Here is a 46,841-nt window from a genome sequence, read left to right as displayed (position 1 = left end):
AAACGGGCGATTTCAATCTGACGCAGGCAAAAGCCGATCAGTGCGAAGGCGCCGTGGAGGGCGACAAATGTCCACAGCCCGCCGAGTTGGAACCAGCGGGTGAAGTCCCACTGTGCTTCGGGGCCCCACAGGAACAGCAGGGAGTGTCCGAGGCTGTTGGCTGGGGTGGAGACTGCTACGGTGAGGAAGTTGGCTCCTTCGAGGTAGGAGCTTGCCAAACCGTGGGTGTACCAGGATGTGACGAAGGTGGTGCCTGTTAGCCAGCCACCGATGGCTAGGTAGGCGCAGGGGAATAGCAGGATGCCAGACCAGCCTACGAAGACGAAGCGATCGCGTTTGAGCCAGTCGTCGAGGACATCAAATATGCCTCTTTCGTTCTGGGCGCGTCCGACTGCGATTGTCATTGGGGTAAAATCCTTTTGCTTGTTAAAAGACCAAGGTTTCTAATTAAAGTTAACATAACTATATATTAGAAGTTCATAATTTTTCAACTAGAACAGCAGAGTTCCCCCACTAGAGGCGTACTCGATGAAAGGGTGGTTGAGAGGAAGGCCATCTTGGTTGACGATGCTCAGCAACTATCGAACTGACCCTTCGTCGCCCAGGGGCGAGGTGGCGGTGGTTGAGGACAATCCCGATCGATCGCGATCTCGTAGCCGAAGGGTGACGCTCGGTGGGCTAATTGAATTAAGATTTGGCTTTAAGGCTGTTTAATTTTATGACTGCAAAAACAATGACCTCGATCGATCCTGTCCTGCGCTACCCGGTTTTGGGCTCCCGCCGCTTCAGCAATTACTGGTGGGCGACGGTGGTCAGCATTGGAGGGACTGGTTTCCTGCTGTCGGGCATTTCCAGCTACTTGCACGTTAACCTGCTGCCTTTTGCTGACCCGACTCAGCTCATTTTCATCCCCCAAGGCATTGCGATGGGTTTCTACGGTGTCTGTGGCGTGCTGTTGGCGCTCTACCTGTGGCTGACTATTCTCTGGGATGTCGGTGGCGGTTACAACGAGTTCGATCGCCAAACTGGTAACATTCGGATCTTTCGCTGGGGTTTTCCCGGCAAAAACCGCAAAGTTGATTTTAATTGCAAGACATCGGAGGTGCAATCTGTGCGGGTAGACATTAAAGAAGGTCTCAATCCCCGCCGCAGTATTTATCTTAAGCTCAAAGACCGCCGTCAGTTTCCCCTGACTAGAGTCGGACAGCCGATTGCTTTGTCTGAAGTGGAAAATCAAGCGGCCGAATTGGCTCGATTTTTGCAAGTTCCCCTAGAAGGACTTTAGGGATTTGCGATTGGCGATTTGATATCTGAGATTGGTAATGTCTCGTAGGGTGCGCCGGGCCGCGCACCTTACCTACCTGGTAAGTGAAAAAGATTTATCTGCGAGTAAGCCTGTTACCAGTTTTTGAATCTATCAATTAACAATACTTCCGACAGTTTTTGATAGCCAACCGTAGAATAAGGCTTTCAAGGCTCCAAGGCAAGTTCGCTACCAAAGGAAAATCGCGGGTTTCAGACTGCGAACTAAAAACACTCCGGACTATTGAATTAAAATCTTTAGTTGCAAAGTCCGTAATTGACTCAAAGTGAAATACAAATGCAAATGCAAATCAAAATTCAGCGGTGGTTGTTCTCACTTTTAATAATTGGCGCGTTGTTTGTCGGAGGATGCGGTAGTTCCCCTGTGGCAAACTCGACTCCGACATCGAATCCGGTGTCGGGTGAAAATATTTCTTTGTCTCCGTCTCCGTCTCCTTCTCCTGCTGCTGCTGTAGCGGCGAGTTCGCAATTTAGCAATTTGCCACGCTTGGACGGAAAAGCAACGGTGGTGATGACGGTTAAAGGTGCTCCTATTACGATCGAACTCGACGGCACAAATGCGCCAATTACTGCGGGCAATTTTGTCGATTTGGTTCAGAAAGGTGTCTACGACGGGCTGGTTTTTCACCGAGTCGTGCGGGAACCTCAGCCTTTTGTAGTTCAGGGTGGCGATCCCCAGGGTAAAGACCCTAAATTCCCTACGGCGCGGCTGGGAACTGGCGGTTTTATTGACCCGAAAACTACTGTAGAACGCAGGATTCCTCTGGAAATTAAAGCTCAAGGTGCTGCCAATCCGACTTACAGCGCGACGCTACAAGAAGCTGGGGTTAAGGAGAAACCCGTGTTGATGCACAGTCGCGGGGCTGTGGCTATGGCTCGATCGCAGAGTCCTGATTCGGCTTCTTCTCAGTTTTACTTTACTTTGACGGATGTACCGTTTTTGGACGGTAGCTATGCAGTTTTTGGGTACGTGAAGCAAGGGATGGATGTTGTTGATAAGATTGAAGCGGGCGATCGCATTGATAAGGCTACTGTTACTCAGGGTTTGGAAAATTTTAAGCCTGTTAGCTGAAGTTAGTCATTAGTGATTAGTCATTAGTGATTAGTCATTAGTCATATCAAATCCGGTAGCATCGGAATTAATCTTACCCACAGTCAGGACACGGCACTGCCGTGTCCCTACAATTAATCTGGCGCGCAAGAAACGGCTCTGCCGTGTCCTCTATAGCATTCCGGTGTTACCGGAATAGATATCATTAGTCATCAGTCATTAGTCATTAGTGAATGGATGTTGTTGTTACTGGAATTGGTCTAGTTTCGAGTTTAGGCAGTCTGGAAACTAGCTGGATAAGACTGCTGTCTGGAGAGTCGGGAATTCGGGAACATCAACCTTTTCTGAAAATTGAGCCGCAACCTTTGGCTTTAATTCGCACAAAACCTGCGGATTTAATAACTTTAATTCGGCAGGTTTTAGCAGATGCTTTGCAAGATGCTAATTTGACTTTGCCTTTGCCAGATTGCGGGATTGCGATCGGTTCTAGCCGAGGTTTCCAGGCAAATTTGGAACTGTTGGCTAGCGAAGGAAGTTCGGCAACGGATTGTGTAACGGATGTAACGGATGGAAGAAAGACGGAAGTTGAAAGAAGTCTGAGGGAATTCGGAAGAGGGAAGTCGCAAGAAGCAAAGGAATTCCCAATTATCGATTCCCAATTCCCAATCCCCAATTCCCAATTACCGATTACTAATTGTCAATTTGTGAATTTTTTGCCTCACATGGGGGCGATCGCAGGGGCGAGGGCAATTGGCTCAACGGGGCCGGTGCTGGCGCCGATGGCTGCTTGTGCGACGGGCATACAGTCGATCGCCCGTGCTGTTGATTTAATCCGCACTGGTGAGTGTCAGCGGGCGATCGCAGGTGCTGTGGAAGCGCCTATCACACCGCTGACTCTGGCTGGATTTAGCCGGATGGGTGCTTTGGCAAACAATGGGTGCTATCCCTTTGATGAAAATCGGGAAGGCTTTGTGCTCGGTGAAGGCGGGGCTTTATTTGTATTAGAATCGGCCGAGTTGGCAAGGCGTCGTGGTGCTAAAATTTACGGTCGAGTTTCTGGTTTTGGCTTGACAAATGATGCTTGCCATGCTAATGCGCCGGAGCTGGGGGGGAAAAGTGCGATCGCGGCGGTAAATCAATGTTTGAAACGCAGTAATTTAGCTGCGATTGATATAGATTTTATTCATGCTCACGGTACTGCAACTGAGTTAAATGACCGACACGAAGCACTGTTAATTGAGAAGTTATTTCACCCAGGAGTTGCTGTTAGTTCGACTAAGGGGGCGACGGGTCATACTTTGGGAGCTTCGGGAGCTTTGGGCGTGGCTTTTTGTTTGATGAGTATTAAATATCAGATGTTGCCGCCTTGCGTGGGAATGAAAAAACCGGGGTTTGAATTAGATTTTGTTCGCTGTGCGCGATCGGCTATTGTCAGAAATGCGGTTTGTTTAAGTTTTGGCTTTGGCGGGCAGAATGCTGCGATCGTTTTATCGGGCGATCGTTAATTTTTGTAAACTTGGTCGATCGGCATTTAAATTACACGATCTCTCTACAGTTAAAATCTTCTGAGGTGGCCGGAGAACCCCCCCACATCGAATTTAAATCTCAAAAATAGTACAATTTATGTATTTTAGTCAATTAACTGAGAATTTTGGTGAGATTGCTGGTGCTGCTATGCTAGTCTGGCTCTCCATCCCGACGCTAATCCTTGCGTCAAAGCCTCGGAGGCTAGAAAAGAGAGCCAGATTAAAGCAGTATTGTATTTTAGTGAACAAACCTGACGGTCAACTGAGTACAGTTAGACCGCAGGCTTCTTTTTCCTTTTTTTTCTCATGCTTTTTATAGTGAGGTAGTTCCACCCCCACTTGCTAATATAGTATCAGAGTATTTCCCGATCATCAATGGGTATAAAAGAAATAATTGTCGGTTTCCGTACCTACACCCGACGCTTCTTTCCATCACGCGGGCGTAATTTATTCGGGGTACTTCGCGCAGCGCTCAAATTAATCCCCTCTAAATATACCGAGGGACTTCCCGGCTGGTAGTTAAATTAAGTCTCAGGTATTTTCACATGGATCTGGCCTCTCATCGATTTATGTCTTATTTTGAACCAGAGCAAGCTGCTCACCTTTGCCAAATAGCTGTTTTGGAGAGTTTTGCTGAGGAAACGCTGGTTTTTGAAGAAGGAGAAACAGCGGATTTTTTATATCTAGTTTTAGAAGGTAAAGTCGAGTTTAGCAAGCGGATTGAAAATCATAAATATCAAACTGTTGCTGTCGCTAACCCAGACGATTATTTTGGCGAACTCGGAGTTTTAGACGGAGAGCCTCGCAGTGCTAGAGCTGTTGCAGTTGCAGGATCGACTTTGGCCAAAATAGCCCGTGAAGAACTAATAACAACTCTCCAGTTTGCTAAAGGCAGTTCGGTGATGCAAATGTTTAGTTTCATTACTAAAAATTTACGGGATACCACGGATCAATATGTTAGCCAATTGGTACACAAACAAAAAATGGTATTGGTTGGAGAAATGGTGAGTACAATTATTCACGATTTCAAAAGTCCTTTTACCGGAATAAAACTCTCTAGTGAAATGCTCAAAGAAATGCACCCGGATGAGGAAACTCAGGAGTGGTGTGAACTTATTCAATTGCAGGTTCATCGAATGTTGGGGATGGCTGAAGAAGTATTAGAATTTTCGCGTGGGAATTCTGTATTAAATAAAAAACCAGTTAATCTAATTCAGACGTTGCAGCAGTTTCAAAAGTTGAACAGAGTTTATTTTGAAGCAGCAAAAGTAGATTTGGTAGTACGGGTGACAGAAGTGATAGTGGAAGCGGACGAGAATAAGATTTTGCGCGTTTTACAAAATTTAGTTGGGAATGCTGTTGAGGCTTTTGGCGGAAGAGGGGGGCGGGTGGAGATTGCGGTGACACAAACTGAGGAGTGGGCAGAAATTAGCATTTACGATAACGGCCCCGGCATTCCGCCGACAATTAAGGACAAGTTATTTGAACCGTTTGTGACTTATGGTAAACGGACTGGTACTGGGTTGGGAACGGCAATTGTTAAGTCGATCGTTGAGGCTCACAAAGGGCAAATTACTTATGAGTCAGAGGACGAAAAAGGAACAACTTTTTACATTCGCTTGCCGAAAAATATGGTTTTAGCAGAGCAAAAATAAGTAGGTAGGAAGATATATACTTAGGAGTTTCTCACTAAGCGTCAGAGACTTGGTTGATGAGTAGATATCTTGGTATCCCACAAGATTTTTCTAATGAACCGGGTTGAAAAGCTTAAGTCCTAATACTGTATAGCGACTTGCAGGATCTAGTAGAATTGAATTAACGAAATGCTAAAAATCTGATGCCAGTTACTATTCAAACCTTACCCACAGAAGTTATCAATTTAATTGCCGCCGGCGAAGTGATTGACTCGATCGCCTCCGCGGTACGAGAATTAGTTGAAAATTCTCTGGATGCTGGCGCAACTCGCATCGTTGTTTCTGTCTGGCCCGAACAGTGGCGGGTGCAAGTTGCAGATAATGGTACGGGAATGGATCTGGAAAATTTGCAGCAGGCGGCTTCGCCTCACAGTACGAGCAAAATTACCACGGAAGCTGACCTTTACAAAATTGCTACTTTGGGATTTCGTGGGGAAGCTTTGCACAGTTTAGCTCAGTTGGGCTGTTTGGAGGTTTTGAGCCGATCGAATGATTTGGGATTGGGGGATTTTTCGGAAAATCAAGATTCGGCGCCAACCCCCGCCAAATCTTCCTTTAACAAGGGGGGAATGGAAAATGCTCGATCGGGCTGGCGGGTGGTTTACAATAACGCAGGCGTTGCTGTAGAGGTGGAAACAGCGGCGATCGCTCCTGGTACGGTGGTGACTGTTGATAATTTGTTTGGCAATTGGCCTGTGCGCCGCAGTTTTTTGTCGCCGGCACAGCAAATGCGATCGATCCAATTAACTCTTCAGCAAATTGCTATTTGTCACCCGCACGTTAATTGGCAGTTGCGTCAAGGAAATACGCCTTGTTTGCACGTAACTCCTGGTAGCACAGCGGAACAACTTTTACCTCAATTCGTGCGCGGTGTGCGATCGAGCGATTTGCAGTATTTAAAGTTAGATTTGCCGGCGAGTCCTCAAAATCAGAAAGCAGCAAATTTCTTGCTAGAAACTCAACTTGTGGGCGCTACAGTTAAACCTAATTACCAATTCCCAGTTGCTACTTCCCAATTCCAAATGCCTAATTCCCAGTTTTTAGAATTAGTAATTGGTTTGCCCGATCGCTGTCACCGCAGGCGGCCGGATTGGGTGAAAGTTGGGGTGAACCGGCGAGTTGTGCGATCGCCCGAATTAGAGCAAACTATTCTCAGCGCCTTTGCCCGCACTTGTCCGCGCGATCGCTATCCCGTGTGTTTTGTCCACCTGCAAATCTCCCCTTCGGAAATCGACTGGAACCGCCACCCGGCTAAGGTTGAAATTTATCTGCACGATCCGAGTTTTTGGCAAGCGCAAGTTAGCGCGGCAATTACTCGTGCTTTGCACCTGAATGATGATGTTTTGCCGCCTGTCCCTATTCCCGATCGAGTGGGACAATTGCTGAAGGCGTCGGAACAAAAAAGTGCTTACAGTGTCGGGATTTCGGCTAGGGAGAATGATGACGGCGGCGAACAGGAAAAAGCTAATAAAATAGGATTGATGGAATTGAGGGCGATCGCTCAAGTTCACAATACTTACATTGTTGCCGAACATTCCAGCGGAATGTGGTTGGTGGAACAACACATCGCTCACGAGCGCGTTTTGTACGAGCAATTGTGCGCGGCTTGGCAGCTAAAATGTCTCGAAAAACCAGTGATTCTCAGTCAATTATCTGCACTGCAAATTGAGAATTTATCTCGCTTGGGTTTGGAAGTAGAAAGTTTTGGGGAACAGCTATGGGCTGCCCGCGAAGTTCCTGAATTGTTAGCCGATCGAGATGACTGTGCGGATGCGCTTTTTGAACTCAGTAAAGTCGCAGATTTACAAGCGGCTCAAGTTGCGACTGCTTGCCGTAGTGCTATGCGAAACGGTACTCCTTTGAGTCTTTCCCAAATGCAAAATTTGTTGGATGAATGGCAGCAAACTCGCAATCCGCGCACTTGTCCTCACGGCCGCCCTATCTATTTTGCTTTGGAAGAATCGACTCTGGCTCGGATTTTTCGCCGCAGTTGGGTGATTGGTAAAAGTCACGGGATTTGAAGGTTAAAAGTTAAGCTGTAAGGTGCGCGTTACATACAAGACTGTTTTTTTTGAACCGCAGAGGGCGCAGAGAACGCAGAGAGGAAGAGAAGAGAGATGTTTTTAATATTTTTTTGGGCAACTGGATATTCGTATAAAATGTCAATTAAAATCAAATAAATCATAAATATGGATTTTCCGATCGCCCGACAACTATTTTATCGAGAAATAAATCAGCCTGATGGCTCGATCGACCTGGCGAAAGCTGCTCTTTATATGGCTTTGGAAGAATACCCAAATTTAGAGCCAGAGGAGTATCTCAACGCTCTTGACACGATCGCAGATGAAGTGCGCGATCGCCTGCCGACACAGAATTATCCGCTGCGGATTATTCAAACTATTAACGCCTATTTATACGGGGAGTTGCTGTTTGCGGGCAATGATGTTGATTATTACGACCCGCGCAATAGCTTTTTGAATGAAGTTCTCGATCGGCGTACTGGCATTCCAATCTCTTTATCTTTGGTTTATTTGGAGGTTGCTAAGCGGATTGATTTTCCGATGGTGGGAATTGGGATGCCAGGACATTTTTTAATTAGACCGGATTTTGAAGATGCTGGTATTTTTGTTGATGCGTTTAACGGCGGCGAAATCTTATTTCCTGAAGATTGTCAAGCCCGACTTTCTCAAATTTATGGGCAACCTATGGAGTTGCAGACGACTTTTCTCGCCCCGGTAAGTCGCCGACATTTGTTGGGACGAATGCTGGGAAATCTGAAGGCTATTTACTTGCAACAGGGAGATGCTGTGAGGGTACTCTTGGCGATTGAACGGATTTTGCTGCTGTTTCCCGATGCGCTGGGGGAACGGCGCGATCGCGGAATTCTCTATTATCAACTGGGACGCTTGGTAGAAGCGCGCCACGATCTGGAATTATACCTGAGAAATGCTCCGAATGCTCCTGATGCTGCTAGAATTCGCCAATTGGTCGATCGGCTCGATCGGGATCTTTGAACTTAAATTCGCTATATGTCGCACAGCACACTATAAGACATAAAAGTGACACTCAATAAACTGCTGCCTGACGACCAAATTTCGCTTTTATCATTTTTGCCATGGGATCTAAAATTTGGCAAAAAATTAACTATAACATATTAATTGTCAATTAAAACCTATCTTTTGATAGGTTGAATTTCCTTGACTTGACTGTAATATCATAGGTCATTTACGCAAATCCCGATTCGACTTTCCCGACTGATATCCGCACAGATATCCGCACAGAAGAGCGATCTAAAAAGTATTTTGACCTAAAGAGGCACAAACTCATGAACTTTCAGTTTCAACAAGGTTATCTCAACGGAATGCAATCGCTGTCAGTCCATTTAACCAAAAGAATGTCAAAGTCTTTATCATTAGGTTTGGCGCTTTTGCTGGGAACAAGTGCAGTATTCCTAAGCAGCGGCAAAGCCTTTGCATTAGATAATGTTACCGTAAAATACGGTGCTGTTGACGTAACACTACCGATGAGCGATTTGCAAAGCTTTGTACAAACTGGCAAGGCTTCCTCTCAACTGCAAAGCGTTCTGAGTCTGGCGAAACAAACTCCCGAGTCGGTGCGCGAAATATTAACGCGAGAAGTGCCTTTAGATTCCCAATTAGTAGCGCGGCTAGCAAGCACTTATTTTGGGGAAATAGTTTTCAAACAATTGGGGGAGGTTGCTTATGCGCCGACTGCTCGGCTTCAAAGCGTGCCCGCACTGCGCGATGCTTTAGTCGCAGCTTCCAAAGATGGCAAAATATCGCTGATTGAAGTAATGCAAAATTACAGCCCTGCGGCTTTAGAAGTTGACGGCAATCAAGCGATGGCTATCTACGAACGAGTGATTAAAGATGTGCAAGATTTGCAAGCTTTGTATCAAAATTCCCCGGCTTTGCAAAATACGGCTAACCAAGCCGTGAATTCGGCGAGAGAAATGATTTGTCAGCCCAATCCAGCGGGAAGTGCGAAGTAAATAACTGAAGTTGGAGGGAAGGGGGAGTCGGGAATTGGAAATTGGGAATGGGTGCTTTTTTTCGTATTAGCTGTAGCTTTCAGCTATTAGCAATTACTCATCATCCATTCCCAATTCTTCGGCTACGCGAGGGTAAAAGTTCCCAATTACCCATTATTCATTACCCCTTACCCATTCTTTGAGATAGTTGCTCGGCTACCCGCTTTAGTCGGCGGAGTTGGTCTTTCATATCTTTTTCTGTCCAAGGGGCTGCAAAACGATTGAAACCAAATCTAATTAAACGATTGGGAATTTGAAATTCAAAGCGGTTAATCAAGAGAGTACCTTGGATTTGCGGCTGGCATTCCCAACGATCGCATCCTTTGAAAAATCCGTCAAACCCCCAAACAATTAAACCTGGTTGTCGCTCCAACACAACACTTTCTAAAGAGGGTTGCAAAACAGGAATTTTTATGATAAATAAGCTGCGACTTCCTACGGCAGTATCCCATTCGCCCTGGGGATCGCAGCGTAGCAGGGGATTGAGCCACTTGTGCATTAAAGTGCGATCGACTATACATTGCTCCACCAAGGTAGCAGCAGCGCGAATTTCAATGGATTGCTCGAAAACTTGACGAATTGACATGAGAACCTGCAACAAGGAGGGTATTACAAAACTTTGCTTACTTGATAGTCCTTTATTTACTTGTAACGTCAATTTTTCCAGAAATTAAAAGATTGACACACTCATAAATACAGTGTATCATCTTGAATTAAAGTATATATACCGATTATGGAGTTAGTCGAAAGGCACATCATTAAACCAAATCATAGGTTTTATCGAGAAGCCGATAGACTGTCTTGGCTGTGCAAAAATTTTTACAATAACGCTAATTACATCTACCGTCAAAAGTTTTTCGCTAGCCAAGAAAGAAACGCTCTGGCTGTCGATCGCGCGCTCAAAACAAGTCCTGATTACAAAGCACTGCCCGCAAAAGTAGCACAAAGCACGATCGGCTTAGCGATCAAATTAGTGATAAAAGCATGGACTAGCTATTATATGGCGGTGCGAAACGATCGGGAAGACCAAACTAAGTTTAAAACCGCACCGAAAATCCCTCATGACAAAGGTTCAAGAGAGCTAAAAAGAGAGGACGGGCACTATGTAGTTGTATTTAATTGTCAAGCTGTCAGCAAAAGAGCCTTAAAAAAAGGATACGATCGTCCCTCTGGGACTAATATTTGGTTGCCCTCAAAAGTGACATCGATTCTGGAAATCCGGATTGTTCCCAAAGTAGGTTGTTATGTTGTCGAGGTGCTATATGAAAAGTTAGAACAGCCTTTACAAGTTAATCGGAGAGTCGCTGCCATAGATTTAGGATTAAACAATATGGCAACATTAACCTACAATGTTCGTGGGTTAGTACCGACAATCTACGAGGGACGGGGTGTTAAGTCCAGAAACCAATACTGCAATCAAGTTTCATCGGCATTGAAATTATTGCTGCCCGTAGCGCAAAAAAACAGTAAAAAACTAGCCCGATTGTGGCACAATCGTAACTGTAAAGTCGATTACTACCTCCATACGACGAGTTCCGCAATTATTAAAGAACTCGTTAATCATCAAATTGGCTTGCTGGCTATAGGCCAATACGCTTGGCTTAAGGAAAATTGTAGCGAAAATGTTGGGTTTCGTTCCTCAACCCAACCTACGCACTACGCACGATCTGTTTTTTTAGAACTAACTGAACCGTATTGGGCTATAGGCTGGAACGAGGATTTTAAAGATGGGATTAATACTGGTAAAGTTGACAATCTAAATTTTTCCCGTATTCCCCATCGCCGATTTGTGCAAATGTTGCAGTACAAAGGACAACTTGCGGGAATTCAAGTTGGGTTAGTTGAGGAGAGTTACACATCCAAATGTTCAGCTTGGGATTTGGAACCAATTCACCAACATTCCGACTACATTGGCAGTAGGGTAAAAAGAGGATTGTTCAGAACCCAAACTGGACGATTCATAAATGCCGATGTCAAGGGTTCTTTGAATATTGGCCCCAAAGCAGTCGGAGATGGGTTGATCCCAAATTCGCTAGAGGGTTTTGTAGTTAACCCAGTACATTAAAAGTGTACAAACATTAAATTTAGGCGATGTCTAGATTTTTTGGAACTATTATTAAAGTTTCGTCTTCTCCTTGTCAAATGTGACGTTAACCTGAGAAAAAAATGAATGAAACTTGGCAAGAAACAACTCAACCCATATCGGGCCCCATAGCGGCTTTGTCCGATCGCCTTTTGGCCCAGGCCCAGCCCGCAAATCCCCTGACAGATGCGGAACGCGGAATTAACAATTTCCTTCAGGGCTCAAACATTGAAAATCTCCTCTGGGCCGTCGGTATCCTGCTCATTGGCTTGATAGTATCAGCCCTCGTCTCATCTTTAGTGGGGGGATTGCTCAAGAAAACTACGCTCGACAACCGGCTGGCTACTTGGATTACCGGCCGCCCGGAAGGATCTGGAGCCCCGCAAGTGGAAAAATGGATTTCCGCAGCGGTTTTCTGGATCATTTTTGTCTTTTTCCTAATTGCCTTTTTCAACCGGCTGAATCTCACGGCTGTCTCGCAACCCCTCAATACTTTTCTCAATCAAATTACCGGTTTCTTGCCGAAGTTAGCCGGCGCGCTAATTTGGTTGGGGATTGCTTGGGTGTTGGCGACAGTCGCCAAAATGGCAGTATCGCGGGCAATGCGCGCTTTTAACGTGGACGAGCGCTTGAATCAAGAGGTGGGCGCAGCGCCCACTGAGCGCCCTTTGCTGCTGAGCGATACTGTGGCGAATGCGCTGTACTGGTTCATTTTTCTGCTGTTTTTGCCACTGATTCTCGACTCACTGGAAATGCAGCAGGCTCTGCTGCCGGTTAATAATTTACTCAACCAAATTCTGGCGGCAATTCCGAAAATTCTGGAAGCTGTGCTGATTGGGTTTGTGGGCTGGCTGCTGGCTATGGTGGTGCGGCGGATTGTCACGAATCTGTTGGCGGCTGCTGGGGCAGACGGTTTGGGTGCTCGGTTTGGAATTTCGCGGACTTCGGGCGGACAATCGCTGTCGTGGATTGTCGGTACGATCGTCTATGTTTTGATTTTGATTCCAACCGCGATCGCAGCTCTGAACGCTTTGGACATTCAAGCGATTTCGCAGCCTGCTGTCGCGATGCTCAACGACATTTTGGGCGCGGTTCCCAAAATATTCACGGCGGCGCTGATTCTGGCGCTTGCTTACATTTTGGGCCGCTGGGTAGGCGATTTGGTTACTAATATCCTGACCGGAATTGGCTTTAACAATGTCTTTTCTTGGTTGGGAGTGCAGGCACCGAAACAGTCGCTGAGGCTACCGCCAAGTTCGATCGATCCCGACGCAACGATTCTTCAGGAACCGGAAATTCCGGCCCGCACGCCTTCTGAGTTGGTCGGCATTGTGGTGCAGGTGGGCATCCTGCTGTTTGCAGTGGTGGCTGCTACCGACGTGCTGCAAATTCCAGCGCTGACGGCTATTGTTAGCGGTATTGTCCTGGTTGCAGGTAGGGTGCTAGCCGGTTTGGTGGTATTTGCGATCGGCTTGTATTTGGCGAATCTGGCGTTTAGTTTGATTGCCAGTTCTGGAACTCGCCAAGCGCGGCTTTTGGGCCAAGCGGCTCGGGTTGCGATTATTGCCTTTGTTTCAGCCTTGGCGCTGCAACAGATGGGCATTGGCAGCGATATTGTGAATTTGGCTTTCGGGCTCCTGCTTGGGGCGATCGCAGTTGGCATTGCTCTAGCTTTTGGTTTGGGCGGGCGCGAGATTGCGGCCGACCAAATTCGCGAATTGTTAGCGTCGTTTAAACAAGATAAGACGCCACGTTTGTAATACTATAAAATGGCGTTTGTCAAGTACAAACGCCATTTTTTTATGATTAATTTCATTGTGAGGGTCGCGAAGCAATCGCAAAGCCTTTGAATTTGAGGATACAGCTATAGACTGTTCGGAAGCAGAGATTGATTCTTGTTTCTGGGCCCATGCCCCTAATTGAGAATGTTAAGAGCTGCATCGCCGGCCCTAAAACAACAAAACCTTCTCTATGAGAAGGTTTTATCACAATCGGAGCGGCGGGATTTGAACCCACGACCCCTACTACCCCAAAGTAGTGCGCTACCAAGCTGCGCTACGCCCCGACAGCTTTAACAGCTTAGCATAGAATTCCCGAAAAAGTCAAAAAACTTTTAAAACTTTTGCGGCCTGCACCAAAGTCGGAACCGCAGCCGCCGGCCAAAAACCCTCGCACCTCCTGCCAGCATTCAGGATCAACTGCACGCTGTAAGCTTCGGGATAGCCTTCCACCTGCACCCACAGCAAGTCGCTTTCGGCTTCAATGGCTATTTTTTCCTCGTCCATTAACTCAGAGGCCATTTGACTCATGGTGCCGGCCAATTGCCCCAACAATCGGCAAAAATCGTTTAACTCAGCCTCTGTGAGTTCGATCGCCCAACCGTCGCCAGCTACCAAACCCTTAAACTCCTGGGCCTCCGGGTTCCATCCCAAACGCCACCCAACATCGGTTTTAATTACACGTTCCACCATTAAGGGATTTTAGATTTTAGATTTTGGATTTTAGATTAGTAGGCTTACCCATAAATACGAAACGAAAGAAACCGGGTTTTTTACCTGTGTTAAAAGCTTAAATGCAATATTTCCGTAAAAAACTCGGTTTCTGTATCCATAAGTATTACGGTGCCAGCAACTTCGCATCTCCCGGCTGGGGCTGCGGTATCTCCGGTGAATTCGATCGCCCTTGTGGTTTTTCCCCCGCAGGTGTGCGCCCACGCCCGGAATTCTCCGTAAAAACATCAACCAAAGCTTCAACCAAAGCATCCCGCTGTGCTCTATTTAACTTTTGAATAGCAGCGCGATCCTGTTCCATTGGATTTGAGCGCAAAAGGTCTTTTCCCGGATAAACACTTTCCACCAAATAATCTGGAGTCGCCCCCAAATAGTCAGCTAAACTCAACTTCCAATCAAAGCGGTAATTGGGCGGCCGTCCTTTGACAAATACGTGATATCGAATGAACCGCCCGACTAAAGTATTGGTAGGATCGACTTTTCCAGTTTCCTTAGAAATGTAGTTATTTTCGATCGGGAAATCCGGCAATTTTTCGTACACCAATTTCCACGCATCTTGCACCCTCACTTGCGGCGGCGCAGATTGTTGAGCCACCCGCTGCACTGATACAGACTCAGAACTCCGCAGCAGCGAAGGTTCCAAAGCCGACATACTCAGTTCCCCGGATTCCAATACCCAACTCAAAAGCGTGAAAATCGCTACACTCAAAGTAACCAAGAGAAAACTTAAGCCCTGCTTTAATCTATTCACGGTTTTGACAATAATTTCAAAAATAGAATAATTTCATAAACTTACCCCCAAGCAGATGTCCTAGTTTCTAATTTTAGGATTTACGATCCTCAACCCGGTTTATTAGAAACATCAGAGTTTTTTTAACAAGGGAACTAGGAATCAACCGGGTTTCTCCTCCCGCGCACCCAAGTCTAGTTTAAGAAAGTTTTGAGTGTGGAGTTTAAAAAAATTACTCGCAATTCACCACTCAAAACTCAAAACTCCCCAACTCTAGATGTCTCCGATAATTTCCGGCTGAGTCAGTTCATCCGACATCTCAAATATCGCCCGCATTACAGGTTTCATTTGATGGTCGTCCATATTGTCAAAATCTTCATATCGACGGCGTTTTGCGCGGTTCGCCACCTGCACCGTAATCCGATAGCGGTTGGATGCACCGTTAATCAACTCTTCCGCCCGACGGGTTAGCTGAGTTGAATCGAAAGTTGGACGCTTAACCATGAGACTCCCTACTTTATGTAATGTTACATTCTAGTCTAGTATGTCAAGATTCATAATTTATTAACTGAGTATCATTACTTATGCAGGTAGCAACAGCCTATTCCTTTGGTCACTTGCATCGGGGAAATTCTCATCCCCTCAAATTGGTTGCTTTCGGTGACAGCTTAATCTACGGTTTCGGCGACGGTGTAGGTGGAGGTTGGGTGGAAAGATTGCGGCGCCAGTGGATGTTACCGGAGAGTGCAGGACACGTTTTATACAATTTGGGCGTTCGGGGCGATCGGGCCTATCAAGTCTCCCAGCGGCTCGAAAACGAGTTTCGCCACCGTGGCGAGCTCAGAAACCGTTTCCCGGATGCGATTATTCTTTCGGTAGGCCTCAACGATTCGGCGAGAGTACAGTCGCCTACCGGGCGCAGCTACACTGATTTTGAACATTTTAAAACTGTTTTGGATCATTTGTTAAACCTGTCCCAACAACTTTGTCCGGTGATATTTGTCGGGATGGTGCCGGTGGATGAAAGTAAAATGCCTTTTCAAGATTGTTTGTATTACAATCATGCCGACCAATATCAGTATAAAGAAGCAACAAAATTAGCTTGTCAGTTGCGGGGAATTCCCTATTTAGATATTTTTGATAAATGGATAAATCGGGGCAGTGATTGGTGGCGATCGCGCTTGATTGCAGATGGGCTGCATCCCAATGCAGCGGGGTATCAATCTTTATTTGAAGATGTGACAAGTTGGGAACCGATCGCAAGTATTAGTCATTAGTTAGTTGTCAGTAGTCGGTAGTCATTAGATAGTAGTCATTAGTTATTAGTTATTAGTCATTAATCTAGTCGAGTGAGGGCGGGCGCTCTTGGCACCGCCCCTACATATAAAGGCTCTGCATCCAGAACTCTATAATTTCAAGGTAGATAAGGGAGATAAGCAACATAAGGATTTTAAGGAATTTAAGCATTTTAAAATTACCCAATCACCATAAAAATATTTATTTTAAAAGACCGTATCTTCCCCGCACCATAAGTAAAATTCTTCAATAATGATTACATAACCGAGGGAAAGAGCAAGTTGGGCAGAATCAATCAGCCTATCAAAAGCTTAGTTCTCCTCAATAAAAAACTTGTGTAAATTGGAGAATCAAAAATGTCTGTATTACATCGCATTAAATCTGGTACATCTGTTTTATTAACACTGGGAACAGTTGCCGGAACCGCAGCGCCGATGCTAACTCCCGCGCCTGCTTTTGCTCAGACAGCTTTTTCGGATGTTAATAATAACTACTGGGCAAAAGACTTTATCCAAGATTTGTCAGAAAGAGGAATTATCAAAGGATTTCCCGATCGCACTTTCCGCCCGGATGCACCGGTAACGCGGGCTGAATTTGCGGCAATGATCCGTTCGGTGAAAAAGGCAAAAACCCGCGATGCTGTGCGGTTTGCCGATGTTCCGTCTAATTTTTGGGCAAGCGGGGCGATCGCCGAAGCTTACGAAATGGGATGGATGTCTGGCTATCCCGGCAATGTTTTTAGGCCGACACAGCAGATTCCTCGCGTTCAAGTTGTAGTCGCTTTAAATAACGGCATGGGCTATGAGCCTAGGTGCGATTTTCAAGATGTTCTCAGCTACTATAATGATGCGGGTGAGATTCAAAGTTATGCTGTCAAAAGCGTTGCTGCGGCTACTGAAAAACAGTTAGTTGTCAGCTATCCCAATCCTAAATCTCTCAAACCTAACAAGTCAGCAACACGAGCTGAAGTAGCTGCTTTTATCTATCAAACATTAGTGAGTACCAATCAAGCAAGACCAATTAATTCTCCTTACATTGCTAAGATTGATGTTAGCGAGTCGGTTGCTGTGCAAATTCCCAGGGGGGTGACTATCCCAATCGAGTACACAAAAGGCAAGATTTTGCTCGCCCCTAATGACAAGTCTCCGATTACGCTGACTGTAGCTGCGGATATCACGGGAAGTAATGGCCAAGTGTTGATACCCGAAGGCTCGAAAATTAGCGGCGAATTGCGATCGACTGCATCGGGCGTTCAGTTTGTGGCTCAAGAATTAAGTATACTCAACGGGAGCAGAGTGCCTCTCAATGCCACTTCGCAAGTGATTACTAGGAAAGAAACTGTTACCAAGGGCGTTAATGTTGGTAATCTGGTTAAGAATACGGCGTTGGGTGCAGCAGCAGCGGCGGCGATTGCAGGTGTTACGGGCGATCGGGCGATCGCAACTGAAGAGGTGCTCGGCGGTGCGGGAATCGGGACTTTGATCGGGGTATTTTTGGGTCGAGATAAAGTCGATTTGTATGCTGTTAATCCCGACACCGATCTAGATTTGCTGTTGAATTCCGATTTGGTAGTTGGTACTGCCAGCACAGACATTTGTAGCGCTCGATAGAGCCGATAATGGGAAATTTCCTCAAACCCCTCGCCTTGCAGGAGAGGGGCTTTAATTTGTGTATTTCACTTTCCTACAGGTGCATCTAATCAAATAATTAGCCAGGGATTTTCTTTAAGTGTGAATTCCTACGGACATCCCAAACTTTCGCGAGTAGAAACTCCCGTCACGGGATTGACACCATCTGCTTTCTCGCACAGGAGAGTCACTTGATAAGCGTCGATAATCGCGTCAGTAAAGTCAGCGCCGGAAATTGCAGCATCAAAAAACCGAGTTCGAGTCATAATTGCCTCGGAAAAATTAGCATTTGTCAAATTAGCGCCGTCGAATGTAACTCTATCTGCCAAAGCGCCGGAGAGGTTGGCACCTGACAAGTTTGCATTCAGCAAAACTCCCTTAGTCAAAATCGCATTAGTTAAATCAGCACCTTGAAAGTTTGTTCCCCGCATTTCCGCAGCGACAAATGTTCCCCCCGCTAAATCAGAGTTGGAAAAATCGCGATCGGACAAATTAATATTTGTGTAATTAATATTTGTTTTTGGTAGGGCAAATGCTGGAGTAGCACTCAGCAGCACCCACCCCAAAGCCAACACTAAACTTAAAACCAGGCTCAGAAATATTCGGAAAACACTTTTCATGATGATGGGAATGGGGAATTGGGCATAGTAGACTGTTGACTGTTGACTAATGACTGTTAACTGTTAACTGTTGACTGTTGACTGTTGACTAATGACTGATGACTCATGACTAATGACTCATGACTAATTAAAATCGCTTTACCCAATCTTCGCCAACGCGAAGCGTCAAGTCAGAATTAATTTCACCGGTAGAAGATGCTTCAAGTTTACCGCCGCCTAACTCTTTTTGCAGTAGATTCGCTGCCTCTAAATCGCCTTGCTGAACAATAATTTGACTTTGACGCTGCTTTTGGGGCGCATCCTGCACTACAGATACATTAAAAAATCCCTTTTTTGTGAGAAATTCAGCAACGTTTTTTGCGCTTGTCGGTTTGCTAGAAGCGTTTTGGACAGATATTTTGAGGTTTTTGGGCAACAGGGACTCGGTTGGGTTGCGAAATCGTCCTTGTTCAAAATCCGGCACGCTCTGGTTCAAGTATTGTGTCATAATGCGATCGCGCCCGAGAACATCTACAATCCAATAACTCCTCAAATCCCCTGTTTCTGAACTAGAACGTCCAGGCAACATTACCATTTTAAAATTATCTCGCTCCAATTGCAAACCGAAATTGGCTAGCGTCAATATTTCCTCATAACTTAGGTTTGTATCCACATATTTTTGCATCAATCGAACAATTTGTGGCAAGCGCACCAATGCTGATGGACTTGCGAGGCGGTCCCGAATAGCTTGAATTAAAGATTGCTGCCGCTGAATGCGGCCAATATCTCCTAAACCATCGTTGCGAAATCGAGCAAATTGTTCTGCTTGTTCTCCGTTGAGAGTTTGCCATCCCTGGCCTAAGTTTATTTTTAACTTTTGGGCAGTATCTGTATAGGACATCGCGCGAGGTACAAATACCTCAACTCCGCCCAACAAATCGACTAATTCCCGAAACGCATTGCTGCTGACTCGCACGTATCTTTCAATTTTCGTATTGTTCAGCATACTGCTAACTAATTGCGTCGCCAAAGCTGCTCCTCCCGTAGCATTAGCTTCGCTAATTTTGCTGAATCTAATTCCGGGAACTTCGACTTTAGTATCTCGTGGAACTGAAAGTAAACTAATAGATTTATCTCTAGGTTCGAGGTGAAATAAGAGTATCGTATCGCTGCGGCCGTTAAATATCTTAGGGGAATTGGCAGCAGATTCTGGCATGGCGTCAATTCCCAATATCAAGATATTAACTGACCGCGACAGGCGGTATCCAGAGCGGTTGGAGGATAGATAGTCAAAGCCCGTCGCCTCTAATACTCTATTGATAATTGGCGGTTCCACGGGAGCTAAAAGGGCGGTAATTGCACCCAATGTAGCCGAGATGGCGGCTGTGAAAACTAGGAAAAATAGCCCCACTATATACAGGAAGAATTTAGGCTTTTTTCGAGAGATTTCAGCGACTGGTGTAACAAAGTCTCTTTTAAAAATTGACAAGTTTTTCATAGACTTGCTGTTGGTTATTGCAGTTTTTCAGCTTTGCAGTAAAACTTGGGCGGTGCTTCTGGGAAGTATTTGAACATAGCCGGACACAGCCAGCCTTCGAGATTTTTCGATTCCCACCGATACCAGTTACCGCCGTATTCTGCTTTCAACCACAGCATTTCTGCTTGATATCCGGGAAATGGATTGGCTGAAAATAAAAGTCGGAAACCTTGGGCGGCATTGGGAATGTCTGCGACAAGCGCGTTAATCATTTCGGGGACGCCCTGAACAAATGGTTCTCGGACAAGTCCGACTCGCTCGTCGTCAAAAACCCAGGTGTACTGTTCGCGATAGGGGTAAATTACCATCATGGCATTGGACATGGTATTCGCCTCTTTTCATTTCCTTTTTTTGTCTGCAAAAATGCAACTGTTGATACATTATATTCTGTGGCGCGGAAGTTGTGCGCTATCCGCTTTGACAACCCTGTTTTAACTTAGGAATTTTCGCGGGTTATTTACCAATTTTATTCGGTTTGGGCGGATTGGTGAAGTTGAGAGCGATGGGGTTTTAAATCTATTTTTGTGGCTTTTTTTATTTTATGTAATACCAATTCTCCAAACTCTTGCAACAATTATGAGTTTTTGGTTTGTTTACGCTCACGCTTCAGGTAAGGTGCGTCGCTTGGAGATTGTCGCTCTTTTTTAGGATTGGCAGGTGGCGACGCACCCTACAGCTACTGTTGCATGAGTTTTGAGAATTAGTATAAATAGTATCCCAATTAAACAGAAATAAAGGTGATTACTGCCAGGATTTTTACTCTTATGGTGCCTATTTGTATAACCATTACTACGTTTATAGTAAGGACAAATAGTCTGTATTCATCCCAACTATGAGAACCGACACCCTAACTACCAAACTATAACTATTTGTAGCTGGGTGTGATGTTTCTTTTCGGGAAAATCCCGCTCAAATTCTCGTCAGCTCAACCAGGGCATTAGCTAAATATTGATACTGCGGCAAAGTATTGTATAATTGAGCCGAAATCCTCACCAACTGCTTACTAGCATTCGGCCAAGGAATCACCGGAACTTCAATTTTAAAAATCTCCCACAGCGCCTCTTGCAAAGGTGGAATTCCTCCCTTTGCAACCACATCAGACTGGGAGTCTAGCAGCGGCACAACAGCCATCGAACCCACCATTTCATCAGGACAAGGTAGCGGCAAATCTAATTTGTCCGCCAATATTTTTCTTCCAGCCAATGCTAAAGCATGATTCTTTGCCATCAATTCCGGCCAGCCGCCGCTCAACAAAGAACCCATAAAATCAATAGCTACAGGCACGCACAAATAGGGGCTAGGATCGACTGTTCCCATCCAGTCAAATTCTAGTTGAAAGCGCGATTTATCAGCACGGGGCGAGTTAGCACCGTGACTGATTGTAGTTGGCCGAATGGCATTTTGTTTGTCGCGCCGCACGTATAAAAAGCCCGCACCTTTCGGCGCGCACAGCCACTTGTGGCAATTTCCCGTATAATAAGCTGCGCCAATTTCCTCTAAATTCAGTGCTACCATTCCCGGCGCGTGAGCTCCGTCTACCAATACATCCACGCCACGGTTAGCTAACTCGCCGACTAACTGTTTGATGGGAAAAATTAAACCTGTTTGGCTGACAACGTGGTCTAATAAGGCTAACTTTGTTTGCGGTGAAACGCACTTAATTATTGCTTCAATAACTTGGTCGGGTGACTCAATGGGAAAGGGGACTTCTGCTACTATTACTTTAGCGCCTGTACGCTCGGCTACAAAATTAAGTGTGTTGCGGCAAGCGTTGTATTCCTGATTTGTAGTTAGCAATTCGTCGCCCGGAGAAAAACAGAGCGATCGCAAAACTGCATTTACTCCCGTCGTCGCATTCGGCACAAAAGCCAAGTCATCCTCACTCGCACCGAGAAATGCTGCTAACTGATTTCTCGCATTATCCAACAAGGGTTCAAATTCCCGCAGTAAAAAGCGCAATGGTTCTCTTTCCAGTTGTTCTCGAAAAATGGTTTGCGCTTCGAGTACGGGAATCGGACAGGCCCCAAAAGAGCCGTGATTGAGGAAAGTTATATCGCGATCGAGCAACCAATATTGGTTAATCATTAGTAAATAGTAATTAGTAATTAGTCAGTTAACTGTCAACTGTCAAAAGTCAACAGTTACTCATTTTACCTTTTAATTGCTCAAACTCTTCTAATGTATTGCAATTCGATAACATTACTGCTTCTCGTTCCCCTACAGGTAAAGGGATTGCGGGTATTTGATTTAACCAAACTTGAAAGGAACGTCCTCCTTTGTCAATAAAACTTTGCAAGCTGGGCAGAGATTGTTGGCGGTAGAAGCCGCACAAAGGCTCCCAGCGCGAATTTTGATAAGGGACAACTGCTAAAGTTGATGGGGGAAACTCTGTTAACTGACTTGCCCAATTCTGAATAATCTGGGCATCCAACAAAGGCAAATCGCAAGCTAACAGTAAAATCCACTCGGCGGCAATTTCTGTCAATCCCTGAGTCAATGCAACCAAGGGCCCGGATCCCGGATTGTACTCTACCAGAAATTGGGATGTTTCGGTTAAGGTCGATCGATAGCGATCGGGCCAAGCAGTCAGAACATAAACTTCGGGGGTTACAACTGCGGCAACTTCCAACGCCCGCTGCAAGAGGGATTTGCCCTCTATTTCCAGTAGAGCTTTATCCCTACCCATCCGCGAACTTTGGCCGCCTGCAAGCACAATTACGGCAATTTTATGATTAGTCATTAGTCAGTAGTCAGTAGTCAGTAGTCAGTAGTCAGTAGTCAGTAGTCATTAGTTATCGCAAGAATTGTCTGTTTTGAACAGGCAAGATGCCTGTTCCACAATAATTATTGGAGATGTCTAGTAGTCAGTAGTAAGTAGTCAGTAGTCAACTGTCAACTGTCAACTCAAAACACTAACGGCTTGGCTAACTTCCTCAAGTTTTTGCACGACTTGACCCCGACTTAATAAAGTTTCTGCCTCAATCAAACCCGAGCTCATATCCAAACAAACTCCGCTGCGCCACAGATAAAATCCGCCGTTCCAGATAGCGGACTGCATCACTTCTGAGGGTTTTCCAAGCAACACTTCCTGCATTTGTTTTAATAACTCAGAGGTTGATTCAAATGCCGGATTTGTGTTGCTAAAACCGTAATCTCCGTGGGCCAAAAGCAGTCGTTCAAACTCGGCATCCGGCTTAGCAATGCCGATAATCGCAGTACGATCGCGCGGCAAATCGCAGCTTCCCTCCAATCCTTTGACTGTGGTATAATTTTTGATTCCCCGCAAGTCAAAGGCTTTTTGAAACATACCTTCTGTCGGCGGGTGGACGTAGCCCGATATAACGTTAACATCGCCGGCACAGGGACACCACATCAACTCCATTGTCGAAAAAGGTGGCCGTTTTCCAATTTCGCGGCGGTAGGGCACTAAAGCGGCGGCTTGAGGAAAATGCTTGGGAAGGTACACAAAACCCAAACCCGTATTGTCAAAAACTTGCTGGACTTTTTCTAAACTCAGTTTTCTCCAGTCAACTCCCAAACCGCGCCAAATTTCAATCAGGGGAATGCCTTCCTTGGTTGGCATGGTATCCCCGCCGTGCATGAGGGTTGGGACGCCAGATGCGGCTAAAATTAGGGCGGTTATTGGGCTAATTGGAGCCGTGCGCGATCGCCCGTCGTAAGCAACGCCAAACACGGCGACGGTAGAGACGGAAAACCCTTTTTCTCGGTTTGGGGGGGCAAGAAGGGGCCCCAATTCTTCATAAGCATCGAGCATTCCCGCTAATTCTTCCCCAGTGGGCCGTTTAATGCGGTGGGAAATCATAAAAGCTCCTATTTGAGCTGGTGTTGCTTCCCCCAGCAGCATCATCCGCGTGGCTGCTGCTGCTTCCGAGCGAGTTAAGTTTTCTCCTGTGTGTACTCCGCTGCCAATTTTTCGCAGCAATTCTCTAAATGCGTCACTCATAACATTTGAAGTTGGTAATTGGTAAGGGGTAATTGGTAGTATTTGAACCGTTTTAAATTTAAATTTCAGAACTATCTATTCAAAATTATCGAATTATACCAGTTCCCAAAAAGAAGGCAATTGTTGGAAATGTCCAAACCCTTATTTCATCAGTCATTCCCAATCTAAAATATAAAATATAATATCTAAAATGGTATTAACTCCCTGATTTTTCTAGGTTGATTACATCAAATGGCGGCACAAATTCGCGTACCAAATTCCAGAAATGGGCGATCGGCGGAATTTGCATTCGATCGTGAGTTGTCACCAATACCACTTCGCGAGTCCAAGTGGGATCTGCGGCCAATTGACCGATCGTCGAAACCTTGGAATTTGAGCGCTCTGGGGCGATCGACCGAATTGCTAAAGTACGATCGCCCTTCGCCTCCACCAAAGCTGAATGCGGCAGCAAAGCAATCAATTCTCCCTGTCGCACCACACCCCGAAAAGCATCAAGAGTGTTGAGTTCCAAAACAGCATGAAGTTTAGCACCGATGCGTCCAAATTGTTCTTGCACCATCCGCTGCATTCCGTACCCGTCCTTAAACACCACTTGCGGGTAACAAATCAATTCCGGCCAAGGTACTCGATCGTACTGTGCCAGGGGATGACCCGCCGCCATCAACACCTCGATCGGCTCATTGTAGAGCACCTCAACCAACATTTCCGGGGCTTGAGTAAAATGGCGGTTGTTCATCACCACAGCGATGTCAACCAAACCGTCTTTGAGGACTTTCAGAGCTCGATCGCTCCCGAGGGCAGTCACTCGCAATTGCACGTCTGGATAGTCGCGGCAAAACTTTTGCAGCACAGGTGGCAAATAAGCAGCGCAAACCGAATGAATCGCCGCCACGCAGAGTTCCGGCTGCTTTCCTGCCCGTAAGTCTCCCAATTCTTCAGCAGCATTTCGCCAAGTCTGACAGATTTTGCGAGCGTGAGGCAGTAGGCATTCCCCTCCCACAGTCAGTTTCGCGTGGGCCGTGCGGTGAAACAGCGACAAACCCACTTCCGCTTCTAATCCCTGCACTTGGCGGCTAATAGTCGATTGGGTAACGCCACACTTCCGGGCCGCTTGCTGAAAGCTACCAGTTTCAGCCACTGAAAGAAATGCTTGAAGCTGCTCTAAGCGCATGGATGTTTCATTCGAGATGGTTTCAGAAATTTTACTGGAACATAATCTGTGACATTAACCGATGTAGTAGCAGAATTTAGTAGACTTTGATACAGGTACAGATTAGTTTTGATTCCAGCGCCAGAGGCGGGGATGCTGCGCTCTAAGCATCAATCTGCTCCGGCAGGATTTCTGAGCCTCCAAGTAGAGGTCGATTCTCCTATGTTGAAGGGATTTCTGAATCTGCAAACTTATCAAAAAATAGATTCAATAAAGATGAATTTATCGACTATTGCCAGTTGCTAGCTAAACCGTTTCACCCAACGGCACTTTAGTAATCTCTTCATCAAGCGCGCTCAATTGCTCTGTTTTTCCGTAAGTTGTGAATTCAAAAGATAGCATTGAATTTCGTACCTCCTTGGGAATTATAGTACCTCACTCTCCCTAAACCTCTCAATAAATGGACAAATATTTCAGGCAGGTTAGTTAAACCCTGCTGTGAACTTTCCTCCCCGGACTAAAGTCACTTTTGTTTTATGTTTTTTTGTGTATAAACTAGAAATTAGCGGGTCAGCAACACAAGTGCAACTAAGATCGATCGCACAGGAAAGCCGAAATGCTGCTCTTTATTAAGATTATGTCATTTAACCACAATTTTATTCCGCAAGATGGCTGTTGCCAGTGGCAACCCCAGTTGATGGGACTGCAGGTGGTCAGCGATGTGTTAATTGCCTTGGCTTATTATTCAATTCCAGCACTTCTGACATACTATGCCCGGAAGCAGCGGGACGTGCCTTTGAGCAAGGGGTTTATCCTATTGGGAGCCTGGTTTTTCTGGGGCGGGACAACTTACTTGATGCAAGTTTGGATGCTGGTGCACCCCAGCTACTGGCTGTCAAGTTCGATCGCCCCCGTTACCGCTATCATCTCTTTGTGGGCTGTAGCGTCCCTGAGACCTTGGATTTCTCAAGTGTTGGCTTTGGCTGGGGCGGCCTCTTTTCCAGGAAATACGGCGCTGGAATCTGAAAAGGTCGATCGACTGCAAGCCGACTCTGATATTACAAATTCCGTCCCCTCCCTCACAACCGAACTCCAGCAAATTAACCAGCAATTGCTTGCAGAAATAACGCAGCGAGAGCGAGTCGAGGATCTCCTGCTTGACACCGTAGGCAAGCTGCAAGAAAGCGAAGAACGCTTCCGCGTTTTTCAGGAATTATCTCTAGACGGTTTTAACGTGTTCCGCAGCATCCGCGACGAATCCACAATTGTGGATTTTGAATGGGAATACGTCAATCCTGCTGCAGCAAAAATTCAGCAGAGTACCCCAGAGGAATTAATCGGCAAGCGATTGCTGCAAGTGCTGCCGGGCCATAAATATAGCGGTTTGTTCGACAGTTACGTCCAAGTTACAGAAACAGGAATTCCCCTCGATACCGAGATTTATTACAACAGCGAAAGCGAAGGCATTGTCGGCTGGTTTCGGATTATGACCGTTAAATTGGGCGACGGCATTGCTATTTCTTTTGGCGATATTACTAAGCGCAAGCAAGTAGAAGCATCCCTGCGCGAGGCGCTGCAAAAACTCACTTCTCATTTTGAAAATACGCCCCTAGCGGTGATTGAGTGGGATGAAAACTTTCGTCTCAGCGGGTGGTCGCCGGCGGCCGAGAATATTTTTGGCTGGGAAAAAAGAGAAGTTTTAGGCAAGCATTTTAGCGACTGGAACTTTATTTCCAAGGGCGATTTGTCAGAGGTAGAATCTGCAATTTATAGTTTAAAAAAACCAGAAAATCGCTGCAATGTAGTTCGCAACAGCAATTATAATAAGAGGGGTTCGTTGGTACACTGCGAGTGGTACAATTCGGCTTTTTACAGCGATTCGGGACAGTTGGTATCGGTGCTGTCTCTGGTTTTGGACGTGACTGAACGCTTTAAGTTTCTGGAAGTGCTGCGACAGTCTGAAGAGCGGTTTCGGATTGCAGCAGAAAGTGCCAGTGATTTGATTTACGAATGGGATATCGAGACCGACATCGTGCTGTGGTTCGGTCACGTAGACGAACATTTGGAGTACGCAAAAGGCGGATTTCCGAGGACAAGAGCAGCTTGGAACAGTATCTTGCACCCGATCGACCGCGATCGAGTTTTGGTCGCAGTCGATCGGTATTTGAGTGCGCCAGACAGTTCTGCTGCCCCATTTTTTCAGGAATACCGCGTTCAGTGCCAACGGGGTGGCTTGCTCCATTGGATCGATCGGGGCAAAGCAGTGCTTGACAAACAAGGCAATCCCTGCAAATGGATCGGCGTAATTAGCGACATCACCGCTCGCAAAGAAGCCGAAGAACAGCGGAATTGGGCATTGGCGCGGGAACAGGCCGCTCGTCGCGAAGCCGAAGCCAGCGAACAGTTGTACCGCGTCCTCGCTGAAGCCATCCCGCAAATAGTTTGGACTGCCAGACCCGACGGCTGGCTCGACTACTACAACCAGCGCTGGTTTGAATATACTGGCTTGACGCTGGAGGAAACTCAAGGCTGGGGGTGGCAGCCAGTTTTGCATCCAGATGACGTGGAAGATGCTGTAGAAAGCTGGAAGACCTCGGTGCAGACGGGGAAGACTTACGAGGTGGAATACCGCTTTAAACGAGCCTCTGACGGGGCTTACCGCTGGCATCTGGGCAGGGCATTGCCCGTGCGGGACGCTGAGGGGAAAATTCTTAAATGGTTCGGGACTTGTACCGATATTGACGATCGCCAGCGATCGGCCCAAACAGCCTATTTTAACGCTCAAGCTTTGGCTTTGCTGTCGTCGGCTTCCCTGGATTACGAGAAGGCGCTGCAAGGTTTGGCAGATTTAACAGTACCGGGGCTAGGGGATTGGTGCTGTGTGCATTTGCTCGATGCCGACGGCTCGATCCGCTTGCAAGCAGTTGCTCACTCAGATCCGAGCAAAGTCGATCTGCTGTGGCAAATCGATCGGCGTATGCCACTCGACCCCCAGGGACGGCACGGAGTAGCAAAGGTGCTGCGGACTGGTGAGTCGAAGCTATACCCAGAAATACCGCAATGGGTGATCGAAGCAGTTGTCCCGGACAGGGAACTGCAGTTGGTGCTGCGCTCCCAATCCCAGGTGCTGTCGGCAATCTGCGTACCACTGATCGCTCGCGGGCGGACGCTGGGAGTGATTTCGTTGCTGTGCGGGGAGTCTGGCCGCCGCTGCGGGGTGGAGGATTTAATTTTGCTGGAGGATTTGGCGCGGGATGCGGCGGTGGCGATCGACAATGCGCGGCTTTACCGGGAAGCAGCGGAGGCCAACCGGATTAAAGACCAGTTTTTAGGAACGCTTTCTCACGAGTTGCGGACGCCTCTGAACGCGATTTTGGGCTGGGCCCAGATGTTGCGGCAGCGCCAGATGAGTGCCGAAAAAACGGCTGTGGGTTTGGAGACTATTGAGCGAAACGCGCGGTTGCAAACTCAGATGATTGAGGATTTGCTGGATGTTTCCCGGATTGTGAGCAACAAAGTGTGTTTGAAGCTGTTCCCGGTGGATTTGGTGCGGATTGTAGAAACGGCGGTGAAGGCGCTGATCCCTGATGCTGAAGCTAGGGGAATTGAATTGGTGAGTTTTTGTGGCGAAGGGGTGAGCTTGGTGAAGGGCGATGCTACTCGTTTGCAGCAGGTGGTGTCTAATTTGCTCTCGAATGCTATTAAGTTTACGCCGCCGTCGGGTCGCGTGGAAATCACGCTCTCGGAGGATGGGGAACCGGGAGCAGGGGGTGGCGCCATCTTGTCTGGGCCGTCTCCGGTTCACTCTGTTTCGATCGTTGTTAGCGATACGGGAATTGGCATCAGCAAGGAGTTTTTGCCCTTTGTGTTCGATCGCTTCCGCCAAGCTGACAGCACTTCTACGCGCAATTACGGCGGGCTGGGACTGGGGTTGGCGATCGTCCGCCATCTCGTGGAACTCCACGGCGGCAGTGTCTGGGCCGAAAGTCCTGGGGAAGGACTCGGCTCGACTTTCCGAGTCCGACTGCCAATTGAGCACAGCTAAAGTTGTGATTTTTCAGTTATCGAGTTCAAAATTCAATATTTAATTTCTACGTAAGGTGCTTATGGCGCACCCTAAATTTAAATGTTCTCCGTAAATCCGCCCGCTCTTAATTTTATTGCCATTCTTGCAGGGCGATCGCAATTCCTTGTTTCAATTTTGGTTCGAGACTCTCTTGTTTCACTAAGCTTTCTAATTTCTGCCTAGCCTCAGCAGCACCTAGCTGTTTGAGCGCTGCCATGCAGTGTAGCCTGACGCTGTTGTCTGCGTCGCCCAACATTGGAATCAGAGCATCTAGCCCTCTCATATCTCCTAATTTTCCTAAACCTAAAGCTAAAAATTTTTTGCTAACTGCCTCCTGCACGGCCGGATGATCGGTTTTCAACAAATCAATCAGAATTTCAGCAGCAACAGCTTTTAATTGCGGCTTTTCTACTCGCCCTAAAACCGTGACTATCTCTTGACAAACAGTATAATTTATGTTAGTAAATTGCGCCCTTAATGTCTGATGCAAATATGCTAAAGCGGTTGCAGTTTCCATCCAGCTTAGGGCGCGCACAGTTTCGATTTGCAATTCAACCGGAGTTATTGGCGATCGCAGCAATTCAAATAAAGCAGCAGCAGCAGCATCGGTTTTCACTCGCCCGATCGCGATCGCCGCTTGCTGACAAACTTCTAATCGGATGTCGGAAAGCAAAGGTTTGAGCAAGTTAACTAAATCTAATTCTGCATCTAAATAGGCGCGCACACCCAGAGCTCGCACGGCTTCTTTTCTGACTGCTGTCGCCGGATCTTTGAGTGCTGCTACCAGTACCGGGGGGATGCGGGAATCGTGAAAGCTGCTCAGGGCCTCGATTGCGGCTGCCCGCACCGCAACTTGAGAGTCTCCGACTACGCTCAACAGCGGTGGGATGGTTTCGGTGCGCCGAATTTGGGCGAGTGCTGCTGTTGCAAACTGTCGCGAGTCTTCTTGGAGTAGGAGAGTTGCGAGGGATTCTATAGCTGTCGGGCCGAAATTCCCTAGGGTTTCGGCGGCGATTTGGCTCAATTCTTCGTCGGAATTTTTGACTAATTCTACTAAAGCTTGAATCACTTCGGGGCTATTCCCTACGGGATAGCTTGGTTTCACGAACTTTCCGAGGATGCGGGCGGCAAACCACCGGGGTTCGGTGTCTGCGTCTTCGTCTTCGAGCACGGCAATTAAAGGTGCGATCGCGCCATCTCCCAGATTTGGCAATACTTTAGCAATTTCCCAACGGTCTTGAAAATCGCCCGATTTTAAGGCTTCTATTGCTAAACTGACAGCTTGCTCTAAAATGTGTTCTTCCTGCGGCTTGCTACCGTCGGCTGTCACTTGCTGCAAGCATTCAACTAACAAGGGCCAGTTTTGGCGAGCGGCCGCGACTTGCGCTTTTTGTAAAAAATTATACATGATTTTAAATTAAGTTCGATCCACAAGCGAGGTTTTTTGCTGCTAAGTCAGAGCCGGAGGGAGCTATTTTTTACAAATCTTTTGCTACAATTATCCATTTTTTAACATTTTTGTCAATCCATCATAACTGGTAAAATGGAAGTAAAGCATTAATTTCATGCAGTTAAGGCATCAAGCTATACTTTTTGTAATTTAAAAGACCCAATATTCCTAATTAAAAATTAACAAATGAAGAAAGCTCTACTTTTAGTAAACCAGCACTCCCGAAAAGGGCAAAAGCTATTATCTCAAGCCACTGTAAAATTAGAAGCACTGGGTTTTGAGTTAATTATAGAGTCTACCGACCACGCCCACGAACTTTCCGACACGATTCGCCGCTACCAAAATCGAGTCGAATTAGTAATAATTGGCGGTGGCGACGGCACTCTCAACGCCGCCATAGAAGGTTTGATAGACACCAAGTTACCCTTGGGTATTTTGCCCATGGGAACAGCTAACGACCTAGCCCGCACTCTGAGAATCCCTACAGATTTATCAGCAGCTTGTCAAGTAATCGCCAGGGGTAAAGTTCGACTAATAGACCTAGGTTGGGTGAACGGCAAGCATTTTTTTAATGTGGCGAGTTTGGGATTGAGCGTGCAAATTACCCAGCGGCTGACTAAAAACGTGAAGCAGCGCTGGGGAGTTTTAGCTTATGCTTTTACTGCTTTGCAGACAATTTTGTCAGCGCGACCGTTCCGAGCAGAAATTAAGGTAAACAACCAATCTTTTAAGGTGAAAACTATTCAAATTGCCATTGGCAACGGTCGCTATTACGGCGGAGGGATGACAGTAGCCGAGGATGCCACAATCGACGACAAGCGACTGGATTTGTACAGTTTGGAAACAATACACTGGTGGGAAATCATTGCTTTGCTGCCGGCTATGAGGCAAGGAAATTATACCAGTTCGCCTAACGTTCGCGTCTTGTACGCTCAAGAATTTGAGGTGAATACTAGCAAACGCCGTCCGATTAATACCGACGGTGAAATCACAACTTACACGCCTGCAAAATTCCGAGTCATTCCCCAAGCTTTAGCAGTTATAGCTCCTTCATAACTCATGACTTATATAATTATGTTGTGGAACAGGCCTCTTGCCTGTTCATATATAATTATGTTGTGCAACAGGCCGGAAAGCCTGTTCATATATTTGCCACGGGCAAGATGCCCGTGCCACAATTAATTAATCAATAAATTATATTATGTTGTGGAACAGGCCGGAAAGCCTGTTCATATATTTGCCACGGGCAAGATGCCCGTGCCACAATTAATTAATCAATAAATTATATTATGTTGTGGAACAGGCCGGAAAGCCTGTTCATATATTTGCCACGGGCAAGATGCCCGTGCCACAGTTAATTAATCAATAAATTATATTATGTTGTGGAACAGGCCGGAAAGCCTGTTCATATATTAGCCACGGGCAAGATGCCCGTGCCACAATTAATTAATCAATAAATTATATTATGTTGTGGAACAGGCCGGAAAGCCTGTTCCTATATTTGCCACGGGCAAGATGCCCGTGCCACAATTAATTAATTAATCAATAAATTATCTTGTGTTGTGGAACAGGCATCTTGCCTGTTCATATATTTGCCACTAGCAAGATGCCCGTGCCACAATTAATCAATTAATAATCGCCTCCAGCGCCATATTGCCACGCTTCAACTAATCGGTGAAAATAGTATTGCTGCTCCGGCGCTAAATTTTTTACCTGCGGTTCTACGGCTTTCCCCAAAGGCTGCAATCCCGTATAAATTCCTAAATTTACATAATGAACCATCCAATCGAGCAAATTAGTTATTCCTACCTGCGGGATAATTTTCATAACTAATCCGGGATGGCTAATTGCTGTTTTAAACAGAGTTTGGGACAAAGCCGGAAACAGCACGATATCTTGAAGAAACGGTTTGAGTACCGGTTCTCCCAACTCTTCCATAACCTGAAATACGGCAGCCAAAAGTTGATTGATTTGATTTGGGTCTATTTTCTGATTCATCGCAGCACTCATCGAACGCTGAAACAACCAGGTGACAGATAGATTCGGCTGGTAGGGTTGCAAAAGTGCGAGGGAATTTTTGTCGAGACTGTCGCTTGTCAAAGCTTCGTCAATTCCTAAAGTCAAGCGTTTGAGGTGACGCACCATTGCGCCGAAACCGCCGAAGCTGAGGGGAGATTGGCTACCGCTGCTGTCTCCGACTGGGAGTAGGCGATTCCAAGGCGTTTTTAGAGGACTTTGGCGATAGCAGGGAAAAAATCCGTAGAGTGCTCTTTGGAATTTTAACTGTTCGAGTTCGACGTTTTGATATTGGGGAAGCAAGCGCAAATACTCTTCAAATAATGTTTCTAAACTGAATCTTTCTGTGTCGGCGTCTATGTAGGTAAATAAGTAGGTGGTGCGGCCGTCTCTGGCTGGAAATGCTTCCCAAAAATATTGGCACTGATTTTGCATTGGGGTGAAGGATGCAAATATGTCGCCGGTGTCGTTTTTGGGGTATCCTTGAGCGCAACTGCCGACTACTAAACATACGGCGTCGGGTTTTTTCCCTTGTCTAGCTTGGCGGACAATGGGCGAAAAGTGTCCCATTGCATCTAATAATAATCGGGTTTTAAATAAATTTGTAGCAGGTGGTGTATCGGTATTTGCAGATTCTACTAAGACTCCATTTGGGTGAATGGTTGCTGTTTTAAATGGTGTATTTTCAAATAGCTTTCCTCCAGCTTGGAGGAATCGCTGTTTCAGGGTTTCTAGGAGGTAAACTGGGTCTATTCCGATGTTGAGTACGTCGCGCACCCAAATGTCTGGGGTGTTGGCAAAGCTGATGCGGGCTGGGTTATATTCGGTGGCTATGGCCTTTTCTATCTCTTCAACAGAGAGCAAATTTAGTTCTAAGAATGCGTCTAATTCTTTGCGAGAAATGTTCCATTCTTGATCGCGGCCTCGCAGGGTGCCGCGTTCTATCAAGGCTACTCGCCAACCCCGCACGGCTAAGGCTGTACCGATTAATATTCCTAGGGTTCCGCCGCCGATAACTATGTCGAAGTCGAGGGTTTCGAGGGGTTGTTGGCTGTGTTTGACTGCTTGGGCTGCTGGTGCGGTGTTTTGTTTGAGGTTTTCCCAGAGTCGATCGACTTTTCTCAGGCCTGTGAGGGCGTCTCCTGGCATTTGGGAGAGGATTTGTTCGGTGAGGGACATCGGGTTTTAGGATTGAAGAGTGGTGGATTTTTTATAATTTAGCTTAGATCCACATTTCCGACAGTTTCAGGGCTGACGCATGGGGTGGCGAGAATCCCGGTTTATACTAAGAGGTTGCACCCTTGTCAATAAGCTTTTTAGGAACAGGCTTTCCGGCCTGTTCCACAAAGAGTAGATTTTCTTGTGGAACAGGCCGGAAAGCCTGTTAAGCGAGAATGGTGCAAGATGTGAGTTTCTACGAATTTGGGGCTTAGTAACGAGAAATCTAGGAATCAACCGGGTTTATGAGGTTGGGAGTGCGATCGCGAACCGAGTTTTTATAATCATACAAAGAAACCCGGTTTATGAAAAAAAACCGGGTTTCTACCTCTCGTTGGTAAGTCTGGGGAATTATCTTCAATCAGCCGTACTTAATTCTTCAACTCGCAGCCGATCGCACAAAATTCGCTCGCACACTATACCACCCGTATCCGCACTCCTGCAAACTTCTAATTGAGCTTCCGGCAACGCTTCAAACAAAAAACGCTCTCCCGGAAAAACCGTCCGCTCAAAATACCAATTAGGAATATTTGTAATGCGAGCGATTTGCACTTTGCTAGTATTATTAAGATACCAACACAAAATGCGCGTATGACCTTCGGAAATTACCTGATTTAGTGTCAAATTCATCTTTTTAACTTGTTTGTGCAATGGTGCGAGCGAGTGGCAAAAGACCTAAGCTTATTATAGCATATTCCCAGTTAAAACAGAATTTTTTATACATTTTTTATACATTTTTTGGGTTAATTAATAAATTTCTCCGGGAAAACATCAGCGCCTTCCCCCTATTCCCAAGAAGGTGCAAAAGTCGGCATTGCTAAAGTGCAAGATTTCCATCCTCCCTTAACAGGTGCATTCAACAATTGACAGTGACCGACAGAACCTCTTGCCTGTTGGTAGTGACCGCAAAAATTACACTTGGAAGCCGGATTGCACCCGCGCTCGCTAATTACAAGGCTGGGCTGCTTTTGGGTTTGGTTGCGCTCGATAGTTAAAGTGTTCATTAAATTACTTTTTAAATGTTCAGTCTTAAGTATGACGGCTGGAGTGCAGTCGTGGCGTCTATCTCAAGGCTTAGTTCACCTTTAAGATTTGTTTAGGGATCGATATAAAATATATTATTTTTGAGATGATCGAGCTAGGGAGCAATTGAATTTCCTTTCGATCGCATTGGCGGCCACGGCTTTAGGGTCGATCGCGCTTGCCGGGGGATATACTTCCTGAGACAGAGCTAATTATCCTCGCCTAACTTGCTGAACAAATCGGCTAAAATTGTATTAGAAAATAAAAAACCTTCGGGATCGCTCAACCTCAAATTGCCCGAAAGCGGCAGTTTCGAGGCCTCGCCTAAAGTTGCGTGAAGCGGAGCTATCCCGTAGGGAATCGCCCTATCCTCTGTCATAATTTCCACAAATCCTTGTCGCCAGTAGGGCTGCAAACAACGCCAAATTTTATCAACCGTTTGCTGACTAAACTTTTCAGTCAGCGCCCTGATGCTAACTCCTTCTGCTAAACGCAAGCCTAGCATCAAGGTTTCTAACAAAACGTCATTTTCTGAAACTGGAAAACTTGGCTCAATTCCTGGGTAAATATCCTGCGGGGTTTCTCCCCCAATTTTAGGAGTACCAGGGGAATTGAGGCCAGAGATCGATCGCACCCACTGATAATATTCTTGAGTTTTGCGAGGCCTTGTCAACCTCCTGCCTTCGACGTAACTCGCCGCCCCCATTCCCAAACCGTAATAAGGGCGATTTTCCCAATAAACGCGGTTGTGGCGGCACTGATAGCCATCGCGAGCGTAATTAGAAATTTCGTAATGTTCGTAGCCAGCGCCGGTCAGAATTTCCCGCGCTAAACGGTACATTCCAGCAGCGGTGTCATCTGCTGGTAGCGGCTGCGCGCCTGCTTCAAAGTAGCGCCCGAAAGCAGTTAAGGGCTCAACAATTAAGTCGTAACTCGACAGGTGAGTCGGGGAAATTTCCACCGCCGATTTCAGGGAAGCTTCCCAGTTTTCTAAAGTTTGGTGCGGCAGTCCCGAAATTAGGTCTAAACTGAAATTGACAATACCAGCCGATCGCACTATTTCCACTGCTTCAAAAATATCAGCGACAGAGTGCGATCGCCCGCAAGCTTGCAGCAATTCATCCTGAAAAGCCTGCACTCCCAAACTAACTCTATTTACTCCCGCCGCTGCATATCCCCGCAACTGTTCTAAAGTAAACGTACCGGGGTCTATTTCGATAGAAATTTCCGCCTCAGCAGCAATCCCAAATTTGCCGTCGAGAGTCTCTAAAATATTGCTCAACTGACTGACAGAAAGCAGCGAAGGCGTGCCGCCACCAAAAAAAACTGTTTTCAGAGATGCGCCTAAATTTTTAGTTTCTTGAATTTCTTGACACAGTACAGCAACGTATTGGACTATGGTGCCGGAATTCTCGCCATTTTTGCGATCGCCCACCACAAAAACCGGAAAATCGCAGTAGTAACAGCGGCGGCGACAAAAAGGTATATGCAGGTAAGCCGAACTAGGAATGCCGGAATTTGCCGCTTGCACACTTTTTTTTAATTCAAATGTTAAATAATCTGTGGGAGGGTTCATTATATCTCAAGCCGAAAGCGCCACTTCAAATCTAAAGTTTTAATTAAACAATCATGAATAATTATGTATATTATGACATTTTCTGACAAAAAAAGGGGTGCGAACCATCGGCTCTTTTAATTTAACCTCGTACCCGTTTCGATCTGCCAAAATTCCCCAACAGCCCGCAGCGCGCTCTATTCGCACCTCGTGCCTGCTGGCGGCGGGGCGCGCTAAATCCCGATCGGCTCCCTGGCACATCCCCCAAAGGGTACAACGGGTAAATATAAGTTTATAAAAATCCCTCAGCAAATATAGCGATATCCGACCAAAGCATGAAAACAAGTATCAGCACCGGAAAGATATAATGTGAATAAATTCATTAACCTAGAACTAATGCTAGACGCAATCATAATAATCTCATTCATAATCGCAGGCGGAGGCATCGGCTATTACGGAGTCGAACTGCTGCCGAGCAATCTGCTGCTGCAAGTTACAAATATACAAGGTTTAAGTTCTGTACTAGGCTCGTTTGGAGCATTAATTGGCTTCGTGATGGGATTAGTGGCTCAAACAACCTATCGGCGCCTAGAAAAACAAGTCCGCGATATGCCTGTTGAGATGCTGCTGACGCGGGCGATCGGCTTAATCATCGGACTGCTAGTAGCGAACTTAATGCTGGCTCCGCTGTTCCTGCTGCCCATACCCCGCGAGTTCGGCTTCATCAAACCTCTAGTCGCAGTCTTAGGTAGCGTCATGTTCGGCTTCACAGGCGTCAGCTTAACAGACACCCACGGCCGCGCTTTCTTGCGCCTGATTAACCCCAAAAGCTTTGACACCGTGTTGCTAACCGAAGGTACTTTCAAACCAGCAACTGCCAAAGTTGTCGATACTAGCTGCATTATTGACGGCAGAATTGAAAACTTGCTAGAAACAGGTTTCCTCGAAGGTCAAATTATCGTGCCGCAATTCGTGCTCCAAGAACTGCAACTCGTAGCTGATTCCGCCAACGATCAAAAGCGAGTGCGCGGGCGCCGAGGCTTAGATGTACTCAACCGCATCAAAGAAACATATCCAGAGCGCATTCAAATTCACTCGGCAGACTACGAAGATATTGCCACAGTCGATGCGAAATTAGTCCGATTTGCTTTAGATATCGACGGCATTTTGCTCACCAACGATTACAACTTATCGAAAGTAGCTGCCGTCCAAAAACTGCCGGTTTTGAATATCAACGATTTGACTCATGCGGTGCGCCCGACTTATTTGCCGGGAGATACGATCGAACTAAAAATCCGCAAAGAAGGCAAAGAACCCTCTCAGGGAATCGGTTACTTGGATGACGGCACAATGGTTGTCGTAGAAGCAGGAAGCAGCTATGTCGGAGGCGAAGCCAGAGTCGTAGTCACCAGCGCCCTGCAAACCAGCGCCGGCCGCATGATATTCGCCCGTCCTCAAGAATCCGTTATTGTTTAAAACTGAGTAACAATGGCCAGGGCAATCAGAATCAAATATTGCGATCGCTGTTCCCAATCTGCCCCGACTCTCTACCGCGCCCGGTATGACGAGTCGGGGCAGTGGTTTTTTTTGTGTCTTAAATGTTGGGAATCGGTAAGTAAAAACAATCCTTTTTACTTCTACGGTGGCACTTGGAAAGCCAGCAAGAAAAAATAGCAATTACCAGCTTCTTCTTCTTTTCTCTTCCTACCCTACGGGAACGGCTTCGCCGAACGCGTCCTTAGCGTCTTCGCGGTTCAATCGTATCAATATCAGTGATTCTAGAGTAATTAAAATCAACCAATCCCGATCGCATCTTCATACAATGTCTCGATCGCACAGCTAAAATTCACGCTAGCAAACTGAACTTCTTGTCCTTGACTGTAAGGATAAAGCACCCACAAACCCTCTGCATTCCGGCGAAAACACTCTACACTAACTCTTTCTTGATTGATTAATACATACTCTTGCAAACTTTCGGAAGTACGGTAATCGGCAAACTTTTCACCTCTGTCAAAAGCCGCTGTTGTTGGCGATAAAACTTCCACAATTAAGCGCGGGTAGATAATGAAATCTTCAGCAGTATTTCTGTCCCGTTCATCGCAACTCACCGCTACATCGGGATAGTAATAGAAATTTGATGTCTCATTCCGAACTTTCATGTCTGCCATGTAAGTTATGCAGCCACTTCCCCGAAGATGGTTTCTCAACAAAGTTGCTGCATTTACACTAATGATGACATGAGCTTTGCTTGCCCCTGCCATTGCATAGATTTCACCTTGTCTGTACTCGTGTTTGATCGGACTGACTTTCTCGCCTGCTAAATAATCTTCAGGAGAGACGTAGGTGTCGCTTTTACTTGCAACCATATAATTTTAAGGTTGGTGAGGATTACACAATTATAGCCCAATACGCTTGGGTTAGCGCTTTCAGACGAATTTCATTTCACGCATTTATGAGAGTTGCAAACTTGTGAAAGGAAATCAGATTATTCTTATCCCCAGCGTATTGTTTAATGTGTAGGTTTTCTCGCCACACATTCGATTCATGGGGAAATTGAATGCGATCGCACAGCCATCAAACAAACCACTTTGTGGGATTAAAAAATTTCTGTCAATGCGTAAATCCTAGCTTTGCTGATAACCTGAACTAATAAGTCTTATAAGAAATTCTGTATCTAAATATACTATTTTTGTATAAATCATGACATTTATCAAGGTATCCTGACATTAAGGGCTAAATTCCACACCTTACCTACAAAATTTGTAACCTCCAGAGTTGAGAAGGTACTCCAAGCTTTCACCAGTCCATCGCCCTTGGCTGTCGGCGTTGGCACTCCAGCTAAGTTCTCAGATTTTAGTCGTCCGTGAAATGTGATATGAGTTGAAATCTCCCAAATTCATGCCGAAACTAAAAGAATCTTTTAATCACCCCCATACCGAACCAGCCGATACCGCGATTCGCCTAAAGCAGCATAAAGACCTGTTTTCCTGGCTTTCGATCGCTGCGGGGCTAATTTTTCTACAGGGGTACATGATTGCTCCCCTGATTCCACGTTTGGCTGAAGTTTTTAATGTTCCGGTTCAGGAAATCGGCTTTATCGTTCCAGCCTATATGCTGTCCTATGCACTGATGGCATTATTCTTCGGCCTCCTGTCCGATCGCTTTGGTCGATGGTCTATTATTCGCATCTCGCTTGCTCTTTTTGTCATTTTCACCGCTTTAACTGCCACGGCCCAAAATGCTTCGCAGATGGCAACCTGGCGGCTATTAACCGGGATTGGAGCAAGTGGTGTGATTCCCCTTACCTTCGCCTTAATTGGCGATTTATTCCCGTTCGATCGGCGAGGTGCCAAGCTAGGATTGGTGTTTGCAGCAATGGAAGGGGGAATGGCAGCAGGCTCTGCGGGGGGAGCGATTCTTGAGCCATTTGTAGGTTGGCGAGTGCTCTTTCTAGGTACTGCTTTGCTTGCTGCTGTTGTGCTTTGGCGCCTTCATCCTTACGGTTCTTTATTTGATACACCAAAAGTCACCAAATTACCGCCTATTCGCCAAATCTTTAGGGGATACAGCCAGATATTAGCAACCTTTCGGGGGCAGCGTACATATGCTTATGTTCTGTGGAATGGTATTTACCACTCTGGGGTATATACATGGCTAGGGTTGTATTTATCGCAACGGTACGGTATGGATGCCTTGAGCATTGGTTTAAACATTCTTGGGTACGGCATTCCCGGTTTATTGCTAAGTTCTTTCATTGGTCAAGCCGTCGATCGGTGGGGACGGCGTTGGCTCGTTCCAGCAGGGTTGGTAATGGCTGCTGTGGCTGGGATTGCAATGATTTTTGAGATTCCGCCACTGGGAACGACGATCGCAGTTCTTATTTTGTCTTTAGGGTATGACCTGACTCAACCGTTGTTTGTCGGAATTGTGACCGATCTCGGAGATGACAACAATTTGGGGCAAACGATGGGACTGAAAGTATTTACTCTCTTTACTGGATTTGGTGTAGGCAGTCTCGTATTTGGAGAGCTACTGCGCTTTGGATTTGGGCCTTCTCTCGCTATCTTTGGTGGCATTCAGTTGATAATTGGTTCGATCGCAGTCCCACTATTCTGGCAGGAAGTCCCCTCTCGATTACGGGGTTAGCGACTGTTGCCCAAAGCAATGTTGCATACATTAATACTGCTCAAATCATTGCGCTCACTGTTCTGTTGTAGAGCATCTATAGAGCAATACGCTTGGGTTAGCCCTTTCAGACGAATTTCATTTCACGCATTTATGAGAGTTCCAGACTTTTGAAATACTCACCGCGCCTTCAGGCCGGTGAGTATTTCACCTTTCCCCCAAAGTTTCAACGTCGGCGCGGGGCCGGAAGCCTCGCACTATTGCCATTTTGCGGTTGCGGTTTTTCTTGCAACTTCATCGTCAAACTAACCCGCTTTAACTTCTCATTCACCTCCAAAACCCGCACTTTCACAACTTGTCCGACTTTGACAATCTGTTTGGGGTCATCTACAAAGCGATCGGCTAATTGAGAAACGTGAACCAAACCATCTTGGTGCACTCCCACATCAACAAAGGCTCCAAAGTTAGCTACATTCGTGATTATGCCTTCTAATTCCATCCCAACTTGCAAATCGGAGATTTCTTTGATTCCTGCTTGGAAAGTGGCATATTTAAACTCGGCACGCGGGTCTCTTCCCGGTTTTTCTAGTTCCGAAATAATGTCTCGGAGTGTTGGTTCTCCGACTTTCTCTGTGACATATTTCTTGATGTTTACAGTCTTGATTTTTTCAGATATTTGTGTTATTCCAGTCAGCGGCAAGTCTAAATCCTTGGCGATCGCCTGCACGACAGGATAACTTTCGGGATGAACTGCTGTATTGTCCAGGGGGTTTTCGCCGCCGCGAATGCGGAGAAACCCGGCTGCTTGTTCAAAAGCTTTTGGCCCGAGTTTGGGAACTTTCAGGAGTTGGCGGCGATTTTTAAACGCGCCATTTTCGTTGCGGTAATTGACGATATTTTTGGCAACTGTTGCCGTCATTCCTGACACAAATGTTAGCAGTTCTTTCGAGGCTGTGTTTAAGTCAACTCCGACATAATTCACGCAGCTTTCGACAGTTTCGTCGAGTTTCTTTTTGAGCAGTTTTTGGTCAACATCGTGCTGGTATTGACCGACTCCTATTGATTTCGGGTCGATTTTCACGAGTTCGGCGAGGGGATCTTGCAAGCGTCGTCCGATGCTGACTGCGCCGCGGACGGTGATGTCGAGATCGGGAAATTCGGCGATCGCCACCTCGCTTGCTGAATAAATCGATGCACCGGATTCATTCACCATGACTTTAATCGGTTTTCTTTCCATTTGGGCCAAAACTTCCGAAACAAATTCGTCTGTTTCGCGGGAAGCTGTACCGTTGCCGATCGCGATTAATTCAATTTTATATTTTTCAATTAAATGCTTGACAATTTTACCCGCTTGTTGTCGCTGAGCGGCCGCTTGGTGGGGAAAAATTGCTTGATATTCTAAAAATTGCCCGGTTTCATCGAGGGCGGAAACTTTACACCCCGTGCGAAATCCCGGATCGATCGCCAATGTGGGTTTCATTCCCGCCGGCGCCGACAGCAGCAACTCGCGCAGGTTGGTTTCAAAAGTGGCGATGGACTCGATATCAGCGACTGCTTTGTTGTGCGATCGTACTTCCGTGATTAACGAAGTCTTCATCAGTCGGTTGAAGGCATCCTTCAAAGTCGATCGATAAAACTCTTTAACTTCTGGTATCCTAGTTCTAATTTCCTGACTTTCCAAATAAGCCATCACGGCGGATTCATCAAAAGCCAGTTCCAAATCTAAAACCCCTTCCGTTTCCCCGCGAAACAGCGCTAACATATTGTGCGACTGAACGCTTCTCGCTGCAACTTGATAATTGCGGTACATTTCAAATTTAGTGCTTCCTTCCGGGAAATCCTCTTTAATTTTAGAGACAAAAACTCCTGTTTTCATCAAAAATTCTCGCAAATAAGCCCGCAATTCAGCTTTTTCCGAAACCGCTTCCGCCAAAATATCCCCAGCACCTTTGAGAGCTTCTTCTGCTGTTTTCACTCCCTTTTCTTCCGAAATATATTTACCTGCTTCCGCCTCAAAGTCTGCTGGTTTAGCCGTCGGCAAGTTCAGACTTTTGATAAAATTTGCCAGCGGTTCCAAACCTTTTTCCCTAGCAATTATCGCTCGCGTCCGTCGCTTGGGTTTATAAGGCAGATAAAGGTCTTCTAGTTCGTTTTTTTGCAAACATGATTCGATTTTAGCTTGCAATTCTTCAGTGAGTTTCCCCAGAGAGCTAATCGTCTCTAAAATAGACTTTTTGCGCTCTTCAATTTCCGTCAAATAGGTGAAGCGATCGGAGATGTCCCGCAACTGAATTTCATTCAGCAAATCCGTGCGTTCTTTGCGGTAGCGGGCAATAAACGGAATAGTTGCTCCCTCGGCGAAAAGTTCCAGAGCATTATTGACTTGAGACAGATTGATGGAAAGTTCTTGAGCAATCAGTTGAGGAATGTCGATCATAGTGCAGAATTTCGGGTCAGGCGATTTTAGATTTTGGATTGACTTGCGCGAGATCAATTCGGGGGCGTGAGGATTTTAGATTTTAGATTTTGGATTGATTCCACGGATAAATTCAAGGGCTTGTACCATCAACAAATTCTTGGTCAATTTTAGATTTTAGATTTTAGATTAACTTCACAGAATAGAGCAAGAAAAGGGATTGTCCCAATTTTGTTAAAATCGTTTTCTAGGAGTGCGATCGTCTCGCACGGCAAAGCCGATATCTCTCGCTTCTAGCTCTCCGGCTTGCACTCCTGTGAAAGCATCATTGGGATGTTCCCATGATGTTAGCATAAATGGAGTCATTTCTCAATATTATATGTTTCCTTTTAAATATCCTGTGCCGCAAACCGATCCGCCGCGATCGCCCAGAGAAACGCTGCCGACGATGTACGATTTACCCAGCGAAGACCCGGATGAACCTGGTTTGCCTGACGAATTTCACGATTTGCAGCCGCAGTTGTTGAGTCTGACGTTTCGGCCTCGGAATTATCCGGCTTCTGAGATATTTAGCGGCACCGACATGAACCTTTATTATGACGTGCAGCACACTCTGTGGCACAAGCGGCCGGATTGGTTTGGAGTTGTGGGAGTTCCCCGACTTTACGATCGATCGGAACTGCGGATGAGTTATGTTACTTGGCAGGAAGGTGTGAATCCTTTTGTAATTGTAGAACTGCTTTCGCCGGGAACGGAAAAAGAAGATTTAGGCGACAATACCGATGAGGAAAAGTTGCCACCTCAGTCGGGAAACACTGCCGGTAACGGGCAAGTTTTGGATGCCGAGAGGAAGGATGAACCGCCAAGAAAATGGGAGGTTTACGAGCAAATTTTGCGGGTTCCTATTTATGCTGTTTTCAGCCGCTATACTAACAAATTGCGAGTGTTTGAATTGAAGGGCGGACACTATCAAGAATTAGAATTGCCCGAGTCGCGAGTGTGGATTCCTGACCTAAGTTTGGGCTTGGGTTTGTGGCAAGGAGAGTTTCAGGGAGTCGATCGACTGTGGTTGCGCTGGTATGATGTTGATGGCAATTGGATTCTCACTGAAGCGGAACAGCAACGGCAGCGGGCAGAGTCAGCGGAAGCTCAATTGCAGTCTTTAATTCGGCGGCTGCGGGAATCTGGCATCGATCCCGATCGATTTTTAAACGGTTAGAGAAGACTGAAGTCCTGACTAATATTATGTCCGGTCGATTACCCCTAATACGGTACGGGCGGGTTCACGAAAAATATCTGCCCATAATTGACAATCTCAAAAACCCGCCCTTTTAATCGCTGGTTCGCAGTCAGGACTTTAGTTTTTTTACTTCACAAGAAGACAGAAAGCCTCACTATACACAGGCTTTAAGATTTGATCGAAACTTGATTGGTTGCGGCTTGTGTGTTTGTTGCTGGTACTCTTTGCGGTTAAGTCATCCGCGTAGGGAGAATGATGCAAATAAGCTTTACCGACAGAACCAAAAAGTTGCAGTTTGTCAGAAATGACCGATTGCATGGCATCGATAGCTTTTTCCATTATTTCCAACAAATCCGGATCTGCCTCAGAAATGCTACTTTTTAACACGTCCATATAAGCTTCGCGAATTTCCGTATTCACATTAAATTTAGAGACTCCCAATTTAATACATTGATGAATCATTGACTCCCGCAAACCGCTAGCACCGTGCATCACTAACGGCACTGAAACAGCAGCGCGGATTTTGGCCAGACGTGGAAAATCGAGTTTCGGTTCGCTGAGATATTTGCCGTGAACGTTACCAATTGTTACGGCTAAAAAATCCACCTTAGTTTCTTTGATAAACTCTACGGCTGATACCGGATCGGTCATCCTTGCGGCTTTCTCCTCGATTGTCAAACCTTCTTCCCGGCCGCTAATTCTGCCGATTTCTGCTTCAACTGCCGCACCGTTAGCGTGGCATAATTTAGTCATTTCCCGGCTAAATATTAAGTTTTGTTCGTAGGGCAAAAAAGAACCGTCTGCCATAGTTGATTTGATGCCGGCGGCTAGGGCGAGGTGAATGTCTTTTTCTGAGGTGCTGTGATCTAAGTGTACTGCGATCGGCATTAAAGATTTGCGGGCCGCTTCCATGCACAGCGCGACTAAAGGCGATTTTCCGTATTGGATGGCACTGGGGTGAAGTTGCAGTATAGCAGGACTGTGCAGCGCTTCTGCCGCATTGATGACGGCTTTTACTCCTTCGAGGTTGTAGACGTTAAAAGCGCCGATCGCATAACCATTTCTCAAGGCCGTGTTCAGCAATTCCCTAGTTGACGCGAGCATATAGTACCTACTTTAAAAACTTTTCTGAATGTCGATCATTCTATCAAAGTTCTAGGCCCAGCTCAGCTTAATTTGTGTTTATTTTAATTGCGAATTCTTCGGCTACGATTTATGTGAAGTGCATTGATTCTTGAGTAAGGTGCGTAAGGGCGCACCTTACGATTTGTTTGGTAAGCCTAGCGCACCTTACTCCTTGAGTGATTTACTACTAGGTTTGTGCGTTACCAGCGTGCAAACCGCATTCTTTTACGGTCGCTTCTTCCCACCACCAGCGACCTTCGCGTTCGTGTTGGTTCGGCAATACCGGCTTTGTACAAGGTTCGCAACCAATGCTTACAAAACCGCGTTCGTGCAACTTGTTGTAAGGCACATCCAAAGCGCGAATGTATTCCCAAACCTCTGCCGAAGACCAGTTTGCTAAGGGATTGAATTTAATTAATTCATGGTCAGGAGTTGAGAATGCAGTGTCAACTTCAATAACCGGAATACCGTTGCGGGTACTGGGACTTTGGTCTTTCCGCTGACCGGTAATCCAAGCATCGAGAGTATTCAGTTTGCGGCGCAGCGGCCTGACTTTCCGCACGCCACAGCATTCTTTGTGACCGTCTTGATAAAAACTAAACAATCCCTTTTCTTCTACTAGGGCTTGTACTTCGGCTGCATCGGGAAACATTACTTCTAATTTAATGCCGTAATGTTTTCTGACTCGATCCAAAAACTGATAAGTTTCCGAGTGTAATCGTCCGGTGTCTAGGGTGAAAACGCGGAAATTCTTGGTGATTTTTGAGGCAATATCGATCAAAACTACATCTTCAGCCCCGCTGAAAGAAATGGAGATATTGTCAAAATTTTCTAGGGCAAATTTGAGAATGTCTCGCGGTGTTTTTTGACTGTATTCTGCTTCTAGGGCGGCAATGTTGAGATTTCTTTGGATGGCAACCATATTTTCGGGTTTTCGGTGTTCTTTTCCTCTAGCCCTTTATTATAGCCGATCGCCGTCTCTCTCTCGCCGACTAATTTGACAATCCAGCAATGTCGTCCGGGGCCCCCGGATTCATCCGTGAAGCGAAAAAAAAGCTTTGAATCCTCATCGCCAGCCCCCTGGGTTTATCAGTGAGGTCGCTTTCTTCAATCTCTTCAATTTCGTCAATCTAAAATCTAAAATCTAAAATCTAAAATCGACTGGCCGCATCTTGCAGCAGTCTTTTCGGCTGGGCCCACAATCAAGCTCAAGGATGGCGATCGCCCACTGGCAGAAGTTTTGGTGAACCCAAAACTCCTCTACTGGGTAAAATGGGACTGTCGCGCGATCCATTGAATTTGCCCCCCAATTATAAATCCCACACAATAAAATTATTTAAATGTCATTGTTACAATCCGAAAAATTGACTCGTCTCATTAATTAAATAAGGATCGCGAATTAAATAACTTACAATTTTAATTGTTATTGTGGGATGGGCGTCCCGCCCGTCCTTTTTGGACGGGC

General features: G+C 46.1%; 36 protein-coding genes, 1 tRNA gene and 1 pseudogene. 16 read left to right on the top strand and 22 right to left on the bottom strand.

The annotated features are described in order from the left end of the window. Window positions 1–404, bottom strand: a pseudogene (locus tag QUB51_RS23160) (photosystem II D2 protein (photosystem q(a) protein)); the annotation flags it as partial. A 314-nt stretch (window positions 405–718) separates the two neighbouring features. On the opposite strand from QUB51_RS23160, the gene QUB51_RS23155 reads away from it, so the two are divergent. The 7 genes from QUB51_RS23155 (at window position 719) to QUB51_RS23125 (ending at window position 9,606) form a co-directional block, all read left to right on the top strand. Then, window positions 719–1,285 carry a photosystem I assembly protein Ycf4 gene (locus QUB51_RS23155; RefSeq protein WP_333057558.1) on the top strand — a complete coding sequence of 189 codons (567 nt, stop codon included), beginning with the start codon at window positions 719–721 and terminating at the stop codon, window positions 1,283–1,285. 315 nt (window positions 1,286–1,600) lie between these two features. Next, entirely contained in the window at window positions 1,601–2,395 is a 795-nt protein-coding gene (locus QUB51_RS23150; protein ID WP_333211575.1) for a peptidylprolyl isomerase, read from the top strand. Window positions 2,396–2,607: 212 nt separating this feature from the next. Further along, the gene (locus QUB51_RS23145) at window positions 2,608–3,879 is read left to right on the top strand and encodes a beta-ketoacyl synthase N-terminal-like domain-containing protein (protein WP_333263557.1); all 1,272 of its coding nucleotides are present in this window, start codon (window positions 2,608–2,610) and stop codon (window positions 3,877–3,879) included. A 566-nt stretch (window positions 3,880–4,445) separates the two neighbouring features. Further along, window positions 4,446–5,555: an ATP-binding protein gene (locus tag QUB51_RS23140; RefSeq protein ID WP_333057564.1), complete on the top strand. Its 1,110-nt coding sequence runs from the start codon at window positions 4,446–4,448 to the stop codon at window positions 5,553–5,555. A 182-nt stretch (window positions 5,556–5,737) separates the two neighbouring features. Beyond that, on the top strand, window positions 5,738–7,615 hold the full coding sequence (mutL, locus tag QUB51_RS23135; protein ID WP_333263554.1) for a DNA mismatch repair endonuclease MutL: 1,878 nt from the start codon (window positions 5,738–5,740) through the stop codon (window positions 7,613–7,615). Window positions 7,616–7,783: 168 nt separating this feature from the next. Further along, window positions 7,784–8,608: a transglutaminase family protein gene (locus QUB51_RS23130; protein WP_333211570.1), complete on the top strand. Its 825-nt coding sequence runs from the start codon at window positions 7,784–7,786 to the stop codon at window positions 8,606–8,608. Between the two features lie 311 nt (window positions 8,609–8,919). Further along, window positions 8,920–9,606: an alpha/beta hydrolase gene (locus tag QUB51_RS23125; RefSeq protein WP_333057570.1), complete on the top strand. Its 687-nt coding sequence runs from the start codon at window positions 8,920–8,922 to the stop codon at window positions 9,604–9,606. Window positions 9,607–9,766: 160 nt separating this feature from the next. Here the strand turns inward: QUB51_RS23125 and QUB51_RS23120 are convergent, their stop codons facing one another. Then, window positions 9,767–10,231: an SRPBCC family protein gene (locus QUB51_RS23120; RefSeq protein WP_333057572.1), complete on the bottom strand. Its 465-nt coding sequence runs from the start codon at window positions 10,229–10,231 to the stop codon at window positions 9,767–9,769. A 147-nt stretch (window positions 10,232–10,378) separates the two neighbouring features. On the opposite strand from QUB51_RS23120, the gene QUB51_RS23115 reads away from it, so the two are divergent. Together QUB51_RS23115 and QUB51_RS23110 are read left to right on the top strand one after the other, a co-directional pair. Then, the gene (locus QUB51_RS23115) at window positions 10,379–11,710 is read left to right on the top strand and encodes a transposase (protein WP_333057573.1); all 1,332 of its coding nucleotides are present in this window, start codon (window positions 10,379–10,381) and stop codon (window positions 11,708–11,710) included. 101 nt (window positions 11,711–11,811) lie between these two features. Next, entirely contained in the window at window positions 11,812–13,488 is a 1,677-nt protein-coding gene (locus QUB51_RS23110) for a mechanosensitive ion channel (protein WP_333211568.1), read from the top strand. Window positions 13,489–13,719: 231 nt separating this feature from the next. On the opposite strand, the gene QUB51_RS23105 is transcribed toward QUB51_RS23110, so the two are convergent. From QUB51_RS23105 to QUB51_RS23090, 4 genes are all read right to left on the bottom strand, one after another. Continuing rightward, window positions 13,720–13,793 (bottom strand) — tRNA-Pro (locus QUB51_RS23105). Window positions 13,794–13,830: 37 nt separating this feature from the next. After that, window positions 13,831–14,199, bottom strand: a complete 369-nt coding sequence (locus QUB51_RS23100) for a DUF1818 family protein (RefSeq protein WP_333057576.1) — start codon at window positions 14,197–14,199, stop codon at window positions 13,831–13,833. Between the two features lie 145 nt (window positions 14,200–14,344). Beyond that, entirely contained in the window at window positions 14,345–14,956 is a 612-nt protein-coding gene (locus QUB51_RS23095) for a hypothetical protein (RefSeq protein WP_333240793.1), read from the bottom strand. Window positions 14,957–15,241: 285 nt separating this feature from the next. After that, complete coding sequence (locus QUB51_RS23090) at window positions 15,242–15,472, bottom strand: DNA-directed RNA polymerase subunit omega (RefSeq protein ID WP_015175138.1); 231 nt, start codon at window positions 15,470–15,472, stop codon at window positions 15,242–15,244. A gap of 80 nt (window positions 15,473–15,552) precedes the next feature. Here QUB51_RS23090 and QUB51_RS23085 point away from each other — a divergent pair, with 80 nt between their 5' ends. Continuing rightward, complete coding sequence (locus tag QUB51_RS23085) at window positions 15,553–16,245, top strand: GDSL-type esterase/lipase family protein (RefSeq protein ID WP_333057579.1); 693 nt, start codon at window positions 15,553–15,555, stop codon at window positions 16,243–16,245. A gap of 375 nt (window positions 16,246–16,620) precedes the next feature. Beyond that, a complete protein-coding gene (locus QUB51_RS23080) occupies window positions 16,621–17,874 on the top strand; it encodes an S-layer homology domain-containing protein (protein ID WP_333057581.1) in 1,254 nt (417 codons plus the stop codon). Between the two features lie 128 nt (window positions 17,875–18,002). On the opposite strand, the gene QUB51_RS23075 is transcribed toward QUB51_RS23080, so the two are convergent. The 7 genes from QUB51_RS23075 to QUB51_RS23045 all read right to left on the bottom strand — a co-directional run bounded on the left by QUB51_RS23075 (window position 18,003) and on the right by QUB51_RS23045 (window position 25,163). Further along, window positions 18,003–18,512: a pentapeptide repeat-containing protein gene (locus tag QUB51_RS23075; protein WP_333057582.1), complete on the bottom strand. Its 510-nt coding sequence runs from the start codon at window positions 18,510–18,512 to the stop codon at window positions 18,003–18,005. Window positions 18,513–18,639: 127 nt separating this feature from the next. Beyond that, the gene (locus QUB51_RS23070; RefSeq protein WP_333263551.1) at window positions 18,640–19,989 is read right to left on the bottom strand and encodes an LCP family protein; all 1,350 of its coding nucleotides are present in this window, start codon (window positions 19,987–19,989) and stop codon (window positions 18,640–18,642) included. 14 nt (window positions 19,990–20,003) lie between these two features. Next, complete coding sequence (locus tag QUB51_RS23065; protein WP_015175132.1) at window positions 20,004–20,351, bottom strand: DUF6717 family protein; 348 nt, start codon at window positions 20,349–20,351, stop codon at window positions 20,004–20,006. 586 nt (window positions 20,352–20,937) lie between these two features. Continuing rightward, a complete protein-coding gene (locus QUB51_RS23060; RefSeq protein WP_333057584.1) occupies window positions 20,938–22,113 on the bottom strand; it encodes an aminotransferase class V-fold PLP-dependent enzyme in 1,176 nt (391 codons plus the stop codon). Window positions 22,114–22,162: 49 nt separating this feature from the next. After that, on the bottom strand, window positions 22,163–22,768 hold the full coding sequence (locus QUB51_RS23055) for a molybdenum cofactor guanylyltransferase (RefSeq protein WP_333057586.1): 606 nt from the start codon (window positions 22,766–22,768) through the stop codon (window positions 22,163–22,165). Between the two features lie 159 nt (window positions 22,769–22,927). Further along, entirely contained in the window at window positions 22,928–23,992 is a 1,065-nt protein-coding gene (locus QUB51_RS23050) for an anthranilate phosphoribosyltransferase family protein (protein ID WP_333057588.1), read from the bottom strand. A gap of 196 nt (window positions 23,993–24,188) precedes the next feature. Next, window positions 24,189–25,163 (bottom strand): LysR family transcriptional regulator, encoded by a 975-nt coding sequence (locus tag QUB51_RS23045; protein WP_333057590.1) that lies wholly within the window; start codon window positions 25,161–25,163, stop codon window positions 24,189–24,191. A gap of 595 nt (window positions 25,164–25,758) precedes the next feature. Here QUB51_RS23045 and QUB51_RS23040 point away from each other — a divergent pair. Further along, window positions 25,759–29,187 (top strand): PAS domain S-box protein, encoded by a 3,429-nt coding sequence (locus QUB51_RS23040; RefSeq protein WP_333263548.1) that lies wholly within the window; start codon window positions 25,759–25,761, stop codon window positions 29,185–29,187. A gap of 112 nt (window positions 29,188–29,299) precedes the next feature. Here the strand turns inward: QUB51_RS23040 and QUB51_RS23035 are convergent, their stop codons facing one another. Then, a complete protein-coding gene (locus QUB51_RS23035; protein ID WP_333211556.1) occupies window positions 29,300–30,616 on the bottom strand; it encodes a HEAT repeat domain-containing protein in 1,317 nt (438 codons plus the stop codon). A 228-nt stretch (window positions 30,617–30,844) separates the two neighbouring features. On the opposite strand from QUB51_RS23035, the gene QUB51_RS23030 reads away from it, so the two are divergent. Continuing rightward, the gene (locus QUB51_RS23030; RefSeq protein ID WP_333231688.1) at window positions 30,845–31,714 is read left to right on the top strand and encodes a lipid kinase; all 870 of its coding nucleotides are present in this window, start codon (window positions 30,845–30,847) and stop codon (window positions 31,712–31,714) included. Between the two features lie 573 nt (window positions 31,715–32,287). On the opposite strand, the gene QUB51_RS23025 is transcribed toward QUB51_RS23030, so the two are convergent. From QUB51_RS23025 to hemW, 4 genes are all read right to left on the bottom strand, one after another. Beyond that, window positions 32,288–33,853, bottom strand: coding sequence for an FAD-dependent oxidoreductase (locus tag QUB51_RS23025; protein ID WP_333231686.1), 1,566 nt, complete (start codon window positions 33,851–33,853; stop codon window positions 32,288–32,290). Window positions 33,854–34,249: 396 nt separating this feature from the next. Beyond that, window positions 34,250–34,522: a DUF1830 domain-containing protein gene (locus QUB51_RS23020; protein ID WP_333057596.1), complete on the bottom strand. Its 273-nt coding sequence runs from the start codon at window positions 34,520–34,522 to the stop codon at window positions 34,250–34,252. 155 nt (window positions 34,523–34,677) lie between these two features. After that, a complete protein-coding gene (locus QUB51_RS23015) occupies window positions 34,678–34,896 on the bottom strand; it encodes a hypothetical protein (protein ID WP_333057597.1) in 219 nt (72 codons plus the stop codon). 227 nt (window positions 34,897–35,123) lie between these two features. Further along, window positions 35,124–36,491 (bottom strand): radical SAM family heme chaperone HemW, encoded by a 1,368-nt coding sequence (hemW, locus tag QUB51_RS23010; protein ID WP_333263544.1) that lies wholly within the window; start codon window positions 36,489–36,491, stop codon window positions 35,124–35,126. A gap of 375 nt (window positions 36,492–36,866) precedes the next feature. Between hemW and QUB51_RS23005 the strand changes: the two genes are divergently transcribed. Further along, complete coding sequence (locus QUB51_RS23005; protein WP_333263560.1) at window positions 36,867–37,946, top strand: PIN/TRAM domain-containing protein; 1,080 nt, start codon at window positions 36,867–36,869, stop codon at window positions 37,944–37,946. 317 nt (window positions 37,947–38,263) lie between these two features. Here QUB51_RS23005 and QUB51_RS23000 read toward each other — a convergent pair whose 3' ends face one another. After that, a complete protein-coding gene (locus tag QUB51_RS23000) occupies window positions 38,264–38,836 on the bottom strand; it encodes a Uma2 family endonuclease (RefSeq protein WP_333057601.1) in 573 nt (190 codons plus the stop codon). A gap of 532 nt (window positions 38,837–39,368) precedes the next feature. On the opposite strand from QUB51_RS23000, the gene QUB51_RS22995 reads away from it, so the two are divergent. Beyond that, the gene (locus QUB51_RS22995; protein ID WP_333057602.1) at window positions 39,369–40,616 is read left to right on the top strand and encodes an MFS transporter; all 1,248 of its coding nucleotides are present in this window, start codon (window positions 39,369–39,371) and stop codon (window positions 40,614–40,616) included. A 205-nt stretch (window positions 40,617–40,821) separates the two neighbouring features. On the opposite strand, the gene QUB51_RS22990 is transcribed toward QUB51_RS22995, so the two are convergent. Further along, window positions 40,822–43,032, bottom strand: a complete 2,211-nt coding sequence (locus QUB51_RS22990; protein ID WP_333263541.1) for a Tex family protein — start codon at window positions 43,030–43,032, stop codon at window positions 40,822–40,824. A gap of 358 nt (window positions 43,033–43,390) precedes the next feature. Here QUB51_RS22990 and QUB51_RS22985 point away from each other — a divergent pair, with 358 nt between their 5' ends. After that, window positions 43,391–44,230 carry a Uma2 family endonuclease gene (locus tag QUB51_RS22985; RefSeq protein ID WP_333057603.1) on the top strand — a complete coding sequence of 280 codons (840 nt, stop codon included), beginning with the start codon at window positions 43,391–43,393 and terminating at the stop codon, window positions 44,228–44,230. A 147-nt stretch (window positions 44,231–44,377) separates the two neighbouring features. On the opposite strand, the gene QUB51_RS22980 is transcribed toward QUB51_RS22985, so the two are convergent. Both QUB51_RS22980 and QUB51_RS22975 read right to left on the bottom strand, forming a co-directional pair. Then, window positions 44,378–45,355 carry a class II fructose-bisphosphate aldolase gene (locus QUB51_RS22980; RefSeq protein WP_333058433.1) on the bottom strand — a complete coding sequence of 326 codons (978 nt, stop codon included), beginning with the start codon at window positions 45,353–45,355 and terminating at the stop codon, window positions 44,378–44,380. A gap of 208 nt (window positions 45,356–45,563) precedes the next feature. Continuing rightward, window positions 45,564–46,298 carry a phosphoadenylyl-sulfate reductase gene (locus tag QUB51_RS22975; protein ID WP_333058431.1) on the bottom strand — a complete coding sequence of 245 codons (735 nt, stop codon included), beginning with the start codon at window positions 46,296–46,298 and terminating at the stop codon, window positions 45,564–45,566. Window positions 46,299–46,841 lie beyond the last annotated feature (543 nt).

The organism is Microcoleus sp. AT8-A3, from assembly GCF_036705675.1.
Taxonomy (GTDB): Bacteria; Cyanobacteriota; Cyanobacteriia; order Cyanobacteriales; family Microcoleaceae; genus Microcoleus.
The sequence above is the reverse complement of the archived record's forward strand: the minus strand, read 5'-3'. Positions and strand labels throughout refer to the sequence as shown.

Coding starts and splice junctions, on each gene's coding strand:
- QUB51_RS23155 (WP_333057558.1), top strand. CDS start 719: ATGACTGCAAAAACAATGACCTCGATCGATCCTGTCCTGCGCTACCCG.
- QUB51_RS23150 (WP_333211575.1), top strand. CDS start 1,601: ATGCAAATGCAAATCAAAATTCAGCGGTGGTTGTTCTCACTTTTAATA.
- QUB51_RS23145 (WP_333263557.1), top strand. CDS start 2,608: ATGGATGTTGTTGTTACTGGAATTGGTCTAGTTTCGAGTTTAGGCAGT.
- QUB51_RS23140 (WP_333057564.1), top strand. CDS start 4,446: ATGGATCTGGCCTCTCATCGATTTATGTCTTATTTTGAACCAGAGCAA.
- mutL (WP_333263554.1), top strand. CDS start 5,738: ATGCCAGTTACTATTCAAACCTTACCCACAGAAGTTATCAATTTAATT.
- QUB51_RS23130 (WP_333211570.1), top strand. CDS start 7,784: ATGGATTTTCCGATCGCCCGACAACTATTTTATCGAGAAATAAATCAG.
- QUB51_RS23125 (WP_333057570.1), top strand. CDS start 8,920: ATGAACTTTCAGTTTCAACAAGGTTATCTCAACGGAATGCAATCGCTG.
- QUB51_RS23120 (WP_333057572.1), bottom strand. CDS start 10,231: ATGTCAATTCGTCAAGTTTTCGAGCAATCCATTGAAATTCGCGCTGCT.
- QUB51_RS23115 (WP_333057573.1), top strand. CDS start 10,379: ATGGAGTTAGTCGAAAGGCACATCATTAAACCAAATCATAGGTTTTAT.
- QUB51_RS23110 (WP_333211568.1), top strand. CDS start 11,812: ATGAATGAAACTTGGCAAGAAACAACTCAACCCATATCGGGCCCCATA.
- QUB51_RS23100 (WP_333057576.1), bottom strand. CDS start 14,199: ATGGTGGAACGTGTAATTAAAACCGATGTTGGGTGGCGTTTGGGATGG.
- QUB51_RS23090 (WP_015175138.1), bottom strand. CDS start 15,472: ATGGTTAAGCGTCCAACTTTCGATTCAACTCAGCTAACCCGTCGGGCG.
- QUB51_RS23085 (WP_333057579.1), top strand. CDS start 15,553: ATGCAGGTAGCAACAGCCTATTCCTTTGGTCACTTGCATCGGGGAAAT.
- QUB51_RS23080 (WP_333057581.1), top strand. CDS start 16,621: ATGTCTGTATTACATCGCATTAAATCTGGTACATCTGTTTTATTAACA.
- QUB51_RS23075 (WP_333057582.1), bottom strand. CDS start 18,512: ATGAAAAGTGTTTTCCGAATATTTCTGAGCCTGGTTTTAAGTTTAGTG.
- QUB51_RS23070 (WP_333263551.1), bottom strand. CDS start 19,989: ATGAAAAACTTGTCAATTTTTAAAAGAGACTTTGTTACACCAGTCGCT.
- QUB51_RS23065 (WP_015175132.1), bottom strand. CDS start 20,351: ATGTCCAATGCCATGATGGTAATTTACCCCTATCGCGAACAGTACACC.
- QUB51_RS23060 (WP_333057584.1), bottom strand. CDS start 22,113: ATGATTAACCAATATTGGTTGCTCGATCGCGATATAACTTTCCTCAAT.
- QUB51_RS23055 (WP_333057586.1), bottom strand. CDS start 22,768: ATGACTAATCATAAAATTGCCGTAATTGTGCTTGCAGGCGGCCAAAGT.
- QUB51_RS23050 (WP_333057588.1), bottom strand. CDS start 23,992: ATGAGTGACGCATTTAGAGAATTGCTGCGAAAAATTGGCAGCGGAGTA.
- QUB51_RS23045 (WP_333057590.1), bottom strand. CDS start 25,163: ATGCGCTTAGAGCAGCTTCAAGCATTTCTTTCAGTGGCTGAAACTGGT.
- QUB51_RS23040 (WP_333263548.1), top strand. CDS start 25,759: ATGCTGCTCTTTATTAAGATTATGTCATTTAACCACAATTTTATTCCG.
- QUB51_RS23035 (WP_333211556.1), bottom strand. CDS start 30,616: ATGTATAATTTTTTACAAAAAGCGCAAGTCGCGGCCGCTCGCCAAAAC.
- QUB51_RS23030 (WP_333231688.1), top strand. CDS start 30,845: ATGAAGAAAGCTCTACTTTTAGTAAACCAGCACTCCCGAAAAGGGCAA.
- QUB51_RS23025 (WP_333231686.1), bottom strand. CDS start 33,853: ATGTCCCTCACCGAACAAATCCTCTCCCAAATGCCAGGAGACGCCCTC.
- QUB51_RS23020 (WP_333057596.1), bottom strand. CDS start 34,522: ATGAATTTGACACTAAATCAGGTAATTTCCGAAGGTCATACGCGCATT.
- QUB51_RS23015 (WP_333057597.1), bottom strand. CDS start 34,896: ATGAACACTTTAACTATCGAGCGCAACCAAACCCAAAAGCAGCCCAGC.
- hemW (WP_333263544.1), bottom strand. CDS start 36,491: ATGAACCCTCCCACAGATTATTTAACATTTGAATTAAAAAAAAGTGTG.
- QUB51_RS23005 (WP_333263560.1), top strand. CDS start 36,867: ATGCTAGACGCAATCATAATAATCTCATTCATAATCGCAGGCGGAGGC.
- QUB51_RS23000 (WP_333057601.1), bottom strand. CDS start 38,836: ATGGTTGCAAGTAAAAGCGACACCTACGTCTCTCCTGAAGATTATTTA.
- QUB51_RS22995 (WP_333057602.1), top strand. CDS start 39,369: ATGCCGAAACTAAAAGAATCTTTTAATCACCCCCATACCGAACCAGCC.
- QUB51_RS22990 (WP_333263541.1), bottom strand. CDS start 43,032: ATGATCGACATTCCTCAACTGATTGCTCAAGAACTTTCCATCAATCTG.
- QUB51_RS22985 (WP_333057603.1), top strand. CDS start 43,391: ATGTTTCCTTTTAAATATCCTGTGCCGCAAACCGATCCGCCGCGATCG.
- QUB51_RS22980 (WP_333058433.1), bottom strand. CDS start 45,355: ATGCTCGCGTCAACTAGGGAATTGCTGAACACGGCCTTGAGAAATGGT.
- QUB51_RS22975 (WP_333058431.1), bottom strand. CDS start 46,298: ATGGTTGCCATCCAAAGAAATCTCAACATTGCCGCCCTAGAAGCAGAA.